Below are 57,671 nucleotides of genomic sequence, written 5' to 3'. Positions count from 1 at the left end.
CTCGAACTGCCCAGTGAGCAAGCTATCCTGCTCACCCTGTTCAGCGGTTTTCTGTTACGCCTGCTGGCGATCCGCTTTCATTGGGAAATGCCCAAGTTCGTCTACAACGACGAGCACTGACGGATCGCGTGCTGGTTCAGCGCCCATTCCACATGTTCGCGGACCAGTTCAGAGGGGTAATCCCGGCGCGCCTTCAACGCTTCGAGCACCGGAATGCTGGAGGGCGCATTCCCCAGGCCCACGGCCAGGTTGCGTAGCCAGCGCTCGTAACCGGCGCGGCGCAGCGGCGAGCCTTCGGTGCTGCTGAGGAATTTATCCTCATCCCACATAAATAACTCGGCCAGTTCGGCGTTATCCAGATTGTGGCGTGGCTTGAAATCGCTTTCTCCTGAAGGCCGGGCGAAACGATTCCACGGGCAAACGATCTGACAGTCATCACAGCCGAACACGCGGTTGCCAATCAATGGCCGCAGGTCTTCGGGGATCGCACTTTTAAGCTCAATGGTCAGGTAGGAGATACAGCGCCGGGCGTCGAGCACATAGGGCCCGACGAACGCATTGGTCGGGCAGATATCCAGGCAAGCGGTGCAGCGGCCGCAATGTTCGGTGCTGTGGGGCGGGTCGATAGGCAGCGGCAGGTCGACAAACAGTTCGCTGAGGAAGAAGTAACTGCCGGCCTTGCGGTTGAGGACCAGAGTGTTTTTGCCGATCCAGCCCAGGCCGGCCTTTTCGGCGATGGCTTTTTCCAGCACCGGGGCGCTGTCGACAAAGGCGCGAAAGCCAAACGGGCCGATCTGTGCCTGGATGCGGTCGGCCAGTTGCTGCACGCGCTTGCGGATCAGCTTGTGGTAGTCGCGGCCCAGGGCGTAACGGGAGATGTAGGCTTTTTCGGGTTGGGCCAGCAGTTGCGCCATTTGCGTGTCGCCGGGCAGGTAATCCATGCGCAGGGACACCACGCGCAAAGTGCCGGGTACCAACTCGTCCGGGTGCGAGCGCTTGCTGCCATGGGCGCCCATGTAGTCCATCTCGCCGTGATAGCCCGCGTCGAGCCAGCGCTGCAGGTGCTGTTCATGCTCGGCCAGGTCCAGGCCGCTGATGCCGACTTGTTGAAAGCCCAGCTCGCGGCCCCAGTCTTTGATCGATTGGGCGAGGGCGGGCAGATCGGTGGTAATAGCAGGCATGAGACGAGAGAAACCGCAGGTTAGATGCGTATAATTCTGCCAGACATCGGAGCTTGAAGACGCATGCCGCAGACAAAACACGAAATAACCGACGTTCAGCCCCTGTTGCCTGGCCATTTGCCGCAACTGGCTGCGCGTTCCCCAGCGGCCCACAAGGGCCAGTTTGGCCATGTCCTGGTCATTGGCGGCGACCATGGCTTTGGCGGTGCGTCGCTGCTGAGTGCCGAGAGCGCGCTGCGCAGTGGGGCTGGCCTGGTGTCCCTGGCGACCCGCAGCGAACATGTCCCGGCAGCCCTGACCCGCTTGCCGGAAGTCATGGCGCGGGGCGTGCATTCGGCCAATCAGTTGATGGCCTTGCTGGAAAAAGTCTCTGTGATCGTCATTGGTCCTGGCCTGGGCGACATGGCCTGGGGCAAAAGCCTGCTGTCGGTGGCCGCCAATGCCCGGCAACCCCAGGTCTGGGATGCTGACGCACTGAACCTGCTGGCCGCAGGCCATGTCGCTCTGCCGGCCGATTGCGTGATCACTCCGCACCCGGGTGAAGCGGCGCGGCTGATGGGGATCTCTACAGCCGAGGTTCAGGCCGACCGGCTTAAGGTGGCGCGCGCGCTGAGCCAGAAATTCAATGCCGTCACGGTGCTCAAGGGTGCTGGCAGCCTGATCGCCAGCCCGGATGGGCGGGTGGCGCGTTGTGATCAGGGGCATCCGGCCATGGCTTCGGCAGGCCTGGGTGATGTGCTCGCCGGCCTGATCGGCGCGCTGCTGGCCCAGGGCATGCCGGCGTTCGAGGCCGCCAGCCTGGCGGTGTGGTTGCATGCCACGGCGGGCGATCGCCAGGGCAGCTTTGGTCGCGGCTTGGCTGCCAGCGACTTGATTCCCGCCATTCGTCAGTTGTTGGAGGAGCAGTCACCGTGTCTGAAGTAACGCTGATTATTGCGGATGAAGAGGCCATGGTGGCTTTTGGTAAGCGCATTGCTGAAATCACTAAAGGCATTGGTCTGATTTTTCTACAGGGTGACCTGGGGGCCGGTAAAACCACGCTGTCGCGCGGCATCATCCGTGGGCTTGGGCATACCGGTGCGGTGAAAAGTCCGACGTTCACCCTGGTAGAGCCTTACGAAATAGGTGATATACGCGCGTTTCATTTCGACCTGTATCGCCTGGTGGATCCTGAGGAATTGGAGTACATGGGCATCCGCGATTACTTCGATGGCGAAGCGTTATGCCTGATCGAGTGGCCGGACAAGGGCACAGGCTTTTTGCCAAAGCCTGACCTGACCATTACCATTACCCCGCATGACAATGGGCGTCAGTTGAAATTGTTGTCCCAGAGCGCGCGCAGTGAGTCCTGGTGTGCCGCTTTGGATTTGGAATTCTAATAATGGGTGGGTTAGGTATGCGCTTTCGCGCGTTGGTTGCTGTCGTGGGGGTGTTGCTTGCGGCAATGACTGTCAATGCTCTGGCCGCTTCACAGGTAAAAAGTGTGCGCCTGTGGCGAGCGCCGGATAACACGCGACTGGTGTTCGACCTGTCTGGCCCGGTCCAGCACAGTGTCTTTACCCTGACGGCGCCTGATCGCCTGGTGATCGATATCAACGGCGCGACCCTGGCCGCGCCGTTGAAGGTCTCCACCGCCAATACGCCGATTACCGCGATGCGCTCGGCCCAGCGCACGCCGACCGACCTGCGGGTGGTCATCGACCTGAAGAAGGTCGTCACGCCCAAGAGTTTTTCCCTCGCGCCGAATGCCCAGTATGGCAACCGCCTGGTGGTCGACCTGTTTGACAACCCGGCCGACGCAGCGCCAGCCCCTGCGCCCGCACCTGCGGTTGCCACGACGCCCGCCGTGCCGGTCAATCCTGCGCAGCCCCAGATCAAGTTGCCACCCCTGCCGCCAGCGCCAGCGGGCAAGCGTGATGTGATCGTGGTGATCGACGCCGGCCACGGCGGTGAAGACCCCGGCGCCTCCGGCTCCCGTGGCCAACACGAAAAAGACGTGGTCTTGGCCATTGCCCGGGAATTGCAGCGCCAGATCAATGGGATGAAAGGCTATCGCGCCGAATTGACCCGTACGGGTGACTACTTCATTCCATTGCGTGGGCGTACCGAAATCGCCCGCAAGAAGGGCGCCGACCTGTTTGTCTCGATCCACGCCGACGCCGCACCGTCGAAGGCCGCCTTTGGCGCCTCGGTGTTTGCCCTGTCGGATCGCGGCGCCACGTCCGAGACCGCCCGCTGGCTGGCCGATAGCGAAAACCGCTCCGACTTGATCGGTGGTGCTGGCAACGTGTCCCTGGATGACAAGGACCGCATGCTCGCAGGTGTGTTGCTGGATCTGTCGATGACCGCCTCGCTGACCTCCAGCCTGAACGTCGGGCAGAAAGTCCTGACTAACATGGGCCGCGTCACGCCGTTGCATAAGCAGCGGGTAGAGCAGGCCGGGTTTATGGTGCTTAAGTCGCCGGATATTCCGTCGATCCTGGTCGAAACCGGTTTTATCTCCAACGCCAACGAAGCCAACAAGCTGGCGTCCGCCAGCCACCAACAGGCGCTGGCGCGCTCCATCAGTTCCGGCGTGCGTCAGTTCTTCCAGCAGAACCCGCCACCGGGCACCTATATCGCCTGGCTGCGTGATTCCGGGAAAATCGCCCAGGGCCCACGCGATCACCGGGTGCAACCCGGCGACACCCTGGCCATGCTGGCCGTACGCTTCCAGGTGTCGGCTGCTACGTTGCGCAGCGCCAATAGCCTGAAAACGGACGAATTGAAAGTCGGCCAGGTGTTGACCATCCCCGGCACTGAATTGGCAGCACAGTAATGAGTGAATCGGTATTGAACAGCGCCTCGCGCATCGAACTGCTCAGCCCGCGACTGGCCAACCAGATCGCTGCCGGCGAAGTGGTCGAGCGCCCGGCCTCGGTGATCAAGGAACTGTTGGAGAACAGCCTCGATTCCGGTGCCAAGCGCATTGACGTGGATGTGGAGCAGGGCGGGGTCAAGTTGCTGCGGGTGCGCGACGATGGCAGCGGGATTTCCTCCGATGACCTGCCGCTGGCCCTGGCGCGACATGCCACCAGCAAGATCCGTGACCTGGAAGACCTTGAGCGGGTGATGAGCCTGGGCTTTCGTGGTGAGGCGCTGGCGTCGATCAGCTCCGTGGCGCGCCTGACCCTGACTTCCCGCACCCGTGGCGCCGAACAGGCCTGGCAGGTAGAGACCGAAGGCCGCGACATGGCCCCCCGGGTCCAGCCGGCGGCCCATCCGGTGGGCACCTCGGTGGAAGTGCGCGACCTGTTCTTCAATACCCCGGCGCGGCGCAAATTCCTCAAGGCCGAAAAAACCGAATTCGATCACCTGCAAGAAGTCATCAAGCGCCTGGCTCTGGCCCGTTTCGATGTGGCGTTCCATCTGCGCCACAACGGCAAGACCATCCTCAGCCTGCACGAGGCCAACGACGATGCTGCGCGCGCGCGACGCGTATCGGCGATCTGTGGCGCGGGCTTCCTGGAGCAGGCGCTGCCGATTGAAATCGAGCGCAATGGCCTGCATTTGTGGGGCTGGGTGGGCCTGCCAACGTTCTCCCGCAGCCAGGCGGACTTGCAGTATTTCTTTGTGAATGGCCGTGCGGTGCGCGACAAGCTGGTGGCCCATGCGGTACGCCAAGCCTATCGCGACGTGCTGTTCAATGGCCGGCATCCGACCTTCGTGCTGTTTTTTGAAGTGGACCCGGCGGTCGTTGACGTCAACGTGCACCCGACCAAGCACGAGGTGCGTTTCCGTGACGGGCGTATGGTCCACGACTTCCTTTATGGCACCTTGCACCGTGCCCTGGGCGATGTGCGCCCGGATGATCAACTGGCCGCGCCGATTGTCACCGCCATTGTCCGCCCGACAGGGCCGGAGGCTGGTGAATTCGGGCCTCAGGGCGAAATGAGCCTGGCGGCCAACCTGCTGCAATCGCCACCAGCCCAGCCAAGTTACCCGGCAGCGGGTTCCGGTGCCGGTGCGGGCTATCAATATCAATACACCCCGCGACCGCAATCGGCGGTACCGGTGGCCGAGGCCCAGGCGGCCTATCGCGAATTTTTTGCGCCGCTGCCCGGTGCTGAGCCGGGCGCAGTTGCCCTGCCGGAAGGTGGCGGGGATGTTCCACCCCTGGGTTATGCCCTAGCCCAGCTCAAGGGCATCTATATCCTCGCGGAAAACGCCCACGGCCTGGTGCTGGTGGACATGCACGCCGCCCACGAACGGATCATGTACGAACGCCTGAAGATCGCCATGGCCAGCGAAGGCCTGAGCGGCCAGCCACTGCTGGTGCCAGAGTCCCTGGCGGTCAGTCAGCGTGAAGCCGATTGCGCCGAGGAGCACCACGCGGTGTTCCAGAAACTGGGCTTTGAATTGCAGCGCCTGGGCCCGGAAACCCTGGCCATCCGGCAGATTCCCGCTTTGCTCAAGCAGGCCGAGGCCAATCGCTTGGTGGCCGATGTGCTGGCGGACTTGATGGAATACGGCACCAGTGACCGGATCCAGGCGCATATCAACGAACTGCTCGGCACCATGGCCTGCCACGGTGCGATCCGCGCCAATCGGCGCCTGGCCCTGCCGGAAATGAACGGCTTGCTGCGGGATATGGAAAACACCGAGCGCAGCGGCCAGTGCAACCACGGCCGACCGACCTGGACCCAAATGGGCCTGGATGATCTGGACAAACTATTCCTGCGCGGCCGTTGATGAGCTCTCTACCTCCCGCCATCTTCCTGATGGGCCCGACGGCCGCCGGCAAGACCGACCTGGCTATCGAGCTGACCAAGGTCCTGCCCTGCGAATTGATCAGTGTCGATTCGGCCCTGGTGTACCGGGGTATGGATATCGGCACTGCCAAACCGTCCAAAGAACTGTTGGCCGCCCATCCCCATCGTCTGATCGACATTATCGATCCATCCCAAAGCTATTCGGCAGCGGATTTTCGTACCGATGCCCTCGCCGCCATGGCTGAGATCACCGCGCGGGGTAATATCCCGCTGCTGGTGGGCGGCACGATGCTCTATTACAAGGCGCTGCAGGAAGGCCTGGCAGACATGCCGCCCGCTGATCCTCAGGTGCGCGCCGAAATCGAAGAAGAGGCTGCACGCCTTGGCTGGCAGGCCCTTCACGAGCAATTGGCGGCGATTGACCCGGTATCTGCCGCGCGCATTCATCCCAACGACCCTCAGCGCCTGAGTCGGGCGCTGGAAGTCTGGCGCGTGAGTGGCCAGACCATGACAGCCCACCGCCTCAGACAATCTGCGCAAAGTACTGATGCAGGCACCTCTGGAGCGGGACAATTGCCCTATACTGTCGCAAATCTGGCTATCGCTCCGGCGAATCGCCAGGTGCTGCATGAGCGAATTGCACAAAGATTCACAATTATGTTGGAACAGGGGTTCGTAGAGGAGGTCGTAGCACTGCGTTCAAGAGGTGATCTGCATCCAGGATTGCCTTCGATACGTGCTGTAGGCTACCGCCAAGTCTGGGATCATCTGGATGGCAAGCTGACGTCAGCCGAAATGCAGGAGCGCGGCATTATTGCCACGCGCCAATTGGCAAAGCGCCAGTTCACTTGGCTGCGCAGCTGGACTGACTTGCATTGGCTGGACAGTCTGGATTGCGACAATCTGTCACGCGCCTTGAAATACTTGGGAACGGTCTCCATATTGAGCTGAGTCCTTGCAATTGCCGTCTATCCTTGGGGGTGTGACGGTTACAAACTATCTATTTTTCCGATTTTTTATTATTGATCCTTAAAGGAGTGCGGCACATGTCAAAAGGGCATTCGCTACAAGACCCTTACTTGAATACTTTACGTAAAGAGAAAGTTGGGGTTTCCATCTATCTGGTCAACGGCATCAAGCTGCAAGGTACGATCGAGTCTTTTGACCAGTTCGTTATCCTGCTGAAAAACACCGTCAGCCAGATGGTCTACAAACACGCTATCTCGACAGTAGTGCCGGTTCGTCCAATTCGTCTGCCTAGCGCAACCGAATCCGAACAGGGTGACGCTGAGCCAGGTAACGCCTGATAGGAGTCTCCTTTGTTCTTTGAGCGCCACGGTGGTGGTGAGCGAGTAATCCTCGTTCACTTGGATGGACAGGACCCTGAGGCGCGCGAAGATCCGCAGGAGTTTCAGGAGCTGGCAAATTCGGCCGGCGCCGAGACCGTTGCGTTTTTTAACGTGCCGCGTCATCGGCCAACCGCCAAATTTCTGATTGGCAGCGGCAAGGTCGAGGAACTGCGCGACCTGGTCCATGCCGAAGAAGCCGATCTGGTGATCTTCAATCACATCCTCACGCCCAGTCAGGAACGTAACCTCGAACGTGTCTTCGAGTGTCGCGTGATTGACCGCACCGGTCTGATTCTCGATATTTTCGCCCAGCGCGCCCGTACCCATGAAGGCAAGCTCCAGGTCGAACTGGCCCAGCTTGACCACATGAGCACCCGCCTGGTTCGCGGCTGGACTCACCTTGAGCGTCAGGGTGGCGGTATCGGCATGCGTGGCCCGGGTGAAACCCAGCTTGAAACCGACCGACGCCTGCTGCGGGTTCGCCTGCGCCAGATCAAGGGCCGCCTGGAAAAAGTACGCAGCCAGCGTGAGCAATCGCGCCGTGGTCGTACACGTGCGGATATCCCTACCGTGTCCCTGGTGGGCTATACCAACGCCGGCAAATCCACGCTGTTCAACAACGTGACCAAGTCGGATGTGTACGCGGCGGACCAACTGTTCGCCACCCTCGATCCGACCTTGCGCCGTCTGGAACTCGACGACCTGGGGCCGATTGTGCTGGCCGACACCGTGGGCTTCATTCGCCACTTGCCCCACAAGCTGGTCGAGGCATTCCGGTCTACGCTCGAAGAGTCGAGCAACTCCGACCTGCTGCTGCACGTAATCGATGCGGCCGAGCCAGACCGGATGTTGCAGATCGAACAGGTCATGGTGGTACTGGGCGAGATTGGTGCCCAGGACTTGCCGATCCTCGAGGTCTATAACAAACTCGATTTGCTTGAGGGTGTAGAGCCGCAAATCCAGCGCGACGAAAACGGCAGGCCCCAACGGGTCTGGCTCTCGGCGCGCGATGGCAGTGGTCTGGAGCTGCTCGAACAGGCGATTGCCGAGTTGCTCGGTGGCGATTTGTTCGTCGGCACCTTGCGCTTGCCGCAACGTTTTGCTCGACTGCGTGCTCAATTTTTTGAGTTGGGCGCCGTACAGAAAGAAGAACACGACGAAGAAGGTGTCAGCCTGCTGGCTGTTCGTTTGCCTCGTTCGGAACTCAATCGGCTGGTGAGCCGGGAGGGTGTGGTACCGACGGAGTTCCTCGAACAACACACTTTGCAATAAAAGCCTGAGAAAGCGGTTGTGCCGCTGTGGCAGGCATTCTGTAGCATTGGTCGGCGCGCCGTGGGTGCGTCTTTGCTTTATCAGATGGAGAGCGCTATGGCTTGGAATGAGCCGGGTGGCAACTCGAATAATCAGGATCCTTGGGGTGGTAAACGCCGCAATAATGGCGACCGCAAGGGGCCACCAGATCTCGACGAGGCCTTCCGAAAGCTGCAGGAAAGCCTGAATGGGTTGTTCGGTGGTGGAAAAAAACGTGGTGGTGACGACGGCGCTCGCACAGGCAAGGGCGGCGGCTACGGCCTGCTTGGCCTCGGTCTCGTGGCGCTGGCGGCTGTCTGGCTGTACAGCGCTGTCTATGTGGTCGACGAGCAGGAGCAAGCCGTGGTGCTGCGCTTCGGCAAGTACTACGAGACTGTCGGTCCAGGCCTGAACATCTACTTCCCGCCGATCGACAAGAAGTACATGGAGAACGTCACGCGTGAGCGTGCCTACACCAAGCAGGGCCAGATGCTGACCGAAGACGAGAACATCGTCGAAGTGCCGCTGACCGTGCAGTACAAGATCAGCAACCTGCAGGACTTCGTGCTTAACGTCGACCAGCCGGAAATCAGCTTGCAGCATGCGACCGAAAGCGCCCTGCGCCACGTAGTGGGTTCCACTGCGATGGACCAGGTGCTGACCGAAGGCCGTGAACTGATGGCCAGCGAGATCAAGGAGCGCCTGCAACGGTTCCTCGATACTTATCGCACCGGTATCACCGTTACCCAGGTCAACGTACAGAGCGCAGCGGCACCGCGTGAAGTGCAGGAAGCCTTCGATGACGTGATCCGCGCCCGTGAAGACGAGCAGCGTTCGCGCAACCAGGCTGAAACCTACGCCAACGGCGTCGTGCCGGAAGCCCGTGGTCAGGCCCAGCGCATCATCGAAGATGCCAACGGTTACCGCGACGAAGTCGTGTCCCGCGCCAAGGGTGAGGCTGACCGCTTCACCAAGCTGGTGGCCGAGTACCGCAAGGCACCGGAAGTCACCCGCGAGCGTCTGTACCTGGACACCATGCAGGAAGTCTTCACCAACACCAGCAAGGTTCTCGTGACCGGCAACAAGGGTGGGCAGAACAACCTGCTGTACCTGCCGCTGGACAAGATGATCGAAGGTGGTCGTAGCGCTGGTAACACTTCGTCTTCTGCCAGTTCGACTGCCGCTGCCAACGAAGCGAGCGCCCGTGCGGCCGCTGACTTGCAGCAACAGCAAACACGTTCCAGGGAGAGTCGTTGATGAGCAATAAATCGCTGACCGCCCTGATTGTGGGTGTCGTCGTGGTCATCGCTGCCTGGAACTGCTTCTACATCGTGGCTCAGACCGAGCGTGCGGTGTTGCTGCAATTCGGGCGTGTGGTCCAGGCGGATGTCCAGCCGGGCCTGCATGTGAAAGTCCCCTACGTCAACCAGGTGCGCAAGTTCGACGCCCGCCTGATGACTCTGGATGCACCGACGCAGCGTTTCCTGACCCTGGAAAAGAAAGCCGTGATGGTTGACGCCTACGCCAAGTGGCGCGTCAAGGATGCCGAGCGCTTCTACACTGCGACTTCCGGCCTCAAGCAGATTGCCGACGAGCGTTTGTCCCGTCGTCTGGAATCGGGCCTGCGTGACCAGTTTGGTAAACGCACCCTGCACGAGGTGGTATCGGGTGAACGTGATGCGCTGATGGCTGACATCACGCGTTCGTTGAACACCATGGCGGAAAAAGAGCTGGGTATCGAAGTGGTCGATGTTCGGGTCAAGGCCATTGACCTGCCCAAGGAAGTGAACCGCAGCGTGTTCGAGCGTATGAGCACCGAGCGTGAGCGTGAGGCTCGTGAGCACCGCGCCAAGGGTAACGAACTGGCTGAGGGTATCCGTGCGGATGCCGACCGTCAGCGTCGCGTACTGTTGGCGGAAGCCTATCGTGAGTCTGAAGAGGCTCGCGGTGATGGTGATGCTCAAGCCGCGGCGATCTACGCCAAGGCTTACGGCCAGGACCAGGAGTTCTACGCGTTCTACCGTAGCCTGCGTGCCTACCGTGAAAGCTTCGCGAACAAAACCGATGTCATGGTGCTGGACCCAAGTAGCGATTTCTTCCGCTACCTGGAAAAGTCCAAGTAACCCGCTGACTGGCTGGATGCACTCCGTCGGGCGGCTAAAACGTTCGGCGGGGTGATCCTTTCGGAAAACGGGTGTATGATGCGGCAGCCGGGAAATTCCCGGCTTTTTTGCGTCTGCATGTTTGATTGTTGTTGTGCGCTGCAGGCGTGACAGGTTTTTCGAGGAAAGTGCCCGACGAGGCCCGTTACAGGCCATTCGTCACGTCGCTCTTGCGCGTGGTTTATGCAGGGGCCGGGTATTTTCTGCTTCACTCAAGGCTCGCCCATGGGCAGGCCGGGTCATAGGGGAATGGCGTAATGGCAACGGTAGACCGCTGGCTGCTGCCAGATGGCATCGAAGAAGTACTGCCACCAGAGGCTGCGCGTATCGAAATCGCGCGTCGCCAGGTGTTGGATCTGTTCCAGAGCTGGGGTTACGAGTTTGTCGTGACTCCCCATATCGAGTACCTGGAATCCCTGCTGACCGGCGCGGGCCAGGACTTGGATCTGCGCACCTTCAAGGTCATCGACCCGCAATCGGGCCGGCAAATGGGCTTTCGTGCCGACATCACGCCGCAAGTGGCGCGCATCGATGCGCATACCTTGCGCCGTGAAGGGCCGAGCCGCCTGTGCTACGCCGGCAGCGTGCTGCATGCGCAACCGCGCGCCTTGTCATCTTCCCGTAGCCCGATCCAGTTGGGCGCCGAGTTGTACGGCGATGCCAGCCCGAGCAGCGACGTCGAAGTCATCAGCCTGATGCTGGCGATGTTGCAGTTGGCTGACGTGCCGGATGTGCACATGGACCTGGGGCATGTCGGTATCTACCGTGGCCTGGCCCGTGCGGCTGGCTTGTCCGGCGAAGTTGAGCAACAGTTGTTCGATGCTCTGCAGCGCAAGGCTATCGATGAAGTGATCGCCCTGACCGAAGGTGTGCCTGCCGATCTGGCTGACATGCTGCGTGCGCTGGTGGGGCTGTGTGGTGGTCGGGAAGTGCTGACCGCCGCCCGTGATCGCCTGGCCAAGGCTCCGGCTCCGGTATTGGCGGCCCTGGATGACGTGCTGGCGATTGCCGAGCAGTTGTCGGCGCGCTTCCCGCAGCTGCCTTTGTATTTTGACCTGGGTGAGTTGCGCGGCTACCACTACCACACCGGTGTGGTGTTCGCCGTGTTTGTGCCGGGTGTTGGCCAAGCCATCGCCCAGGGCGGTCGTTATGACGATATCGGCGCCGACTTCGGTCGTGCCCGTCCGGCGACTGGCTTTTCTACCGATTTGAAAACCCTGGTGACCCTGGGGCGTGCTGAAGTCGAGCTACCGTCTGGCGGTATCTGGATGCCAGACAGTACGGACGCGGCACTCTGGCAGCAGGTCTGCCAGTTGCGCAGCGAGGGTCAGCGTGTCGTCCAGGCCTTGCCTGGGCAGCCATTGGCCGCCGCCCGTGAAGCGGACTGCGACCGGCAATTGATTCAGCAGAACGGGCTTTGGCAAGTATCGCCACTGGCTTCTTGAGTTTTCCTGCCGGCCAACGCCGGCACCAAGTTTGCGCGAATGAGGACAAGTGTTATGGGTAAGAATGTCGTAGTCCTGGGCACCCAATGGGGTGATGAGGGCAAAGGCAAGATCGTTGATCTGCTGACCGAACATGCTGCCGCCGTAGTGCGCTACCAAGGTGGCCACAACGCTGGCCACACCCTGGTCATCGATGGCGAAAAAACCGTCTTGCACCTGATCCCGTCGGGCGTCCTGCGCGAAGGCGTGCAGTGCCTGATCGGCAATGGCGTGGTGGTTGCACCTGACGCCCTGCTGCGCGAGATCACCAAGCTGGAAGAGAAAGGCGTACCGGTGCGCGAGCGCCTGCGTATCAGCCCGTCCTGCCCGCTGATCCTGTCCTTCCACGTTGCGCTGGACCAGGCCCGTGAAAAGGCCCGTGGCGAGCTGAAGATCGGTACTACCGGTCGCGGCATCGGCCCGGCCTACGAAGACAAGGTTGCGCGTCGTGGCCTGCGTGTGGGCGACTTGCTCAACATGCCGCGCTTTGAAGACAAGCTGCGTGAACTGGTGGATTACCACAACTTCATGCTGGTCGGTTACTACAAAGAGCCGGCCATTGAGTTCGACAAGACCCTGGCTGAGTGCAAAGAGTACGCTGAACTGCTCAAGCCGCTGATGCTGGACGTGACTGCCGAGCTGCACGACCTGCGTCGCGCCGGCAAAGACATCATGTTCGAAGGTGCCCAGGGCTCGTTGCTGGACATCGACCACGGTACCTACCCGTACGTGACCAGCTCCAACACCACCGCTGGTGGCGTGGCGACCGGTTCGGGTGTTGGCCCGATGTTCCTGGATTACATCCTGGGCATCACCAAGGCCTACACCACTCGCGTAGGTTCGGGTCCGTTCCCGACTGAGCTGTTCGACGACGTCGGTGCGCACCTGGCCAAACAGGGCCACGAATTCGGCGCGACTACCGGTCGTGCTCGTCGTTGCGGCTGGTTCGACGCCGTTATCCTGCGTCGCGCTATCGATGTGAACAGCATCTCGGGCATCTGCCTGACCAAGCTGGACGTGCTCGACGGTCTGGAAACCATCAACATCTGCGTCGGCTACAAAGACGCAGAAGGTAACGATGTTGCCCCGACTGACGCTGACAGCTACGTGGGCCTGCAGCCGGTGTACGAAGAAGTGCCGGGTTGGACCGAATCGACCGTGGGTGCCAAGACCCTGGAAGAACTGCCAGCTAACGCCCGTGCCTACATCAAGCGTGTTGAAGAGCTGATCGGCGCGCCGATCGACATTATTTCGACGGGCCCGGACCGCAACGAGACCATCGTCCTGCGTCATCCGTTCGCTTAATAAGCTGTTGATGTAAAAAGCAAAGGGTCCCTTCGGGGGCCCTTTGTCGTTTCTGCCTCGGGCACGGCACGACCCTTGCTATGTTTCTCTCTTTCGCGGTGCTATCAATTTAATGGCACCCGTGGTGGAGGGATTCCCGATGTCTGCCGTTCTCTCATTGTTACAAAGCCGGCTGTTGCGGCCGGTGTTCGTTACCCTTGGTATCGCTCTTTTGGTGCAAGTGCTGGTGGCGGTCGCCCTGACCCGGAGCACAGTCACGGCCCTGGAAGCCGATTTGGGCAAGCGCCTGGGCGCGGACAGTCAGAAACTGTCGGGCGAATTGACCCAGGCGGGCAAGGAAGTGACGTCCAGCCTGGATAGCTTGTCGGCCAGCACCAGCGACCGCCTGACGGCCGGGCTTTCTGCGCGGTTGAAGCAAGAGCAGCAGCAACTGCGTACGACCCTGGAAAAGGACCTGAAGGACTCTGCCAATGACATGGCACAGTTGCTGGCCTCGGTTGCCCCGCGTGCGATGTGGGACAGTGATGTTCCGGCACTTTCGGAATTCGCCCGGCGCGCCCAGCGCAATCCCAATGTGTTGTTTGTGGTGTATGACGATGCTACTGGCCAGCATCTGACCCGTTATCTGAACCGGGAAAACCCGATCAACAAGGCGCTGTTGGAGAAAGGCGAGGGTGATCGTGCGCTGGATAAAGTGTTGAATGCGGCGAAAAACGACCCTTCGGTGTACTACGTCGAAGCGTCCATCAGCCCTAATGGCGTGGAGATCGGCAAGGTGCTCATGGGGGTTTCCACCGCTGCGGTAGAGGCTGACCTGACGGCGCTGGACCAGCGCTTTGCCGCGCTGATCGCCAGTGGCGGTCAATTGGTGGGGGATAGCCTCAAGGGTGCGGCGGCGGACAGTGCGGCAGCCATGGGCGCCCGCCTGCATTCGGCGCAAGCCACGGCCACTGAAATGACGGCTAATACCTCTGGTGCCGTGCAGGAGGCTGCGCAAGCCCTGCGCTGGCGCATCGGCCTGGGTCTGGCGGTGGTTGGCCTGGGCGTGTTGTTGCTGATTGCCGTGGTGCTTGGGCGGCGGGTGGTCAATCGCTTGAAACTGCTGATTGCAGCCATGGATGATCTGGCGGCTGGCGAGGGTGACCTGACCAAGCGCGTGCAGATCAACAGCCAGGATGAAATCGGCGCCATGGCCTCGGCGGTCAACCGGTTTGTGGATAAGTTGCAGCCCATCGTGCGTGAGGCGGGTGATGTGGCGCAGCGTACCGGCGTGGAAATCGGCGCGATGACCCTGCGCAATGCCGGTGCCGATGCGGCGGCGGGCTTGCAGCGCGACGAAGTGGCCGAGAGCTTGCGGGCGCTGTCGCAAATGGCTGATGAGGCTCAGGCCGAAAGTCATGCGATGCAAGCCGCGTTGCAGCAAGTGGTGGATATTCGCCAGGCCACTGATGAAAACTCCCGCACCTCGGCCGAAGTCGGCAGTTTGATCGAGGCGCTGGCAGGTCAGGTGCAGGCCGGCTCCAAGGTGATCGAGCGCCTGGCCCAGCAAAGCGAGCAGATTGAAGTAGTGCTGACGGTGATCCACGGCATTGCCGAGCAGACCAACCTACTGGCCCTGAATGCGGCTATCGAAGCGGCGCGTGCCGGTGAGACCGGGCGTGGTTTTGCGGTGGTGGCGGACGAAGTGCGGGCGCTGGCGAGTAAAACCCAAAGCTCCACCGGTGATATCCAGGCGCATATCGTGGCGTTGCAGCAAGGCGCGCGCGAGGCAGTGGAAACCATCGGCAAGGCCGGACGCCAGGCCAGCGAGGGGCTGTTGGTGCTGCGCGAAAGTGTGCGCTTGCAGCAAACGGTACAAGACTCGGTGGAGCAGGTGCATGCGGCGATTGGCCTGGCGACCCGGGCTGCCGAGCATCAGGCCCAGGGCGCGCATGCGGTGCGTGGTCGGGTCGAGGTGATCCATGCCCAGGCCGAGCGTGCGGCGCAGGCGGTGGTGGAAACTACCGCCAGCGGCAAGGTGCTGGATGGGTTGGCGGCGCAGTTGAAGGCCAGCCTGGGGCAGTTTCGGGCCTGAGGTTGGCTGATCGGGCCTCATTGCGGGCAAGCCCGCTCCCACAGGTAATCGCGTTCCAATGTGGGAGCGGGCTTGCCCGCGATTGCGGCCTCAGCGGCTCAGATACATCCGCGTCGTGAGCAGATAGACGGGCAACCCCGACACCACAATCAACAACGCCGCATAAGGCGCCGCCGCCGCAAACTCCACATTCGAGGTGTGTGCCCACACGGCAGTGGCCAAGGTGTTCAGCCCGGTCGGGCTCAACAGCAGCGTCGCCGTCAGCTCCTTCATCGCATCAAGGAACACCAGCGCAAACGCTGCCCCCAGTGCTGGAAAGATAATCGGCAAGGTCACCCGGCAAAATGCGCTGAACGACGATGCGCCGAGGGTGCGCGCCGCCTCTTCAAGTTGTGGCGCCGCCTTGTTCAGCGCGGTACGGATCGGCGCCTGGGCCAGCGGCAAGAACAGCAATGCATAGGCGATCAGCAGCAGCGCCGAAGTCTGATACAGCGCCGGCACGTAATGCAGGGCGAAATACACCAGGGTCAGGGCAATCACCAAGCCTGGCAGGGCGTGCAGCAGGTACGGCAGGCGTTCGGCCCACAGTGCCAGTTGGCCCTTGTAGCGCACCACCAAAAGGCCCACCGGCACCGCCAGCGCCAGGCAAAGTGCGGCGCCGCCCAGGGACAAGGCCAGGGAGGACAGCAATGCTTCACTGATTTGCGCGATCGGGAAGGCGGCCGAAGAACCCACGGCCAGCCAGTAACCGAGCATCCCCAGTGGAATGCCGCTGCCAATGATCGCCAGCATCAAGCAATAAAGCTGGCCCAGTGGCGCCCATTTACCCAGTCGAACCTGCTCGGCATGCCGCGCGGCGCCTTGCCCGGTGCGCACATGGCGGCCCTTGCCGCGCACGCGCAACTCCAGCCACAGCAGGGTCAGGCACATCAGCAGCAATACCGCCGACAGCATCGCCGCGTTGGCGTTGCTGAACTCCAGTTCGAACTGTTGGTAGATCGCTGTGGTGAAGGTTTGCAGGCCGATGATCGACAGGGCTCCGAACTCCACCAGCATATGCAAGGCAATCAGCAGGGCGCCGGCCAGCAGCGACGGCCACAGCAGTGGCAGCGTAATGCGAAAGAACACGCCCCAACGATTGAGCCCCAGGGTGCGGGCCGATTCTTCCAGGGACGGATCGAGGTTGCGCAGGGTGGCCGCCACCGGCAGGAATACCAGTGGGTACTTGGATAGGGTCATGACCAGAATCGCGCCGCCCAGGCCTTCGAACTGTGCGCTCAGCGACACCCAGGTAAAGCTGCTGACAAACGCCGGCACGGCAAACGGCAGGCACAGAATCACCCCCCAGACGCGCCGGCCCGGCAGGTTGCTGCGCTCCAGCAGCCAGGCCAGGGACAGGCCGATCACCGCGCAGGCCACGGTTACACCGATCATCAGTGCCAACGTGTTGCGCAGCAATCCGAATACATACGGTCGCCACAGCAGATGCACCGCCTCGGCCCAGCCGGCTTGCCAGGCCTTGAGGCCCACATACACCAAGGGCAGCAGGCTCAGCCCCACCAACAGCAAGACCGGCAGTAGCAGCCAGATTGAGGGGCGCTTGCGCCGTGGACTAAAACCCCCGCGCAAGGCGGGGGGCGGTAGCGATGGGTTCATCAGTTCAGGCCAACCTCACGTTCCAGCTCCAGGGCTTCTTCAGCATTGCCCAGGTCGGCGGGAGTGATTTTCGGCGGCTGCAGTTCGCTAAATGGCTTGAGGCCGCGATTGGATTCCATGCCTTTGCGCAGCGGGTATTCGGCGGACGTGTTGGTAATCACGCGCTGGCCTTCTTCGCTGGCCATGAACGCCAGCAACTGCTGCGCTTCCTTGGGATGCTTGCTGGATTTCAGTGCTGCTGCTGCGGATACGGTAATCAGGCCGCCGGCATCGCCATCGGTGAAGTAGTGCAGTTGCGAATCCAGGTTGGTCTTTTCCTTTTTCAGGGCAAACCAGTAGTAGTTGTTCACCAGTACCGTCGCTACTTCGCCGTTTTCCACGGCTTTGAGGGCGACCATATTGTTGCTGTAGACCTTGCCGAACGCACGCAGGCCCGTCAGCCATTCCTCGGCGGCTTCGCGACCATGCAGTTTGATGATCGCCACGGCCTGTTCCTGGAAGGCGCCGCTGGTTGGGACGAAGCCAACCTTGCCTTGCCACTCGGGGCCGGCAAAATCCAGCACCGACTTGGGCAGCTCGTCTTCCTTGATCAGTTTCGGGTTGAAGGCTACGACCCGGGTGCGTGCGGTCACGCCCATCCAGGCGCCGTTGGCGGCCACGTATTCCTTGGGTAATACATCAAGCGTGCTGGCATCGATGGTCGCCAGCAGGCCTTGTTCGCCAAGCTTGTTGAGCGGCGGGGATTCTTCGGTGTAGATCACGTCGGCAGGGGAGCGCTCACCCTCCTCAACGACCTGGCTGGCCAGTTGGTTGCTGCTGCCCTTGCGCACATTCACATGAATGCCGGTCTTGGCTTCGAAGGCCTTGGCGAGTTCGTCGCCGACTTCCTTGTGTTGGCCGTTGTACAGGGTCAGTTCAACCTTGTCGGCGGTATAGGCGGTGGGCGAGAGTAGGGTCAGGCCGAGCAGAGTGATGGTCAGGCCACGCAGAAGGGATGTCTTGAGACGGGTATCGCGGATCATCATCCGGGGTTTTCCTCACTTGAGTGCAACAAATCATTGCAAGGATAAACGATAAAACTTCTCAAGTGCGGGCAGGGCGGGAATTACGGGTGGAGTTTTTAAACCCCAGAAACGAAAAAACCCGCTTTCGCGGGTTTGATCTGAATTTGGTGCCCAGGAGAAGACTCGAACTTCCACGACCTTGCGATCACCAGCACCTGAAGCTGGCGTGTCTACCAATTTCACCACCTGGGCATTATCAAACAACGTTGCCGCTGTTGATGGGGCGAACTATACGGCGGGCTTTTTGATCTGTAAACCCCTGATTTGATTTTATAAATCAAATTTTCGGTTAAAAATCAAAGGCCTGTAACGCAAAAACCCGCTTTCGCGGGTTTTTGTAAAACTCAAGGCTGACCTTGGGTTTTGAATTGGTGCCCAGAAGAAGACTCGAACTTCCACGACCTTGCGGTCACCAGCACCTGAAGCTGGCGTGTCTACCAATTTCACCATCTGGGCAGTATCTTCAACGTTGCCGTCGTCGATGGCGCGCACTATACGGAGTGACTTTTGAGCTGTAAACCCCCGTCATCAAAAAAGCCTGGAAAATTTCGCGGGCGGTCGCGCAAGGTGGCTTATCGGGGCTATAAAACGCATTTCCCGGCTAGTTATTGCTGGAAATTTCCCGTTTCAATACGCGTATGCCAAACTAACCCACATATAGACAAGGTGAAAACTCTCTAATGGCCGATTGGCAGTCCCTCGATCCCGAGGCCGCTCGTGAAGCGGAAAAATATGAAAACCCTATTCCTAGCCGCGAACTGATCCTGGCGCATCTCGCCGATCGGGGTTCGCCTGCTAGCCGCGAGCAGCTGGTTGAAGAATTCGGTCTGACCACCGAAGACCAACTCGAAGCACTGCGCCGCCGCCTGCGCGCCATGGAGCGCGATGCACAGTTGATCTACACCCGTCGTGGCACTTACGCCCCGGTGGACAAGCTCGACCTGATCCTTGGCCGCATTGCCGGTCACCGTGATGGCTTCGGCTTCCTGATCCCTGACGATGGCAGCGATGACCTGTTCATGAGCCCGGCGCAAATGCGCCTGGTATTCGATGGCGACCGTGCCCTGGCGCGCGTATCCGGCCTGGACCGTCGTGGTCGCCGTGAAGGCGTGATCGTCGAAGTGGTGTCCCGTGCCCACGAGTCCATCGTCGGTCGTTACTTCGAAGAAGGCGGCATCGGCTTTGTGATCCCGGACAACCCGAAGGTCCAGCAAGAAGTGCTGGTGACTCCGGGCCGCAATGGCGCCGCCAAGGTCGGTCAGTTTGTCGAGGTGAAAATCACCCACTGGCCAACCCCACGCTTCCAGCCACAGGGCGATATCGTCGAAGTGGTCGGCAATTACATGGCCCCGGGCATGGAAATCGATGTTGCGCTGCGCACCTACGATATCCCTCACGTCTGGCCTGACGCCGTGCTCAAGGAAGCCGCCAAGCTCAAGCCGGAAGTCGAAGAAAAAGACAAAGAGAAGCGCATCGACCTGCGCCATCTGCCGTTCGTCACCATTGACGGTGAAGATGCCCGCGACTTCGACGATGCGGTCTACTGCGAAGCCAAGCCCGGCAAACTGCGCCTGTTCTCCGGCGGCTGGAAGTTGTTCGTCGCGATTGCCGACGTATCCAGCTACGTGAAGATCGGTTCGGCCCTGGATAACGAAGCCCAGGTGCGCGGCAACTCCGTGTACTTCCCTGAGCGCGTGATCCCGATGCTGCCTGAGCAGCTGTCCAACGGCCTGTGCTCCCTGAACCCGAAAGTCGACCGCTTGGCCATGGTGTGCGAGATGACCATCTCGAAAACCGGCGAAATGACCGACTACCAGTTCTACGAAGCTGTGATCCATTCCCAGGCGCGCCTGACCTACAACAAGGTCAGCACCATCCTGGAAACGCCGAAAACCAGCGAAGCCAAGGCTTTGCGCACCCAGTATGCGGACGTAGTCCCGCACCTCAAGCAGCTGTACTCGCTGTACAAGGTGTTGCTGGGCGCACGTCATGTGCGTGGCGCGATCGATTTTGAAACCCAGGAAACCCGGATCATCTTCGGTTCCGAGCGCAAAATCGCCGAGATCACGCCGACCACCCGTAATGACGCGCACAAGCTGATCGAGGAATGCATGCTGGCGGCCAACGTGGCCACCGCTGAGTTCCTGAAAAAGCACGAGATTCCTGCGCTGTACCGGGTCCATGATGGTCCGCCGCCGGAGCGCCTGGAAAAACTGCGCGCCTTCCTCGGCGAGCTTGGCCTGTCGCTGCACAAAGGCAAGGACGGCCCGTCGCCGAAGGATTACCAGGCTCTGCTGGCCAGCATCAAGGATCGTCCGGACTTCCACCTGATCCAGACCGTGATGCTGCGTTCCCTCAGTCAGGCAGTGTACAGCGCCGACAATCAGGGCCACTTCGGCCTGAATTACGAGGCGTACACGCACTTCACCTCGCCGATCCGTCGCTACCCGGACCTGCTCACGCACCGCGCAATCCGCAGCGTGATCCATTCCAAGCAGAACACCCCGCACGTCAAGCGCGCCGGTGCCATGACCATTCCGAAGGCACGGATCTATCCGTACGACGAAGCGGCCCTGGAACAGTTGGGCGAGCAGTGCTCCATGAGCGAGCGCCGTGCCGACGAAGCCACTCGCGATGTGGTGAACTGGCTCAAGTGCGAGTTCATGAAAGACCGCGTAGGCGAGTCGTTCCCAGGCGTGATCACCGCCGTCACCGGCTTTGGCCTGTTCGTCGAGCTGACCGATATCTACGTCGAAGGCTTGGTACACGTCACCGCCTTGCCGGGTGACTACTACCACTTCGACCCTGTGCACCACCGCCTGGCGGGCGAGCGCACCGGTCGTAGCTTCCGCTTGGGCGATACCGTCGAAGTGCGGGTCATGCGCGTCGATCTCGACGAGCGCAAGATCGACTTCGAGATGGCTGAAAAAACCATCGACGCTCCGATTGGTCGCAAAAAGCGTGGTGCTGAAACTGCAGCACCGGCGAAAAAAGGCGCTCCGGCGAAAGCTGCCGCTGCAGCCGAGCCCGCCGCCAAGCCTGCTCGCCGTTCGTCGAGCAAGGAAAAGGTCAGCGATGCTTACCGTCCTAGCGATGCCGCGGCGAAAAACGCCGAGCTGCGCAAGAGCCGCGAGTTGAAGCAGCAGTTGCTCAACGAAGCCAAAAGCGGTGGTAAAGCGGCGTCTGGGGGAAAGTCCCAGGGCGCCGACAAGCCGTCGAGCAAACCGAGTAAACACCGTAAAGGCCCGCCTAAAGCGGGTTCGGCCCCTGCGAAAAGCGGCGGGTCGCGCAAACCTAAGGCCAAGTCATGAGTCTGGAAAAAATCTACGGCGTGCACGCCGTAGAAGCGTTGCTGCGTCACCATCCCAAGCGCGTCAAGCAAGTGTGGCTGGCCGAAGGTCGCAGCGAGCCGCGTGTGCAAGCGCTGGTCGAGCTGGCCAACCAGAACAAGGTTGCCATCGGCCAGGCCGAGCGTCGTGAAATGGACGTTTGGGTCGAAGGCGTGCACCAGGGCGTGGTCGCGGACGTGAGTCCGAGCCAGGTCTGGGGCGAGGCGATGCTCGACGAATTGCTTGATCGCACCGAAGGCGCGCCGCTGTTGCTGGTGCTCGACGGCGTGACCGACCCGCATAACCTCGGCGCCTGCCTGCGTTCGGCGGACGCTGCCGGTGCTCTGGCGGTGATCGTGCCTAAAGACAAGTCGGCCACGTTGACGCCGGTTGTACGTAAAGTCGCCTGCGGCGCGGCGGAAGTGATTCCGCTGGTGGCCGTGACCAACCTGGCACGCACCCTGGAAAAACTCCAGCAGCGCGGCTTGTGGGTCGTGGGGACGGCGGGGGAGGCCGAGGTCAGTATCTATGACCAGGACCTTACCGGCCCGACCATCCTGATCATGGGGGCTGAAGGCAAGGGTATGCGTCGCCTGACCCGTGAGCATTGCGACTACCTGGTGCATTTGCCGATGGCCGGTAGCGTCAGCAGCCTCAACGTTTCAGTCGCAACGGGCGTCTGCCTGTTCGAAGCCCAGCGCCAGCGTGGCGCCAAGGCCAAGACCAAGAAGTAATCAGGCCTGACGCAGGTCCAAATGTGGGAGCGGGCTTGCTCGCGAATGTGCAGTGTCAGTCGCCATAAATGTTGGCTGGCCTAACGTATTCGCGAGCAAGCCCGCTCCCACACTGGTTTTGCATCGCTTGAAAGGTTGTTCAAATAATCACCAATTGCCTTGCGCCCTTTCTTCCCCTTCTCTACAATTGCGCCCCTTGCCTTCCCGGCGGGCACGCATGTGCCTCCCAGCGGCAAGATTCCTAAGTGTCATTCACTCCTTGTCTGACCGTTTTTGAGCGGCAGGCTACAACCCGTAAGGAGCATTCATGCGTCATTACGAAATCATCTTTTTGGTCCACCCGGATCAAAGCGAGCAAGTCGGCGGCATGGTTGAGCGTTACACCAAGCTGATCGAAGAAGACGGCGGCAAAATCCACCGTCTGGAAGATTGGGGCCGTCGTCAACTGGCCTACGCAATCAACAATGTTCACAAGGCTCACTACGTGATGCTGAACGTTGAGTGCACTGGCAAGGCCCTGGCCGAGCTGGAAGACAACTTCCGCTACAACGATGCAGTGATCCGTAACCTGGTCATCCGTCGCGAAGAAGCCGTAACCGGCCAATCCGAGATGCTCAAGGCTGAAGAAAACCGCAGTGAGCGCCGTGAGCGTCGCGACCGTCCTGAGCACGAAGGCGCTGAAAGCGCTGATAGTGATGACAGCGACAACAGCGATAACGCTGACGAGTAATCCACGGACCTTATTAAGGAGCCTATCAAATGGCACGTTTCTTCCGTCGTCGTAAGTTTTGCCGCTTCACCGCTGAAGAAGTGAAGGAGATCGACTACAAAGATCTCAACACTCTGAAAGCCTACGTATCCGAGACCGGCAAAATTGTTCCAAGCCGTATCACCGGTACCAAAGCTCGTTATCAGCGTCAGCTGGCCACCGCTATCAAGCGCGCCCGCTTCCTGGCCCTGCTGGCCTACACCGACAGCCACGGCCGCTGAGACCGGGCAGTCGACAAGTAGTAAGGGATTGAATGCATGCGCGCCTTAGCTGAGTTCATCATGCGCGGTCGTGTGCAGGCCACTCTGGTAGTGGCTGGATGTGCAGCATTGCCGTTGTTGTATTGGTTGGGTGCTGCCGCAGGAAGCCTTGTGCTGCTGCGGCGCGGTTTGAAGGACGCCCTTGGCGTTCTTGCCCTGGGGTTGCTGCCGGCCTTGATCTGGTGGCTGCAATTCGACGATCCGCGGGTACTTCTGGTACTGCTGGGGTCTTCGAGCCTTGCGTTGGTTCTGCGCGCAAGTGAGTCCTGGGTCCGTACGCTGCTGGTCAGCGTGGCATTGGGATTGGTGTATTCAGTGGTGCTTGGCGCGGCTTTCCGCCCGCAAATCGAGGCGCTGTCGCAGGAGTTGGTAAAAATCCTGCCACTGGCCCTCGGGGATCTCTACCAGCAATTGTCGGTAGATGAGCGAGCGCGCATGGCCACGCTGATTGCCCCGGTCCTTACCGGCCTGATAGCGGCACTGTTGCAGATCGTCAGTGTGCTGAGCCTGATTCTTGGGCGCTACTGGCAGGCGTTGTTGTATAACCCGGGTGGTTTTGGTCGCGAGTTTCGCAGTATCAGAATCCCCGCAGGACCAGCGATGTTGCTGCTGGCGTGCATGCTTGTAGGGCCGAACTTCGGCTCGCAAATGGCCATGTTGACGCCGTTGTGCAGCGTACCGCTGGTGATTGCCGGGCTGGCCCTGATGCACGGGCTGGTGGCGCAAAAGCGCCTGGCCAAGTTCTGGCTGGTGGGGTTGTACGTGACGCTGTTGCTGTTTATGCAACTGATCTATCCGTTACTCGTGGTCTTGGCCATTGTCGACGGCCTGATTGATTTTCGCGGTCGTCTGGCGCCGAAAGACGCCGATAACGCGAACGGTGAAGGTTAAAAGTTAGAGGATTTTCACATGCAACTGATCCTTCTGGAAAAAGTCGCCAACCTGGGCAACCTGGGCGACAAAGTAAACGTTAAGGCCGGCTACGGTCGTAACTACCTGCTGCCATACGGCAAAGCTACCGCTGCAACCGCTGCCAACCTGGCTGCGTTTGAAGAGCGTCGCGCTGAGCTGGAAAAAGCTGCAGCAGACAAGAAAGCTTCGGCTGAAACCCGTGCTGCCCAACTGGCCGAGCTGGAAGTGACTATCACTGCCACCGCTGGCGACGAAGGCAAGCTGTTCGGTTCGATCGGTACTCACGACATCGCTGACGCACTGACCGCCTCCGGCGTTGAAGTGCAGAAGAGCGAAGTTCGTCTGCCGAACGGCACCATCCGCAACGTAGGCGAATTCGACGTAGCCGTGCACCTGCACGCTGAAGTTGAAGCCACCGTACGCGTTGTCGTGGTAGCAGCTTAAGAAGCACCTAACTGACTGGCACCTCGCGTGTCAGCCAGTTAACATCGGGCACGATCCTGTTTACAGGTCGTGCCTTTTGTTTTTCTACACACCCCTAATTCCAAGTGGCCATGAACGATATTTCAGCTCCTGAGCAATACGATCTGCAAACCGCTGCCCTGAAGGTGCCGCCGCATTCCATCGAGGCCGAACAGGCCGTGCTCGGTGGCTTGATGCTGGACAACAACGCCTGGGAACGCGTGCTCGATCAAGTCTCGGACGGTGACTTCTATCGCCATGACCACCGCCTTATCTTCCGCGCCATTGCCAAGCTGGCCGACCAGAACTCACCGATCGACGTGGTGACCCTGGCCGAGCAACTGGACAAGGAAGGCCAGACCTCACAAGTCGGCGGCCTCGGTTACCTGGGTGAGCTGGCGAAAAACACGCCATCCGTCGCCAACATCAAGGCCTACGCCCAAATCGTGCGCGAACGGGCGACCCTGCGCCAGTTGATCGGTATCAGCACCGAAATCGCCGACAGCGCCTTCAACCCCGAAGGCCGCACCGCCGCCGAGATCCTCGACGAAGCCGAACGCCAGATCTTCCAGATTGCCGAAGCCCGCCCGAAAACCGGCGGCCCGGTCAGCGTCAACGACCTGTTGACCAAGGCTATCGACCGCATCGACACCTTGTTCAATACCGATAACGCCATCACCGGCATCTCCACCGGCTACACCGACCTCGACGAGAAGACCAGCGGCCTGCAGCCGTCCGACCTGATTATCGTCGCCGGCCGTCCATCCATGGGTAAGACCACCTTTGCGATGAACCTGGTGGAAAACGCCGTGTTGCGCAGCGACAAGGCCGTTCTGGTGTACTCCCTGGAGATGCCAGGCGAATCGCTGATCATGCGTATGCTTTCCTCGTTGGGGCGGATTGACCAGACCAAAGTGCGTGCCGGTCGCCTGGAAGACGACGATTGGCCGCGCCTGACCTCGGCGGTCAACCTGCTCAATGACCGCAAGCTGTTCATCGACGACACCGCCGGTATCAGCCCGTCCGAGATGCGTGCGCGTACCCGGCGCCTGGTGCGTGAGCACGGCGACATCGCCCTGATCATGATCGACTACCTGCAGTTGATGCAGATCCCTGGCTCCAGCGGTGACAACCGCACCAACGAGATTTCCGAAATCTCCCGGTCCCTCAAAGCCCTGGCCAAGGAATTCAACTGCCCGGTGGTGGCCCTGTCCCAGCTCAACCGCTCCCTGGAACAACGCCCAAACAAGCGCCCGGTGAACTCCGACTTGCGGGAATCCGGAGCGATCGAGCAGGATGCCGACGTGATCATGTTCGTGTACCGCGACGAGGTGTATCACCCCGAGACCGAGCACAAAGGTATTGCCGAAATCATCATCGGCAAGCAGCGGAACGGGCCGATCGGCTTTATCCGCCTGGCGTTCATCGGTAAGTACACGCGCTTCGAGAACCTGGCGCCGGGTAGTTACAACTTCGACGACGACGAATAAGCACCATCCAATGTGGGAGCGGGCTTGCTCGCGAAGGCGGTGTGTCAGTCAATATATCGACTGACTGATCCGCCGCTTTCGCGAGCAAGCCCGCTCCCACATTGAAAAGTATTCACAATTCAGGGCAGTCCACAATTCCGACCATTACCGTCGGAATTGGTCAAAATTTGTGCTATATTCCGCGCCCGCGATTTTTCATCTCAACACCGGTCACCGTCATGCAAACAGCCAAGCCGTTATTTGACTATCCCAAGTACTGGGCCGAATGTTTCGGTCCAGCGCCATTCCTGCCCATGAGCAGGGAGGAGATGGATCAGCTTGGCTGGGATTCATGCGACATCATCATCGTCACCGGTGATGCCTACGTTGACCATCCGTCGTTCGGCATGGCAATCATTGGCCGGCTGCTGGAGGCCCAGGGCTTTCGCGTCGGGATCATTGCCCAGCCCAACTGGCAGTCCAAAGACGATTTCATGAAGCTCGGCGAGCCGAACCTGTTTTTCGGCGTCGCGGCCGGCAACATGGACTCGATGATCAACCGCTACACCGCCGACAAGAAAATCCGCTCCGACGACGCCTACACCCCCGGCGGCATGGCCGGCAAACGCCCGGACCGTGCGAGCCTGGTGTACAGCCAGCGTTGCAAGGAAGCCTACAAGAATGTGCCGATTGTACTCGGCGGCATCGAGGCCTCCCTGCGCCGCATCGCTCACTACGACTACTGGCAGGACCGGGTGCGCAACTCGATCCTGATCGATGCTACCGCCGACATCCTGCTGTACGGCAACGCCGAGCGGGCGATTGTCGAAGTCGCCCAGCGCCTGTCGTGGGGCCACAAGATCGAAGACATCACCGATGTACGCGGTACTGCGTTCATCCGCCGTGACACGCCCGAAGGCTGGTACGAGGTGGACTCCACCCGCATCGACCGCCCGGGCAAGGTCGACAAGATCATCAACCCGTACGTGAACACCCAGGACACCCAGGCCTGCGCCATCGAGCAGGAAAAGGGCCCGGTTGAAGACCCGGAAGAAGCCAAGGTCGTACAGATCCTCGCCAGCCCGCGCATGACCCGCGACAAGACCGTGATTCGCCTGCCATCCGTAGAGAAAGTGCGTGGCGACGCGGTGCTGTATGCCCACGCCAACCGCGTATTGCACCTGGAAACCAACCCGGGCAACGCCCGCGCCCTGGTGCAGAAGCACGGCGAAGTGGACGTGTGGTTCAACCCGCCGCCCATTCCCATGACCACCGAAGAAATGGACTACGTGTTTGGCATGCCTTACGCACGTGTCCCGCATCCTGTGTATGGCAAGGAGAAGATCCCGGCCTACGACATGATTCGCTTCTCGGTGAACATCATGCGTGGCTGCTTCGGTGGCTGCACCTTCTGCTCGATCACCGAGCACGAAGGCCGGATCATCCAGAACCGTTCCGAAGAGTCGATCATTCGCGAAATCGAAGAGATCCGCGACAAGGTCCCGGGCTTTACCGGTGTGATTTCCGACCTCGGCGGCCCGACCGCGAACATGTACCGCATCGCCTGCAAGAGCCCGGAAATCGAATCCGCATGCCGCAAGCCATCGTGCGTGTTCCCCGGCATCTGCCCGAACCTGAACACCGACCACTCTTCCTTGATCCAGCTGTACCGCAGTGCCCGCGCGTTGCCAGGTGTGAAGAAGATTCTGATCGCTTCCGGCCTGCGCTACGACCTGGCTGTCGAGTCGCCGGAGTACGTCAAGGAACTGGTGACCCACCACGTGGGTGGCTACCTGAAGATCGCCCCGGAACACACCGAGGAAGGTCCGCTCAACCAGATGATGAAACCGGGCATCGGCAGCTATGACAAGTTCAAGCGCATGTTCGAGAAGTACACCAAGGAAGCGGGTAAGGAGCAGTACCTGATCCCGTACTTCATCGCCGCCCACCCGGGCACCACCGATGAAGACATGATGAACCTGGCCCTGTGGCTCAAGGGCAATGGCTTCCGTGCCGACCAGGTGCAGGCGTTCTACCCGTCGCCAATGGCCACCGCCACCGCGATGTACCACTCGGGCAAGAACCCGCTGCGCAAGGTCACCTACAAGAGCGACGCGGTGACCATCGTCAAGAGCGAAGACCAGCGCCGCCTGCACAAGGCGTTCCTGCGTTACCACGACCCGAAGGGCTGGCCGATGCTGCGTGAAGCACTGACCCGCATGGGCCGCGCTGATCTGATCGGGCCGGGCAAGGACCAACTGATCCCACTGCACCAGCCGTCCACCGACAGCTACCAGAGCGCCCGTCGCAAGAACTCGACGCCGGTGGGCAGCCATAAGGTCGCCAAGGAAACCACCACCAAGATCCTCACCCAGCACACCGGTCTGCCGCCCCGTGGCAGCGATGGCAGCAACCCGTGGGACAAGCGCGAACAAGCCAAGGCTGCGGCCCAGGCGCGTAACAAGCAGGCGGCCAAGGAGCGCGCTGATGCGGCCAAGGGCAAGGGCGGCAAGCCTGCGCGCAAGCCTGTTGTGCCGCGTTGATCGCAGCCTGAACATGCAAAACGCCAGCCTCGTGCTGGCGTTTTGCTTTCTAGCGGGTGGGGAACCTGTTTGTTAAGGTGGCGCCCATTGAATCGCCATACCTGTAGGAGCGAGCTTGCTCGCGAAAAACGTCAACGATAACGCGAGCTGCCTGGACAAACGCGGCGCTTGTGAGTTTTTCGCGAGCAAGCTCGCTCCTACAGAAGTTAGGCCTCTGCGGTCACTCGAACCCTTCAAGGAAGATCACCCCATGAGCAACCCCCTGCTCAACATCGGCATGGACTCCAACCGCTCCCAGTTCATGGCGCGCCAGCGCATCGAAAGCCAGATCAACCTGCCACGCCTGTTCGCGGCCATCGACGCTGACCCCGGCATTGTCGGCGCGGGGGTGGTGTATATCGACGCTGACTTCAATGTCATTACCCTGCGCGAGTTCAAGCCGATCTGCAGCATCAAGCCTAAGCGCATCATTTTGCGTGAAGCGCAAAAGTACGTTTCGCCGGTGCAGTTTGCCCAGCAGGTGCAGGACAATCCGCGCGAATCGCGTCTGGTCGGCGAAGCGATCAACACCACGTTGTCCTGCGCCGGTGCTGTGATCGGCTGGGTCGTAGTATTGAGTGGTACCGTTGCTATTCCGTTTTCGGCGGGAGCCAGTACCGTGGTCGCGGCGCTTGGTTACACCGCTGCGGCTGCCAGCTCTGTCCAGTGTTTTGCCAGTGGATATCGCACTGTCAATGAGATCAGAAACCCCGCACGCAACGATCAACTCGATAGCGAGGAGTGGTATCAGTACACCATGATCGTGTTGGATGCTGCGTCGCTGGTTGGGGTTGGAGCATCGGCACTGACAACGGTCAAGCTGGTAAGGCTGAACAGGGCGACAACCGGTAAGAGTGTGAGAGAGGTGCTCAAGGGCTTGAGTCGGCAGGAGCGAGCCAAACTGACCAAGGAACTATTGAGTATCAACGACCCTCGCTTGACATCGAAGATGATTAAGTTGAAGCAGTTGTCGGGTGAGCTGCCCAAGCGTTTCGCGCCTACCGAAGTCAAGCATGCAACAGTCACGCAAATTAAGGATGCCTTGGGTGCTGCGGTCGGTTTTACCGGCAGTGCGATTTCGGGGAATGTTCGGACTATTGCTGTAGGACTGTACGAGGAGGTCGAGCAATGAATGAGCTACCCAGCATTCGTAGTTTTCTGTCGAAGTATTTCCCAGTCTTTATGGGGGCGATATTCGCGTCCATTTTTACTCTGGTGTTTGCGGTCCCGTTGTTTTTCGACAGCTACTTTCAGGACCTTTCCATGGAGAGCAATGCCAAGTATTCGTTCCTAGGTGGTATCGGGCTCACCCTAGTGATCGTGCATTGCAACTTCATGATTGCTCGCGGGCGTGCGCAATGGGTGTGGCCGCTGGCGGTGCTCCTGGGGCTGTGCTTCCTGGGTGTGTTGCCCACCATCGGTGATCAGCAGCATGCGTTAATCTATGTTTTGAGCTTACTGTTTCCATTGCTGGGACTGCTGTTGCTCAATAGTAAGCGTCATCGGGAAATGCGACAGAAACTCGTCGAGGTCCGCCATCTGCGCCAGGCTGCGACAGCAAAGTACAAAAAATGGTGACTGTATGGATTCACTAGCCCTGCCTCAATGCGAGCTGCCTGGACAAACGCGGCGCTTGTGAATTTTTCGCGAGCAAGCTCGCTCCTACAGAAATGAGGCCTCTGCGGTCACTCGAACCCTTCAAGGAAGAACACCCATGAGCAACCCCCTGCTCAACTTCGGCATGGACTCCAACCGCTCCCAGTTCATGGCTCGCCAGCGCGTTGAAAGCCAGATCAACGCGACTGTGACGCAGATCAGAGACTCCCTTGGGGCCGCTGTTGGTCTTACCTGGAGCGCTATATCAGGCAATATTCTAACTATTGCAGTTGGCCTGTATGAGGAGCTTGAGTGATGGATCGCCAAGGTTCATTGAGAGCTTTTTTAGCGCAATATTTTCCAGCGTTTATATGCGCATTCTTCCTTGCCTGCTTCTCTCTCTCCGCCGCTATTTCATTGGCTTCAAGTACATTTCTTCGCAGTGACCCAGAACGGGCGCGTTACTCTTTTCTGGCGGCAGTTTTCTTGGGCTTGCTCTTGGCATTCAGCCATTTCGTCATGATCAGAGGGCGAGAGTGGGGGGCTTGGGTCATCGCTGCCTTCTACGTTGTATGTTTACTGGCCGTGTTGCCAACCTATAGCTATCGGCCACATATGGCAGCGTATGTAATAGGGCTGCTGTTTCCGTTGGCGGGGTTGCTGTTGCTCAATAGTCAGCGTCATCGGGAAATGCGACAGAAACTCTTCGAGGTCCGCCAGTTGCGCAAGGCTGCAATTGCCAAACACAAGTCACAGTAGGCAAGTCCGACTGATGGCTGGAGGCCGGGGTGGAAAACACTTCGGCTCACACGTTCAAACTTTGATGTTTTCGCGAATATTCCAGCCGAACTTGATAGCCCCACCATCCTTGCCGCCATCGGACTTCTGCGGCTGATAGCTGACTTCGATCTTGGCGAAGTTCAGGTTGATCATTTCGCTCAGTACATCCTTGGTGGTGACCGCGTCGCTCTGATAGGACGCGATCATGACTTCTTTCATCGTGATCACCAGATACTCCACAGCGCTGGCCCCGCCGGCCTTGCGCACGGTTAATCTGGCCTCTGGATAATGCTTTCCGGTGGCGCAGGCCATCATCAGGTTGGGCGAGGATTTGTCCACGGTTTTGGTGATGGACAGGTTCTGCATGTTGACCTTGCCCGCGCCACCGCCGGTTCCGCTGTGCATGGATCCGGATTGCGACATCCCCCAGCCCCATTCGCTGACGTCGATTTCGTCGCGATGCGCCTGGTCCCCGGACTCACCCTTGATGTCCCCCAGTTTCAAAAACATATCCGTTGCCATCGTTGCTCCCTGCCTCAGTATTTGTCGTTAAGGACGCGCACTTTTTCCCATCCTCGGTAAGGCCCGCAAGGCCTTGAGGTACGTTCAGGAAGTGGCTGTCTGAAGATAGGAAAAAATCCGACATTCTTGAGCGATGCACTGTCTTTACGCTCGGCGCTCTTGTGTACTAAGGAGTAAAAGGATGACTTCCAGCGTATTGAGGGATGGTTTCTCCATCGACCATTCCATGACGCGGCAACGGGTTGAAAGCAGTATCGACCTACGCCGATTGTTTGCGGCCATCGACGCTGATCCCGCTATTGTCGGGGCCGGGGTGGTGTATCTCGATGCGCAAATGCGTGTGGTGGTGTTGCGTGAGTTTCAGCCGATTTGCAGCATTGCGCCGAAGAAGTTGATTTTGCGGGAAGCTCCCAGCTATATCGGGCGAGTGGAGTTCGCTCGGCGGCTGGAGAACGAACCGCGAGAGTCGCAGGTGGCGTTTGAAGCGGTTAATGCGGTGTTGGCGTGTAGTTCGGCGGTGATCAGTTGGTTGGTGATATTGGGGGGCTCGGTGCTGAGTCCTTTTACCTTCGGAGCGACGGGTGTGGTTGCTGTGATTAGTTATACGTCAGCAGTAGCCAGTTCGATTCAGTGCGTGATTGGCGCTCGCCGGACCAGGAATGAAATGACTGATCCTGCCCGTAATGACGCTCTGGATAGCGATCAATGGTATCAGGCCGTAACGACCGGATTGGATGCGGTTTCGTTGTTAGGTACTGGTAGCACAGCGCTGTCGACGATTCGATTCGTCAGCATGCTCAAAAAGGCAACGGGGAAAAACACACACCAGGTACTCAAGGGGTTGAGTCGACAGGAGCGGGTAAAGCTCACCAGGGAGTTACTAAGTATCAATCATCCGGAATTGACCCGGAAAATGATCAAGCTGAAACAAATGGCTGGAGAGATGCCAAAGCGCTACACCTCGGCCGAAGTAAGGCGCGGGACCATCATACAGATGCTTGATGCACTTGGCGCCGTATCGGGCGTTACTGGCAGCATGCGTTCCGGCAACATCCGGACTATTGCGGTCGGACTCTACGAGGAGACATCAGAATGAAATTTCTCGTGCCACTTCGCCCTTTTTTGGTACGTAATTTCCCAGTGTTTATCGGCGTCATTTTTTCGGGTTTCTTCGGCAGTACTGCTGTTGTCGTGTTGGTGGAAAATTATTATTTACCATCGTTATCGAATGCTGCTGCTGAAAATGCCTGCGTGGTCTTGGCTTTATTTATCACACATTGCAACTTCATGATTGCCTATGGGCGACCGAAGTGGGCCAGGGGCATGTATGGCCTTTTCATCGCCTGCCTATTGGTTGCCTTGCCAGGTTTTCAGTTCTCGCCGCACCCATTCATTTACGCAGAAAGCCTCTTTTGGCCGGTACTTGGGCTGCTGCTGCTGCGCAGTAAACGCCATCGAGAAATGTGTGCAAAAGCCGTAGAGCTTCACCATATGCGCCGGAAAGTATCGGCGGCCATTAATAAGCGGCGTAAACACGAGCGCGCAATTATAAGAATAAAAAAATCGAGGGAGCGTTAAAATTGCCATCGCCGACAAGCCAGCTCCCACATTTGATCGCGTTCTTCGCAATGAAGCTGGCCAATGTGGGAGCCGGGCTTGCCCGCGATGAGGTCAGTCAGTTCACAATCATTCTCAAGGAAGAATACTTCCCATGAGTAAACCCCTGCTCAATATCGGCATGGACTCCAATCGCTCCCAGTTCATGGGGCGTCAGCGTGGGTGTGGTGTATATCGATGCTGACTTCAATGTCATTACCCTACGCGAGTTCAAGCCGATCAGAAGCATCAAGCCCAAGCGCATCATTTTGTGCGAAGCGCAGAAGTACATTACGTCGGCTTGTACGAGGATCTGACTGAATGAATGGCTTCCCCGACCTGAGTAGTTTTCTCACCCGCTATTTTCCAGTGTTCATGGGCACGATCTTCATGGCGATTTTTTCCGGCGCCAATGCGCTTTCCTTGGCGGGAGTGACCTATTTACGGGGTGTGGACCCTTCTCTCAAGGCGAACTACTCCGTGCTGGCCATCCTGGTGCTGGTGGCGGTGCTGGTTGTTGGCAACGTCATGATTGCGCGAGGTTATCCTTGGGCTGACAGGCTGGTAGCGGGATATCTGGCAGGTTGTCTGCTGTTTGTAGTGCCCATGATTCAGTACCACCCTCATATGCAGGTTTATTGCTCTGCTGTGCTTTTTCCGCTATTCGGGTTGCTATTGCTCAATAGCAAGCGTCACCGGGAAATGCGTCAGAAACTCGTCGAGGTTCGCCATCTGCGCCAGGCTGCGATAGCAAAGTACAAAAAATGGTGAATGTGTGGATTCGCTAGCCTTGCCTCAATGTGAGCTGCCTGGACAAACTCGGCGCTTGTGAGTTTTTCGCGAGCAAGCTCGCTCCTACAGAAATGAGGCCTCTGCGGTCACTCGAACTGAATCGAGATTGGACTTTACGAGGAAGTAAGTGAATGAGCGAATTGATGACGCTACGCGACTTTTTCAGGCAATACTTTCTGACGTTTATGGGCGGCGTATTTGCTGCGTGTTTTTCTTTGGCATTGGCTGTGGCGCTGGCGTTCGTCACTTATTTTCGTGATGTGCCGCTGGATCAAGTGGGGCTCAAGATCATGTTGGTCGGGGCGCTGCTCATTCTGTTGACGGTCCATAGCAACTTTATGATTTTGCGGGGCCGACCCTCCTGGGTATGGGTGATGGTCGGTATCTACCTCGCCTGTCTAGTGTTTGTAGTTCCAATGGTTCAGTACCAGCCTCATAAAATTCTCTATGGGTTGGCGCTGTTATTCCCATTCCTTGGATTGTTGACACTTAACAGCAAGGTTCAACGAGAGATGCGTACAAAACTCGTTGGAATCCGTCGCATTCGGCAGTCTGTCAAATCAACGGCTAGATCGAGTAGTCGCATGTGAAGGCGTCGCCTTCGATAACCGGTTTTATCGCAACGCGCAAAAAGCGCTGATTGGGTAGATTCACCACTGCGCCCCGCACTCGCGCCACAAATATGTGCAACCCTCGCACCACGGCGTTCACTCTCGCGCCGTTTTGGTGCTGTACTGCACCGGGTCCCTCGATAAAGCGCAATGACCACCGCTCTGGCATAAGTCTTGCGCGCTTTGTTTCCATGCCCTGGCTCGCAGGAGGCCGCCGTGTCGATTCATGTCGCGTTGCACCATGTTACGCATTACCGCTACGACCGCGCTGTGGAGCTTGGCCCGCAGATTGTGCGCCTGCGCCCGGCGGCCCATAGCCGTACGCGGATCCTGTCCTATGCCCTGAAGGTGTTGCCCGAGCAGCACTTCATCAATTGGCAGCAAGACCCCCAGGGCAATTACCTGGCGCGTCTGGTGTTCCCGGAAAAGACCGATGAGCTGCGTATCGAGGTCGACCTGGTCGCCGAGATGGCGGTGTTCAACCCGTTCGACTTTTTCCTTGAGCCCTACGCCGAAAAAATCCCTTTCAGCTACGCCGCCGATGAGCAACGCGAGCTGGCGCCGTACCTGGAAACCCTGCCGCTGACGCCACAATTCGCCGCGTATCTGGCCGGTATCGACCGTACGCCGCTGCCGGCCGTGGATTTCCTGGTCGGTCTCAACCAGCGCCTGGCGGCGGATATCGGCTACCTGATCCGCATGGAGCCGGGCGTGCAAACCCCGGAATTCACCCTGGAAAACGCCTCCGGCTCGTGCCGCGACTCGGCCTGGCTGCTCGTGCAATTGCTGCGCAACCTGGGCTTGGCGGCGCGGTTTGTCTCCGGTTATCTGATCCAGCTCACCGCCGACGTCAAGGCCCTCGACGGCCCGTCCGGCACCGAAGTGGACTTCACCGACCTGCACGCTTGGTGCGAGGTGTATTTGCCCGGCGCCGGCTGGATTGGCCTGGATGCCACCTCCGGTCTGTTCGCCGGTGAAGGGCATATCCCGTTGGCCTGCAGTCCCGATCCATCGTCCGCCGCCCCGATCAGTGGGCTGGTGGAACCCTGCGAGTGCGAATTTACCCACGAAATGTCGGTGGAGCGCATCTGGGAAGCCCCCCGGGTGACCAAGCCCTACACCGAAGAACAATGGCTGGCGATCCAGGCCCTGGGCCGGCAGATCGACGGCGACCTGCTCAAGGACGATGTGCGCCTGACCATGGGCGGTGAGCCGACGTTCGTTTCCATCGACGACCCCGACGGTGCCGAGTGGAACACCGCCGCCCTCGGCCCGGACAAGCGCCGGCTGTCTGCCGAGTTGTTCCAGCGCATGCGCAAGCACTACGCGCCCAAGGGCCTGGTGCACTTTGGCCAGGGCAAGTGGTACCCCGGCGAGCAACTGCCGCGCTGGTCGCTCAATTGCCATTGGCGCCGCGATGGCGTGCCGGTCTGGCACAACGACGCGTTGATTGCCGACGAGCAGCAAGACTACGGCGCCGATGACGTGATGGCCGGGCGCTTCCTGGCGAGCATTGCCGAGCGCCTGAAGCTCCCCGCGCGCTTTGTGTTCCCGGCCTTCGAGGACAATTTTTACTACCTGTGGCGCGAAGGTGCCTTGCCGCAGAACGTCAGCGCCCAGGATTCGCGCCTGGACGATGAGCTGGAGCGCGAGCGCCTGCGCAAGGTGTTCAGCCAGGGCCTGGATAAAGTCATCGGCCATGTGCTGCCCCTGGCGCGCACGGCGGCCAATGATCGCTGGCAGAGTGGCCGGTGGTACCTGCGCGACACCCATTGCCGGCTGGTACCGGGTGACTCGCCGCTGGGCTATCGCTTGCCCCTGGCCTCACAGCCTTGGGTGACGGCGGCAGACTACCCTTTCGTGCATCCGACCGACCCCAATCAGGACCTGTCGCAACTTCCCTTCACCGCCCCAGCGCCTGGTGAGCCCGCGCCCATCGACGAGCGTGTGCCCAAGGTCGACGAATCCGCTGACTGGCTGACCCGCACCGCTTTGTGTGCCGAAGCGCGCGGGGGGCGGCTCTACCTGTTCATGCCGCCCCTGGAGCGGGCCGAGGACTATCTGGAACTGGTGGCCGCCATCGAGGCCACCGCCCAGGAACTGCATTGCCCGGTGCTGTTGGAAGGCTATGAGCCGCCGAGCGATCCACGCCTGAGCAACTTCCGCGTTACGCCGGACCCAGGCGTGATCGAAGTCAACGTGCAGCCATCGACGACCTGGGATGAATTGGTAGAACGCACCGAGTTCCTCTATGAAGAAGCCCGGCAAACCCGCCTGACCACCGAAAAATTCATGATCGACGGGCGCCACACCGGCACCGGCGGCGGCAACCACTTCGTGCTGGGCGGCGCCACGCCCAAGGATTCGCCATTTCTGCGTCGCCCGGACCTGCTGCGTAGCCTGATCAGCTACTGGCATAACCACCCGTCCTTGTCGTACCTGTTTTCCGGGCTGTTTATCGGCCCGACCTCCCAGGCCCCGCGGGTGGATGAAGCGCGCAATGACGCGTTGTATGAGCTGGAAATTGCCTTCGCGCAGATGCCCGCGCCAGGCGAGGAATGCCCGCCGTGGCTGGTGGACCGCTTGCTGCGCAACCTGCTGATCGATGTCACCGGCAATACCCACCGCGCCGAATTCTGCATCGACAAGCTCTACTCGCCGGACGGTGCTACCGGGCGTCTGGGCCTGCTGGAGCTGCGCGCCTTTGAGATGCCGCCCCACGCACGCATGAGCCTGACCCAGCAGTTGCTATTGCGGGCCCTGGTGGCGCGCTTCTGGCGTGAGCCCTACGCACCGCCAACGCTGGCGCGCTGGGGCACGGAGCTGCATGACCGGTTCCTGCTGCCGCACTTTATCGAGCAGGACTTTGCCGACGTGATCGTCGAACTCAACGCGGCCGGTTATCCGCTGCGTGCCGAATGGTTTGCCGCACACCTGGAGTTCCGTTTTCCCAAGGTGGGCGACTATGCCGTCAGCGGCATCGAGCTGGAACTGCGCCAGGCCCTGGAGCCCTGGCATGTGCTGGGCGAGGAGGGTGCGGCGGGTGGCACGGTGCGCTATGTGGATTCGTCCCTTGAGCGCTTGCAGGTGAAACTCAGCGGCTTGCCACCCCTGCGCTATGTGCTGACCTGCAACGGCGTGGCCGTGCCGCTGCACGCCACCGGCCGGGTGGGTGAGTTCGTCGCGGGCGTACGTTATCGCGCCTGGCAACCGGCCAATTGCCTGCAGCCGACCATTCCCGTGCATGCACCCTTGGTATTCGATCTGCTCGATACCTGGATGCAGCGTTCCCTGGGCGGTTGCCAGTACCACGTGGCCCATCCGGGCGGGCGCAATTACGACAGCCTGCCGGTGAATGCCAATGAAGCGGAGAGCCGGCGCATGGCGCGCTTCTTCCGCGTGGGCCACAGCCCCGGGAAGTTGCCAGTACCGCCGGTGGTCGTGAGCGATGAGTTGCCAATGACCCTGGATCTTCGCCGGTTCCCCAATAAAAATGACTAAACACACTCCCACTTGGCGCGGGCTTATGTGGGAGCGGGCTTGCCCGCGATGACGGAGTATCCGCCAGTACATACATTGGCTGACCCACCGCTATCGCGCGCAAGCCCGCTCCCCTACAAGCCCGGTTTCCACAGAGGATTTGCAGTGTTTGTTAGGTTAATCTGAGCCCCCTTGCCCCTGCCGAGCGTTCCATGTCCGACTTGCTCGACCGTTACCCGCTGACTGCGGGCACTTATCACGAACTGCTGGACGACAGCGGCGCGGTGCGCGCTCATTGGCAGCGCCTGCTCGACCATCTGCAACGCAGCACCCCGGCGCAATTGGCCCAGCGCCAGGCGTTACTGACCCGGCAGATCCAGGAAAACGGCGTGACCTACAACGTCTACGCCGACCCCAAGGGCGCCGACCGCCCCTGGGAGTTGGACTTGCTACCCCATGTATTGGCAGCGGATGAATGGGCGCATCTGGCGGCGGGCATTGCCCAGCGCGGGCGCTTGCTCAACGCCGTGCTGGCCGACCTGTATGGCCCGCAACGCCTGATTGCCGAAGGCTTGCTGCCGGCAGAGCTGGTGTTTGGGCATAACAACTTCCTGTGGCCGTGCCAGGGCATCCAGCCGCCCGATGGGGTGTTCCTGCACCTGTATGCGGTGGACCTGGCGCGCACCCCGGACGGCCGCTGGTGGGTCACGGCGGATCGTACCCAAGCGCCTTCCGGCGCCGGTTATGCCCTGGAAAACCGCACCATCGTCTCCCGCGCATTCCCGGATTTGTATCGCGACTTGCAGGTGCAGCACCTCACCGGGTTCTTCCGCACCTTGCAGGAAACCCTGGCCCGCCAGGCGCCCGGCGATGAGCAGCCACCGCTGATCGTGCTGCTGACCCCGGGGCGCTTCAATGAAAGCTACTTCGAGCACCTATACCTGGCCCGTCAGCTTGGCTACCCGTTGGTAGAGGGCGGCGACCTGACCGTGCGTGACAGCACGGTGTACCTCAAGACCCTCAGTGGCCTGCGCCGTGTGCACGCGATCATGCGCCGGTTGGACGATGATTTCTGCGACCCCCTGGAATTGCGCACCGACTCGGCCCTGGGCGTGCCCGGCCTGCTGGACGCGGTACGCCAGGGCAATGTGCTGGTGGCCAATGCCCTGGGCGCCGGCGTGCTGGAATCGCCCGGGTTGCTGGGTTTCCTGCCCAAGATCAATCAGTTTCTGTTTGGCGAAGAATTGATCCTGCCGTCCATCGCCACCTGGTGGTGCGGCGAAGCCCCGGTGCTGGCCGAAGCCCTGGAAAAACTACCGGAGTTGCTGATCAAGCCGGCGTTCCCTTCGCAAAGTTTTGCCCCGGTATTTGGCCGCGACCTGAACGACGAACAACGCCAGGCCCTGGCCGAACGCATGCGGGCGCGCCCATACGCTTATGTGGCCCAGGAGCTGGCGCAGCTGTCCCAGGCGCCGGTCTGGCACACCGTGGATGACCATCTGCAACATCGCGCCATCGGCATGCGCGTGTACGCGGTGGCCGGTGAGGATGGCTACCGGGTGCTGCCGGGTGGCCTGACCCGCGTGGCAGCGCAGGCGGATGCCGAAGTGGTGTCGATGCAGCGTGGCGGGGCGAGCAAGGACACGTGGGTGCTAGGCGAGCGTGCCCCCGGTGGCGAGCAATGGCGCGCGCAGCGGGCGATCGGTACCCATGACCTGGTACGTCGCGACCCGTACCTGCCGTCGCGGGTCGTGGAAAACCTGTTCTGGTTCGGTCGTTACTGCGAGCGCTGCGATAACAGTGCGCGCTGGCTGCGCATTGTGCTTGCCCGCTATGTCGACGGTGACGACCCGCTGGCCTTGCAGGCCGCCGTGGAACTGGGGGAAAGCCTGCGCCTGCTGCCAGAGGAGGGCGAGTTGCCCGAGCGCCTGCTGCAGGCCCTGCTCGGTGATGACTGGCCGTCGAGCCTGCGCGCCAACCTGCAGCGTTTGCAGTGGGCGGCGTCCCAGGTGCGCGGCAAACTGTCCCGGGAGAACTGGCAGGCGCTGGTGGAGTTACAGCGCGAAGCCCTGGAGCTGGAAAGCGAGACGCCGGATTTTGGCGAACTGCTGGACTTCCTCAACCGCCTGGTAATGTCCCTGGCGGCCTTGTCCGGTTTTGCCCTAGACGACATGACCCGCGACGAAGGCTGGCGCTTTTTGATGATGGGCCGGCGCATCGAGCGCCTGCAGTTTCTCAGCAGCAGCCTCGCCGCCTTCCTGCGCGGGGTGGCGGTGTTCGACCAGGCGGGGTTGGAATGGCTGCTGGAACTGGGCAACAGCAGCATTACCTACCGCTCGCGCTACCTGGCGGTGCCGCAATTGATTCCGGTGCTGGACCTGTTGCTGCTGGATGAACAGAACCCCCACGCGGTGTTGTTCCAGCTCAAGCTGGTGAGCCGCACCTTGCGCCGGCTCAACGATGACTTCGGCGTACCCCGGGAGACCGGCCTGGCACCGCTGGTGGAGCGCCTGGCGCGCTTTGACCTGGGTTGCCTGGAGAACCCGTTGTTTGGCGACGCCAGCGTGCGTGCGGCCCTCGATGGCCTGGCGGACCTGTTGCAGGCCGTCGCCGATGAAAGCGGGCAGGTCTCTGATCGCCTGGCCCTGCGCCATTTTGCCCATGTGGATGATGTCAGCCAGCAAACGGTGTCGGTGTAATGAGCGCGCGCTATCAGATTTTCCACGATACCCATTACCACTACGACAGCCCGGTGTCCCTGGCCCAGCAGCTGGCGCACTTGTGGCCGCGTCCCTGCGCCTGGCAGCGCTGCACCTCGCGGCAGTTGCAGATCAGCCCCGAACCGACCGCGCGCCGCGATGAGCTGGACGTGTTCGGCAACCCGATCACTCGGCTGGCATTCGAACGGCCCCATGATGAATTGCTGGTCAACGCCGGTTTGACCGTGGAAGTGCTGGCCCGGCCTGTGCTGGATTTCAGCCAGTCACCGCCCTGGGACCAGACCCGCAACAGCCTGACCTACAGTGGCCAGCCGTTGTCGGCCGAGGCGATCGAGGCGTGCCGCTATCGTTTCGAATCGCCCTACGTGCACTTGAAGAAAAACTTCGTCGAGTTCTCCGAGAGCTGCTTTGCGCCTGGTCGCCCGTTGTTGTTGGGGGTGCAGGCGTTGATGGAGAAAATCTTCAGCGAATTCACTTTCGATGCCGAAGCCACCCAGGTCGCCACGCCGCTGGTGGAGGTGCTGGAGCGTCGACGGGGGGTGTGCCAGGACTTTGCCCACCTGATGCTCGCCTGCCTGCGCTCACGGGGCCTGGCGGCGCGTTATATCAGTGGCTACCTGCTGACCCAGCCACCGCCCGGCCAGCCACGGCTGATCGGCGCCGATGCGTCGCACGCGTGGGTCTCGGTGTTTTGCCCGCGGTCGGGCTGGGTGGATTTTGATCCGACGAACAATGTGCAGCCGGCACTGGAACACATCACCCTGGCCTGGGGCCGGGACTTTTCCGATGTTTCGCCGTTGCGCGGGGTGATTCTGGGAGGAGGGAGCCATGACCCGGAAGTACGGGTAACGGTGATGCCGCTGGAGTAACCGATGGTTCCCGTGTTGTGGCGAGCGGGCTTGTCGGAACGCCGCATCGCCCGCGTTGGACTGCGCAGCAGTCCCATTTCTGGGGCCGCTTCGCGCCCCAGCGCGGGCGATGCGGCGTTCCGACAAGCCCGCTCGCCACATACAGGTCAGGTATTCATTGAGGCGGGAGTTCAGGCCTCAGGTGCAGGGTCTTTCGGGGTTTCAGTGTCATCAGCAGCCACTTCACCTTCAGCATCCGGGTTCAGTGCGCCTGCTTCTTCGTCGGCCGCAGCTTTCTTGCGTTGCAGCTTTTCCTCTTTCTTCTGTTCCTTGGCCAAGTCTCTCTGACGTTTGGCGAAGGAGTAATTAGGTTTTGCCATGGGCGATCCTCTGGGGTCGAAGGTGAGGTTGAGCGGCGGGTATTCTGCCTTTAAACGTGGCCCAAGGGTTAATCGGGTTTCAGAATCGCCTCTGCTGATTAAACGTTAGTCGACATTAACCGTTTCGTAAGTACCGCTGGCGCCACAGGCGTAAGCGGCAAGCAAGCTGCGCAGCAGGCTGTTGAGGTGCATGGCTCGGACTCCAGGAAGTAAAGATGGGCCGATCATAGGTCGTGTGCGGCACTTTGGCCGGTTGATTCTGTCGATCAGTCTGATAGCCTAAAGTTGTATACAATCTGTTGATTCAGATCATTGGAACATTTGCCTGCCTCAGGCACCCTTGTCGCACATGCGTTTTTTAAACCCTGCCTTGGAGATTCACATGTTTGCCAAAATCGTTGCTGTTTCCCTGCTGACGCTGGCTAGCGGCCAGTTGCTTGCTGCAGAGTGCAAGGTCACTGTCGACTCCACTGACCAAATGTCTTTCAACACCAAGGCCATTGAAATCGACAAGAGCTGCAAGACGTTCACCGTCGAGCTGACACACTCCGGCAACCTGCCGAAGAACGTCATGGGCCATAACTGGGTGCTGACCACTGAAGCTGATATGCAGCCTGTTGCAACCGACGGCATGGCCGCTGGTATCGACAAGAACTACCTGAAAGAAGGCGATACCCGCATCATCGCCCATACCAAGATCATCGGCGCCGGTGAAACCGATTCGGTGACCTTCGATGTGTCCAAGCTCAAGGCTGACGGCAAGTACATGTTCTTCTGCTCGTTCCCAGGCCACATCGCGATGATGAAAGGCACTGTGACCCTGAAGTAAGGCTCAAGACCGCGTTATCGTTCATCGCAGGCAAGCCAACTCCCACATTTTGATTTGTGAATACATTCAAATGTGGGAGCGGGCTTGCCCGCGATAGCGGTCTAACAATCAATACACAAGCACCAGGCCTACCTCAAGGCGCAAACGGCATCACCCGCTTGTGCTCAGTCTTGCGATAGGTATCGCAGATAATCCTGAACGCCTCTTCCCGCACCGGTTGGCCGTGTAGGAACGCATCGATCTCGCTGTAGGTCACGCCATGGGACGCTTCATCCGGCTTGCCCGGTGACAGGTCTTCCAGGTCCGCAGTCGGCACCTTCTCCACCAGCGACTCGGGCGCACCAAAGTGCCGGGCAATCGCCCGTACCTGGTTCTTCACCAGCCCGCTCAACGGTGCCAGGTCGCAAGCGCCATCGCCGAACTTGGTGAAAAAACCCATCACCGCTTCCGCCGCATGGTCGGTACCGATCACCAGGCCACTCGCTGCGCCGGCGATGGTGTACTGCGCGACCATGCGCATCCGCGCCTTGGTATTGCCCAGCACAAAATCACGGGATGCCGCGGCCTTGCCTTCGAAAGCGGCGACTTCATTGGCCAGGGCCTTGACCGCCGGGCCGATATTGACCGTGTGGCGCTCGTCCGGGTTGATAAAGTCGACGCAGGCCTGGGCATCGTGTTCGTCGAACTGCGTGTCGTAGGGCAGGCGCACCGCAATAAAACGGTAAGCGTCATTGCCTTTGAGGGCGCGCAGCTCTTTGATCGCCCGTTGGGCCAGAAGGCCTGCGGTCAGGGAGTCGACGCCGCCGCTGATGCCCAGCACCAGGGTCTTGAGCCCCGAGTTGAGCAGGCAGTCCTGGATAAAGGTAATCCGCCTGGCCACTTCCGCCTCAAGGGCGGCGTGGTCCTGGAATGGTGGTTGGACCTTGAGCTGTTGGGCAATCTCACGCTGTACGGCTTGCATGATTCACTCCTCGCTAGAGATGGCAGGTACTTTGAAAACGTGGCGCAAATAGGCGACGAAGTTCGGATCCGTGCAGTGGGTCTTGCCCGCCTCATCGGAAATCTTCGCCACGGGCTGGCCGTTGCAGGCGGTCATTTTAAGCACGATGCTCATCGGTTCCACACCTGGAATGTCACAGGTCAGGTTGGTGCCGATGCCAAAGCTGACATTGATCCGACCGCGCAGCGCACGGAAAATCTCCAGGGCCTTGGGCAGCGTCAGGCTGTCGGAGAACACCAGGGTCTTGCTCATCGGCTCAATGCCCAGCTTATGGTAATGGGCGATGGCTTTTTCGGCCCACTGCACCGGGTCGCCGGAGTCATGGCGCAGGCCGTCGAAGAGCTTGGCGAAGTACAGATCGAAATCGCTGAGGAAAGCATCGGTGGTGATGCAATCGGTCAGGGCAATACCCAGCAGGCCACGGTACTCACGGACCCAGCAATCGAGCGCGGCGATCTGGCTGTCGATCAGCCGCGGGCCCAGTTGCTGGTGGGCCATGATCCATTCGTGGGCCATGGTGCCCAGGGGCTTCATGTCCAGCTCGCGGGCCAGGTGCACGTTGCTGGTGCCGACGAAACGGCCGGGGAAGTCGTGCTTGAGCACATTCACCACTTCCTCCTGCACGCGGTAGGAGAAGCGCCGGCGGGTGCCGAAGTCCGCGACCTGCAACTCGGCCAGTTCGTCGCTGCTGGCGTTGGCGCTCAACCAGTCGAACTTGCGATACAACTGCTCGCGGGCCTGCTCCAGGATGATGGTCTGGTAGCGATAGCGGTTGCGCACTTCGCTGACGATGGCCAGCAGTGGCACTTCAAACAGGATCACATGCAGCCACGGGCCGCGCAGGCGGATAAACAACTCGCCGTTCTCGATGCCGGTCTGCACGTAGCGCAGGTTGAAGCGGAACAAGCCGAGGAAGCGCAGGAAGTCCGGCTTCATGAAGCTGATGCGTTCCAAAAAGCCCAACTGGTCCGGGCTCAGGCTCAACTCGGCCAGACGCTCGATCTGGTAGCGGATTTCTGCCAGATACGGGCGCAGGTCTTCGCTGTTACGGCAACGGAATTCCCATTCAACTTCCACATTGGGGTAGTTGTGCAGCACCGCCTGCATCATGGTCAGCTTGTAGAAGTCGGTGTCGAGCAGGTTCTGCACGATGCGATCGGCAAACACACTCTCGCTCATAACGGGAATCTCCAAACAAGAATGGCGCTAGTGGCGCATAGACCCGTGTTGTTTTGCCAGAGGTTTTTTTGTCGTGGCCTCTGGCGTCATCGCAGGCAAGCCAGCTCCCACAGGAGAATGCATTCCAAATGTGGGAGCTGGCTTGCCTGCGATGGCGGTGCTGCAGACAACAAAAAACACCTGTCACACCTGCTCCATCATCCACTTCACAAAATCCCGCACCTTGGGCACCTCTGCCGAATGCTCCGGGTACGCCAGGTAGTACGCATCCTGGCTGGGCAGCCCATGCTGCCAGGGGATCACCAACTTGCCTTCCGCCAGCTCTTCTTCCACCAGAAAACGCGGTAAAAGCGCCACGCCACAACCCACCTGCGCGGCCCTGATACACATATAGAAGGTGTCAAAACGCGGCCCATGGTAGCTGTGCTCGGTCTGGTAGCCCAGGCTGGCGAACCAGTCGTGCCAGCCCTGGGGGCGCGAGGCATTTTGCAGCAGCACCAGTTCGCTCAGTTGCGTGGGGTCGCGCAAGGGCTGGGCCGGCAGGCTCTCCGGGGCGCATACCGGCACCAGTTCCTCGCTGAACAGCTTGAGGCTCTCGGTGCCCGGCCGCGAGCCTGCGCCGAAGTAGAACGCCAGGTCGGCCTTGCCTTGCAGCAACTCGTCCGGGGTCTGCTCGTTGCACAGATCCAGGTGAATCTGTGGGTGGCGCAGGCGCCAGCCCTTGAGGCGCGGCACCAGCCAGCGCGCGCCGAAGGTGTAGGGCGTGGACACGCGCAATACTTCGGTCTCGCCGCCATAGGAGCGCAGGTAGTGGGTCGACATCTCCACCTGGCTCAAGATCTTGCGTACTTCCACCAGGTACAGATCGCCCGCCGGGGTCATCTGCAAGCGGCGGCGCACCCGGCGAAACAGCAGGTGTTGCAGTAGCTCTTCCAACTGCGCGACCTGCTTGCTGACGGCGCTCTGGGTGAGGTTCAGCTCCTCGGCGGCGCGGGTGAAACTCAGGTGGCGGGTCACGGCCTCGAAACACTGCAGGGCGGTGATCGAGGGCAAATGTCTTTTATTGAGCACGGCCTGCCTCTTTTTTGTTTTGGCATGAATAAACGGAATGATATCTCGCCTAAACGTCGTTTGTTGGCAAGTCCCGGGCCAGCTACAAATAAGCGCTGATCGTCGTGTTGGTCGCGGCGCAATTTTTGTGTGGATTGAAGGAGTGACCCATGGTTGCCGCATTGCTTGATCGTCTCGGCGTAGACCCGGCGTTGTACCAGGCCGGTAAACAGCCTGTGCATTCACCCATCGATGGCAGCCGCATCGCCAGTGTGCACTGGGAAGGGGCCGCCGAGGTCGAGCAGCAGGTCAGTCGTGCCGAGCATGCATTCGACGCCTGGCGCAAGGTGCCGGCGCCCCGTCGCGGTGAGCTGGTGCGCCAGTTCGGCGACCTGCTGCGCGAGTACAAGGCTGACCTGGGCGAGTTGGTGTCCTGGGAAGCGGGCAAGATCACCCAGGAAGGCTTGGGTGAAGTTCAGGAAATGATCGACATCTGCGACTTCGCCGTGGGCCTGTCGCGCCAGTTGTACGGCTTGACCATCGCCTCCGAGCGCCCTGGCCACCATATGCGTGAGACCTGGCACCCGCTGGGCGTGGTCGGCGTGATCAGCGCCTTCAACTTCCCGGTGGCGGTGTGGGCGTGGAACACCGCGCTGGCGCTGGTGTGCGGCAACGCGGTGATCTGGAAGCCTTCGGAAAAGACCCCGCTCACCGCCCTGGCCTGCCAGGCGCTGTTCGAGCGGGTGGCAAAAAACTTCAGCGATGCACCGCCGTACCTCAGCCAGGTGGTCATTGGCGGACGTGACGCCGGCGCCGCCCTGGTGGACGATCCACGCGTGGCACTGATCAGCGCCACCGGCAGCACGCGCATGGGCCGCGAAGTAGCACCCAAAGTCGCCGCGCGGTTTGCCCGCAGCATTCTTGAGCTGGGCGGCAACAACGCAATGATCCTGGGCCCCAGCGCCGACCTGGACATGGCCGTGCGTGCCATCCTGTTCAGCGCGGTGGGGACCGCCGGCCAACGTTGCACCAGCCTGCGCCGGTTGATCGCCCATGAGTCGGTCAAAGAAGAAATCGTCACACGCCTCAAGGCTGCCTATTCCAAGGTGCGCATCGGCCACCCGCTGCAAGGCAACCTGGTCGGCCCGCTGATCGACAAACACAGCTTTGAAAACATGCAGGACGCCCTGGAACAGGCCCTGAGCGAAGGTGGCAAGGTGTTTGGTGGCAAGCGCCAGTTGCAGGAGCAGTTCCCCGACGCGTACTACGTGTCGCCGGCCATTGTGGAAATGCCCGAGCAGAGCGATGTGGTGTGCAATGAAACGTTCGCGCCGATTCTGTATGTGGTCGGCTACAAGGACTTCACCGAGGCCTTGCGCCTGAACAACGCGGTGCCGCAGGGCTTGTCGTCGTGCATCTTTACCACCGATGTGCGCGAGGCCGAGCAGTTTATGTCGGCGGTAGGCAGCGATTGCGGGATCGCCAACGTCAATATCGGCCCCAGTGGTGCGGAGATCGGTGGCGCGTTTGGCGGTGAGAAAGAAACCGGCGGCGGGCGTGAATCGGGCTCGGATGCGTGGCGCGGGTACATGCGCCGGCAGACCAATACCGTGAACTATTCGCTGGAATTGCCGTTGGCCCAAGGCATTACCTTCGACTGAGCCTCCAGCCGAAATGCGCTCAATGTGGGAGCTGGCTTGCCGGCGATGGCGATGGCGAATCCAATACCGCTATCGCAGGCAAGCCAGCTCCCACAGTTGATCGGGTTTGCAGTTCAACAATTGTTTGTTAGGTCTCATCCCGGAGTCTGGCAATGCCATTACGCGAAGCGTGTTTGTGGGAACAACTGACCCCTGGCCGGCCAGATCGCGCCGCGCTTACGGGCGAGGTCAAGGTGGATGTGTGTGTGATCGGCGCCGGTATCACCGGATTGTCGGCGGCCATCCACCTGCTGGAGCAAGGCAAAAGTGTCTGCGTGCTGGAGGCCCATCGCACCGGCCATGGCGGTTCGGGGCGTAACGTGGGTTTGGTCAACGCCGGGATGTGGATTCCCCCGGATGAAATCGAGGCCGGTTTTGGCCCGGCGGTGGGCAGCCAGCTCAACCGTATGCTCGGCGCTGCGCCGTCCCTGGTGTTCAGCTTGATCGACAAGTACAAGATTGATTGCCAACTGCGCCGCGAGGGCACATTGCACATGGCGCACAACGCCCGTGGCGAAGCCGACCTGCGCAGCCGCGAGGAACAATGGAAGCGCCGTGGTGCGCCCGTGGAGTTGTTGACCGGTGCTGCGTGCGAGCAGGCCACCGGCACCAAAAAGATCGCAGCGGCCTTGCTCGACCGGCGTGCCGGCACCTTGAACCCGATGGCCTACACCAGTGGCCTGGCCAATGCGGCGATGAAGCTGGGCGGGCAGTTGTTCGACCATTCCCCGGTGACTCAACTGGAGCGCCAGGGCCAGCAGTGGTCGGTGCAAACTGCCCAGGGCGCGGTGCAGGCTGCACAAGTGGTGATCGCCTCCAATGCCTACACTGAAGGCGAGTGGACCGAGCTGCGGCGCAATTTTTTCCCCGGCTATTACTACCAGGTGGCTTCGGCGCCATTGAGTGATGACGCTGCGCAACAAATCCTGCCGGGCGGCCAGGGTTCCTGGGACACACGCCAAGTGCTGAGCAGCATCCGCCGCGATGCCGAGGGGCGTTTGTTGCTCGGTAGCCTGGGCAATGGCAACCAGAAACCTGTGTGGTTCCTCAAGGCCTGGGCTGACCGTGTGCAGCAGCACTACTTCCCGTTCCTCAAGGCGGTGGACTGGGAATACACCTGGACCGGCTGCATCGCCTTTACCCCAGACCATTTGATGCGTCTTTTCGAACCCGCGCCCGGTTTGGTGGCGGTCACTGGCTACAACGGGCGTGGCGTGACCACCGGCAGTGTGGTCGGCAAGGCATTTGCCGACTATTTGTGTCACCAGGATCCCCAGGCCCTGCCGATTCCGTTTGCGCCGATGCAGCCGCTGGCCGGTGTAGGCCTGCGCAGTTGCCTGTACGAGGCTGGTTTTTCGCTGTACCACGCCGGCCAATGCCTGCGAATTGTCATCTGATCAGCGAAATACCATTCAGAAGCCGGCATTTTCTTAGCCGGCTACTAATCTGTATTGGTGCGAGTCGTAGCAATGACGCACTGTAAATGTGCACTTCCGTTACGCACATGGTTACAGATGCTCTAAGGCGCGCTTGATGGCTGGCTGACATCAGTTCATCGAGCGGGTTTTACCTTTTTTTCACCTTGGTTGCACCTCTGTGATCTAGAGGGTTGCACGTCCCGCCAAAAAGGCACCGAAACACCTGTAATAACAATGACACCGTGTCTTTCTGAAATAAAAAAACGCAATGGCACGCTGCTTGCTCTCAGCTTTCCAGTGAAGGTTTCAAGTGAAAGTTTGAAGTGAAATTGCAGTGCCCATTCAATAAAAAACTCGGAGCACCACTCATGTCCCAGACGTTTTACAAGAAAGGTTTCCTGGCCCTCGCGGTAGCTGCCGCGCTGGGTGTTTCTACGTTTGTTCAAGCTGATGTGAAGATTGGCGTGGCGGGGCCGATGACGGGCGCCAACGCAGCCTTCGGTGAGCAGTACATGAAAGGTGCCCAGGCGGCAGCCGATGTGATCAACAAGGCGGGCGGGATCAACGGCGAGCAGATCAAGTTGGTGCCCGGCGACGATGCATGCGAACCCAAACAGGCCGTGGCCGTGGCCAACCGCCTGGCCGACCAGGACAAAGTGATCGGCGTGGTTGGGCACTTCTGCTCCTCGAACACTATTCCAGCCTCCGAGGTGTACGACGAAGCGGGCATCATCGCCATCACTCCAGGCTCCACCAACCCACAAGTCACCGAGCGTGGCCTGGGCGCTATGTTCCGTATGTGTGGGCGTGACGACCAGCAGGGCATCGTGGCCGGTGACTACATCGTCGACGTGCTCAAGGGCAAGAAAGTCGCCGTCATCAACGACAAGGACACCTACGGCAAAGGCCTGGCCGATGCCACCGCAGCCCAGTTGACCAAACGCGGCGTCAAGCCGGTGCTGGAAGAAGGCCTGACCCGTGGCGAGAAAGACTTCAGCGCCCTGGTCACCAAGATCCGCTCCCTGGGTGCTGACGTGGTGTACTTCGGCGGCCTGCATCCGGAAGCCGGTCCACTGGTACGCCAGATCCGTGAAGCGGGCCTCAAGGACGTCAAGTTCATGTCCGACGATGGTGTAGTGACCGACGAACTGGTGGCGACCGCCGGTGGCGCGCAGTACGTCGATGGCGTCTACATGACCTTCGGCGCCGACCCGCGCCTGCTGCCAGACAGCAAGGCGGTGGTCGAAGAGTTCCGTAAAAACGGCACTGAGCCTGAAGGCTACACCCTGTACGCCTACGCTTCGATCCAGGCCCTGGCGGCCGGTTTCAATGGCGCCAAGTCCAACAAGGGTGAAGACGCGGCCAAGTGGCTCAAGGCCAATCCGGTGCAAACCGTGATGGGCAAGAAAGAATGGGATACCAAGGGCGACCTGAAGGTCTCCGACTACGTGGTGTACCAGTGGGACAAGGACGGCAAATACCACCAGTTGGAAAAACAGAAGTAATCCGAACTGACGGCATCTTCCTGTAGGAGCGAGCTTGCTCGCGAAGAGCGTTAACGATGACGCAGGCATCCTGAATGTCCGCATCGCTCTCGGGTTTTTCGCGAGCAAGCTCGCTCCTACAAGGAGCGTGGCTAATCCTCTGTTTTCCTCCAGAAGGGCCGCACACCCCAGGGTGTGCAGGTTCTCACCGCGTGAGATTGCGTTATGGATGGTATTTTCCTGCAGCAACTGGTCAACGGCCTGACCCTCGGGTCGGTCTATGGCCTGATCGCCATCGGCTACACAATGGTCTATGGCATCATTGGCATGATCAACTTCGCCCACGGCGAGGTTTATATGATTTCCGCTTACCTCGCGGCGATCAGTCTGGCACTGCTGGCTTACTTCGGCCTCGAATCCTTCCCGCTGCTCATTCTCGGCACCCTGATATTCACCGTCGTCGTCACCGGCGTCTACGGCTGGGTCATCGAACGTGTCGCCTACAAACCGTTGCGCAACTCCACCCGCCTGGCCCCGCTGATCAGTGCCATCGGGATCTCGTTGATCCTGCAGAACTACGCACAGATCGCCCAGGGCGCCAAGCAACAAGGTATTCCCACCCTGCTGGCCGGCGCCTGGCGCGTCGATATCGGCACCGGGTTCGTACAGTTGACCTACACCAAGGTGTTTATCCTGGTCGCGGCCTTTGCCGGCATGGCGCTGCTGACCTACATCATCAAGTACACCAAGCTGGGCCGCATGTGCCGCGCGACTCAGCAAGACCGCAAGATGGCCTCGATCCTGGGAATCAACACCGACCGCGTGATCTCCTACGTGTTTGTCATCGGTGCGGCCATGGCGGCCCTGGCCGGTGTGCTGATCACCCTGAACTACGGCACGTTCGACTTCTATGCCGGCTTTATCATCGGCATCAAGGCATTTACCGCAGCGGTACTCGGCGGCATCGGCTCCCTGCCTGGGGCGATGTTGGGCGGGATTATCCTGGGGATTTCCGAGTCGCTGTTCTCGGGGTTGATCAACTCTGACTACAAAGACGTGTTCAGTTTCTCCCTGCTGGTGGTGATTCTGATTTTCCGTCCCCAGGGCCTGCTTGGTCGCCCGCTCGTGGCGAAGGTGTAAACATGTCTGCTGCCAAATCTATCGATATCAAGAAAAGTGTGGTCGATGCGGTCCTCGCTGGGCTGATTTCCCTGATCGTGTTCGGTCCTATCGTCGGCGTGGTCCTGGACGGCTACAGCTTCAACCTGGAACCGGCCCGCGTGGGCCTGCTGGTGGCCATTGTCATGGCCGGGCGCCTGGTCATGAGCCTGTTCCTGCAAACCCCCAAGGGCTTGAAGATTCTCCAGGGTTTTGAAAGCTCGGGCTCCGGCGTGCATGTGCTGGCGCCGGACTACAAGTCGCGGCTGCGCTGGATCATCCCGGCGTTGATCGTGATCGCCATCGTGTTCCCGTTTTTCGCCAACAAGTACCTGCTGACCGTGGTGATCCTCGGGCTGATCTACGTGTTGCTGGGCCTGGGCCTGAACATTGTGGTCGGCCTGGCCGGGCTGCTCGACCTGGGTTACGTGGCGTTCTATGCCATCGGCGCCTATGGCCTGGCCCTGGGTTATCAATACCTGGGCCTGGGGTTCTGGACGGTGCTGCCACTGGCGGCCATCGCTGCGGCGCTTGCGGGGTGCATCCTCGGGTTCCCGGTGCTGCGAATGCACGGTGACTACCTGGCCATCGTGACCCTGGGTTTTGGTGAAATCATCCGCCTGGTACTCAATAACTGGCTGTCGTTTACCGGTGGGCCGAACGGCATGCCGGTGCCATCGCCGACGTTCCTCGGCCTGGAATTCGGCCGGCGGGCCAAGGAAGGCGGGGTGCCGTTCCATGAGTTCTTTGGCATTGCCTACAACCCCAACGTGAAATTCCTGTTCATCTACATCGTGCTGTTTCTGGTGGTATTGCTGGTGTTGTACATCAAGCATCGCCTGACCCGCATGCCGGTGGGCCGCGCCTGGGAGGCCTTGCGTGAAGATGAGATCGCCTGCCGCTCCATGGGCTTGAACCACGTGCTGGTGAAGCTTTCGGCGTTCACCATTGGTGCGTCCACTGCTGGCCTGGCCGGTGTGTTTTTTGCCAGCTACCAGGGCTTCGTCAACCCGTCTTCGTTCACCTTTTTCGAGTCGGCGTTGATCCTCGCCATTGTGGTGCTGGGCGGCATGGGCTCGACGGTGGGCGTGGTGATTGCCGCCTTCGTGCTGACAGTCGCGCCTGAGTTGCTGCGCAGCTTCTCTGAGTATCGGGTGTTGCTGTTTGGCGTGCTGATGGTGGTGATGATGATCTGGCGGCCACGGGGCCTGATCCGGATCAGCCGTACCGGTGTGACACCGCGCAAGGGGGTGGCTCCATGAGCAAGGAAGTCGTTCTCAACGTGGAACACCTGATGATGCACTTCGGTGGCATCAAGGCCTTGAGCGATGTGAGCCTCAAGGTCGAACGCAACTCGATCTTCGCCCTGATCGGCCCCAACGGCGCCGGCAAGACCACGGTGTTCAACTGCCTGACCGGTTTTTATACGGCCAGCGGCGGCAAGATCGAACTCAACATACGCGGCAAGCAGACCAACGTGATCCAGTTGCTCGGCGAGCGCTTCAAACCCACCGACTTCGTTTCGCCCAAGAGCTTTTTCAGCCGGGTGTACTACAAGATGTTCGGCGGCACCCACCTGGTGAACCGCGCAGGCCTGGCCCGCACGTTCCAGAACATTCGCCTGTTCAAGGAAATGTCGGTGGTGGAAAACCTGCTGGTGGCCCAGCACATGTGGGTCAACCGCAACATGCTGGCGGGGATCCTCAACACCAAGGGCTACCGCAAGGCCGAAAGCGATGCGCTGGACCACGCCTTCTACTGGTTGGAAGTGGTGGATCTGGTGGACTGCGCCAACCGCCTGGCTGGCGAACTCTCCTACGGCCAGCAGCGGCGCCTGGAAATCGCCCGCGCCATGTGCACCCGGCCGCAGATCATCTGCCTGGACGAACCGGCAGCGGGCCTCAACCCCCAGGAAACCGAAGCCCTCAGCGCGATGATTCGCCTGCTGCGCGACGAACACGACCTCACAGTGGTATTGATCGAGCACGACATGGGCATGGTGATGAGTATTTCCGACCACATTGTGGTGCTGGACCACGGCAACGTCATCGCCGAGGGGGGGCCGGAAGCGATCCGCAACGACCCGAAAGTGATCGCGGCCTACCTGGGTGCCGATGAAGAGGAGTTGGTATGAGCACACCTATCCTCGAAATGAAGGACCTGGACGTGTTTTACGGCCCGATCCAGGCCCTGAAGAAGGTTTCGCTGCACATCGACGAAGGCGAGACCGTGAGCCTGATCGGCTCCAACGGCGCGGGCAAGTCCACGCTGCTGATGTCGATCTTCGGCCAGCCACGCGCCGAGTCCGGGCAGATCCTGTATCAGGGCGTGGACATTACCCACAAGTCATCCCACTACATCGCCTCCAACGGTATCGCCCAGTCCCCGGAAGGGCGGCGGGTGTTCCCCGACATGACCGTCGAGGAGAACCTGCTGATGGGCACCATCCCGATTGGTGACAAGCACGCCAGCGAAGATATGCAACGCATGTTCGAGCTGTTTCCACGCCTCAAGGAGCGGCGCAACCAGCGTGCAATGACCATGTCCGGTGGCGAGCAGCAAATGCTTGCCATCGCTCGGGCGCTGATGAGCCGGCCCAAGCTGTTGCTGCTCGATGAGCCAAGCCTGGGGTTGGCGCCGATCGTGGTGAAGCAGATTTTTGCCACGCTGCGCGAGTTGGCCGCCACCGGGATGACCATCTTTTTGGTGGAACAGAACGCCAACCACGCGCTGCGCCTGTCTGACCGGGCGTATGTGATGGTCAACGGTGAGATCCGCCTGACCGGTACTGGCAAGGATCTGCTGGTGAACGAGGAAGTGCGCAACGCCTACCTCGGCGGGCACTAGATAATCACAAGCTGTACGCAAGACCCCTGTGGGAGCGGGCTTGCTCGCGATAGCGGTGTGTCAGTTGAGCTCTTATTCGGCTGACACACCGCTATCGCGAGCAAGCCCGCTCCCACAGTGTTTTAGGGTGTTCTCAAGCACACCGGCAAATTGTGGAAAACAAATCCACACACCTGCCAAAGCGCGACATATAGCCGCCGCAAATCCCTGTTTTGTCACACAAATGACTTGTCCCCATCCACTGTGGAACCGGCTGTGGGTAACATGGGAGTAGCTGGCTGTACGCCTTTATTTACGTGGCCTGCAGCGTGGTGGTTGTTTTTTGAACAGGCGCTTTTTTGTGGCGGGTCGCAGGTTTTGTCAACCTGTTCATAGACACAGGTATATGACCGAAACATGACCACCAAGCCTGTGGATAAGTCTGTGGTTAAACTCTGGAAAGACCTTCGTAGGGGCCGGATTTACTGGCCTGGAGCCATGTCCCTCGGCGCGTTGCTTTGCACAGGCCTACATAGGGCGGTTCCAAGGTCAAGCAAAAAACTTTTTGAATCGCGCTGAAAGCCTTGTACATAGCGGCCTGGAGGGTTTTGCAGTTGCCCCCAAAGACTGTGGGCGCAGCTGTGGATAACCTGCGCGCACATGGCTGTAAGCCACGGTTCATAAGGCTTTACGTTGTGTGGTTAAAAAATGACCAGGTGTGCATGAGATTGTGTGCGTAGCGGTTGCCGCGACGGCGGCGTAAGGGCATTCTGCTGGCTGATTTTTTCTCGATGCCCGCAAGGAGAACACCATGTCCAACACGCTGTTTATTACTGGCGCAACCTCAGGTTTCGGCGAAGCCTGTGCCCGTCGCTTCGCTGAGGCCGGCTGGAAACTGGTGCTCACCGGTCGGCGTGCCGAGCGCTTGAATGCCCTGGTCGAAGAGCTTTCCAAGCAGACCGAGGTGCATGGCCTGGTAGTGGACGTGCGTGACCGCAAGGGCATGGAAGAAGCGATTGCCAACCTGCCAGCGTCTTTCAGCAAGCTACGCGGGCTGATCAACAACGCCGGCCTGGCGGTGGGCACTGACCCGGCGCCTAAATGCAGCCTCGACGATTGGGAAACCATGGTCGACACCAACATCAAGGGCCTGCTGACCACCACCAGCCTGCTGCTGCCGCGCCTGATCGCCCATGGCCGTGGCGCCGGGATCATCAATCTGGGCTCCATCGCCGGCAACTACCCGTACCCGGGCAGCCACGTGTATGGCGGCTCCAAGGCGTTCGTCAAACAGTTCTCCCTGAACCTGCGCTGCGACCTGCAAGGCACCGGCGTGCGGGTGACCAACATCGAACCGGGCCTGTGCGAGAGCGAGTTCTCCCTGGTGCGCTTTGGCGGTGACCAGGCGCGTTACGACGCCACCTACGCCGGCGCCGAGCCGATCCAGCCACAGGACATTGCCGACACCATCTTCTGGGTGATGAACACCCCGGCGCACGTTAACATCAACCGCCTGGAACTGATGCCTGTGAGCCAGACCTGGGCGGGGTTTGCGATTGAGCGTGGGGCCAAATAGGGCTTTAAACCCAGTCGCCTGCATCGCGGACAAGTCGAATCGTCGCAACGCCGATCCCACATTTGATTGCATTTCAAAGTGGGATTGGGGTTGCCCGGGATGGTGGCAAATCGGCCAAAAGGCGGCATAAGGTACACTCCACTCCTGAAAACCCCACCGCACCCAGCGGTTTAAAGGTTTTGACAGGAGGATATGTGAGTAACCGAGGTGAGCAGGCACTGCTCAAACAATCGACCATCCTGATGTTCGCCGTGGCGATCGCCGGGATTGTCACGGGTGTGATATCAGGCGCCCAATCCATTTTATTCGATGGCTTTTTCTCGCTGATCGCGACCTTTATCAAGGTACTGATGCTGATCACGGCCAAGCTTATCGCCAAGAAAAGCAACGACCGCTTCCAGTTCGGCTACTGGCACCTGGAGCCCATGGTGCTGCTGATCGAGGGCAGTTTCCTGCTGTTGATCGCCATCTACGCGTTTCTCAACGGTGTGTTCGGCATTATCAATGGCGGGCGCGAGATCGAGTTGGGGCTGGTGATCATCTACGCCGCGGTGTTTACCGTGGTCGAGTTCGCCTACTTCTTCTATGTGCGCCACCGCAACCGCAAGCTGCAGTCGTCGTTGATCCAGTTCGACAACATCAGTTGGCTGGTGGACGCGATGCTCTCCGTGGGCTTGCTGGTGAGCTTCCTGGCCGCGCTGCTGCTCAAGTCCCAGGGCTATGGCGAGTGGGCGGTGTATGTCGACCCCTTGATCCTGATTCTACTGGCCCTGAGCATGCTGGCGCCGGCCTTGAAGATCCTGCGCCCGGCCTTGCGCGATGTGTTGGGGATCGCCCCGGACCAGTTGGACGACAAAGTGCGCGAAGTGATGGACGCGGTCCAGGCCCGGCATGGTTTCGAGGACTATGTGTCGTACGTGCAGAAACACGGGCGGGCACGGTTTATCGAGATTCATGTGGTGCTGCCGGCTGACTACCCGGTGGATAAAGTCGCAACGCTTGATGAGCTGCGTGAAGAGATATCCACAGGGCTGGGCGCGGCGGACAAGGCGCGTTGGCTGACCATCAGCTTTACCGGCGATCGCAAGTGGATTGCCTGATAGTCAGTTAGACCGCGGTGAGGCCATCGCAGGCATAGGTATCTACATAACTTTGCCGCAACGCCTAAATCCAGGCAGATAGCGCAGTTGTGGCGAGCGGGCTTGCCCCGCGCTGGGCTGCGAAGCAGCCCCAAAAAGCCCCCCGCGTTTCTTCAGATAAACCGCGATGGCCGGGTTTAGGGCTGCTTCGCAG

Annotated in this window: 50 protein-coding genes, 2 tRNA genes and 1 pseudogene (1 of these 53 running past the window's edge); 43 read left to right on the top strand and 10 right to left on the bottom strand. The window is 60.1% G+C overall.

Annotated features, from left to right (window positions below; all coding sequences use genetic code 11):
• Positions 1–120, top strand: partial view of a trimeric intracellular cation channel family protein gene (locus HBO09_RS03240; RefSeq protein ID WP_169851492.1) — the final stretch only. Its footprint begins 495 nt before the window's first position; 120 of the gene's 615 nt are visible here — the last part of the coding sequence; its start codon lies off the left edge, out of view; its stop codon occupies positions 118–120.
• Here HBO09_RS03240 and queG read toward each other — a convergent pair.
• Positions 102–1,181 (bottom strand): tRNA epoxyqueuosine(34) reductase QueG, encoded by a 1,080-nt coding sequence (gene queG / locus HBO09_RS03235; protein WP_029299568.1) that lies wholly within the window; start codon positions 1,179–1,181, stop codon positions 102–104. The two genes, HBO09_RS03240 and queG, sit on opposite strands and share 19 nt — an antisense overlap.
• Positions 1,182–1,244: 63 nt before the next feature.
• Between queG and HBO09_RS03230 the strand changes: the two genes are divergently transcribed.
• From HBO09_RS03230 to HBO09_RS03175, 12 genes are all read left to right on the top strand, one after another.
• A complete protein-coding gene (locus tag HBO09_RS03230; RefSeq protein ID WP_169992221.1) occupies positions 1,245–2,105 on the top strand; it encodes an NAD(P)H-hydrate dehydratase in 861 nt (286 codons plus the stop codon).
• Entirely contained in the window at positions 2,093–2,560 is a 468-nt protein-coding gene (gene tsaE, locus HBO09_RS03225; RefSeq protein WP_169992223.1) for a tRNA (adenosine(37)-N6)-threonylcarbamoyltransferase complex ATPase subunit type 1 TsaE, read from the top strand. Before HBO09_RS03230 ends, tsaE begins: the two co-directional genes overlap by 13 nt.
• Before the next feature lie 17 nt (positions 2,561–2,577).
• Positions 2,578–3,999, top strand: a complete 1,422-nt coding sequence (locus HBO09_RS03220) for an N-acetylmuramoyl-L-alanine amidase (RefSeq protein WP_169992286.1) — start codon at positions 2,578–2,580, stop codon at positions 3,997–3,999.
• A gap of 14 nt (positions 4,000–4,013) precedes the next feature.
• Positions 4,014–5,912, top strand: coding sequence for a DNA mismatch repair endonuclease MutL (mutL, locus tag HBO09_RS03215; protein WP_169992289.1), 1,899 nt, complete (start codon positions 4,014–4,016; stop codon positions 5,910–5,912).
• Positions 5,912–6,883: a tRNA (adenosine(37)-N6)-dimethylallyltransferase MiaA gene (miaA, locus tag HBO09_RS03210; RefSeq protein ID WP_169992225.1), complete on the top strand. Its 972-nt coding sequence runs from the start codon at positions 5,912–5,914 to the stop codon at positions 6,881–6,883. The genes mutL and miaA overlap by 1 nt, the downstream gene beginning before the upstream one ends.
• A gap of 95 nt (positions 6,884–6,978) precedes the next feature.
• Positions 6,979–7,239, top strand: coding sequence for an RNA chaperone Hfq (gene hfq, locus HBO09_RS03205; RefSeq protein ID WP_010221594.1), 261 nt, complete (start codon positions 6,979–6,981; stop codon positions 7,237–7,239).
• Between the two features lie 12 nt (positions 7,240–7,251).
• On the top strand, positions 7,252–8,553 hold the full coding sequence (gene hflX / locus HBO09_RS03200; protein WP_029299582.1) for a ribosome rescue GTPase HflX: 1,302 nt from the start codon (positions 7,252–7,254) through the stop codon (positions 8,551–8,553).
• Between the two features lie 96 nt (positions 8,554–8,649).
• On the top strand, positions 8,650–9,828 hold the full coding sequence (gene hflK, locus HBO09_RS03195; RefSeq protein WP_169992227.1) for an FtsH protease activity modulator HflK: 1,179 nt from the start codon (positions 8,650–8,652) through the stop codon (positions 9,826–9,828).
• A complete protein-coding gene (hflC, locus tag HBO09_RS03190) occupies positions 9,828–10,694 on the top strand; it encodes a protease modulator HflC (RefSeq protein ID WP_010213607.1) in 867 nt (288 codons plus the stop codon). The genes hflK and hflC overlap by 1 nt, the downstream gene beginning before the upstream one ends.
• A 296-nt stretch (positions 10,695–10,990) precedes the next feature.
• Entirely contained in the window at positions 10,991–12,178 is a 1,188-nt protein-coding gene (locus tag HBO09_RS03185; RefSeq protein WP_169992229.1) for an ATP phosphoribosyltransferase regulatory subunit, read from the top strand.
• 54 nt (positions 12,179–12,232) lie between these two features.
• Complete coding sequence (locus HBO09_RS03180; protein WP_169992231.1) at positions 12,233–13,522, top strand: adenylosuccinate synthase; 1,290 nt, start codon at positions 12,233–12,235, stop codon at positions 13,520–13,522.
• A gap of 139 nt (positions 13,523–13,661) precedes the next feature.
• A complete protein-coding gene (locus tag HBO09_RS03175) occupies positions 13,662–15,596 on the top strand; it encodes a methyl-accepting chemotaxis protein (RefSeq protein ID WP_169992233.1) in 1,935 nt (644 codons plus the stop codon).
• A gap of 90 nt (positions 15,597–15,686) precedes the next feature.
• Here HBO09_RS03175 and HBO09_RS03170 read toward each other — a convergent pair whose 3' ends face one another.
• The 4 genes from HBO09_RS03170 to HBO09_RS03155 form a co-directional block, all read right to left on the bottom strand.
• Positions 15,687–17,252 carry an iron ABC transporter permease gene (locus HBO09_RS03170; RefSeq protein ID WP_169992235.1) on the bottom strand — a complete coding sequence of 522 codons (1,566 nt, stop codon included), beginning with the start codon at positions 17,250–17,252 and terminating at the stop codon, positions 15,687–15,689.
• A complete protein-coding gene (locus HBO09_RS03165) occupies positions 17,252–18,277 on the bottom strand; it encodes an extracellular solute-binding protein (protein WP_169992237.1) in 1,026 nt (341 codons plus the stop codon). The genes HBO09_RS03170 and HBO09_RS03165 overlap by 1 nt, the downstream gene beginning before the upstream one ends.
• Before the next feature lie 144 nt (positions 18,278–18,421).
• Positions 18,422–18,508, bottom strand: a tRNA-Leu gene (locus HBO09_RS03160).
• A gap of 177 nt (positions 18,509–18,685) precedes the next feature.
• A tRNA-Leu gene (locus HBO09_RS03155) sits at positions 18,686–18,772 on the bottom strand.
• A 224-nt stretch (positions 18,773–18,996) separates the two neighbouring features.
• Between HBO09_RS03155 and rnr the strand changes: the two genes are divergently transcribed.
• The 12 genes from rnr to HBO09_RS03095 all read left to right on the top strand — a co-directional run bounded on the left by rnr (position 18,997) and on the right by HBO09_RS03095 (position 31,188).
• A complete protein-coding gene (rnr, locus tag HBO09_RS03150) occupies positions 18,997–21,627 on the top strand; it encodes a ribonuclease R (protein WP_169992239.1) in 2,631 nt (876 codons plus the stop codon).
• Complete coding sequence (gene rlmB / locus HBO09_RS03145) at positions 21,624–22,379, top strand: 23S rRNA (guanosine(2251)-2'-O)-methyltransferase RlmB (protein WP_032862039.1); 756 nt, start codon at positions 21,624–21,626, stop codon at positions 22,377–22,379. The genes rnr and rlmB overlap by 4 nt, the downstream gene beginning before the upstream one ends.
• A gap of 307 nt (positions 22,380–22,686) precedes the next feature.
• Positions 22,687–23,109 (top strand): 30S ribosomal protein S6, encoded by a 423-nt coding sequence (rpsF, locus tag HBO09_RS03140; protein ID WP_003217491.1) that lies wholly within the window; start codon positions 22,687–22,689, stop codon positions 23,107–23,109.
• Between the two features lie 29 nt (positions 23,110–23,138).
• Positions 23,139–23,369: a 30S ribosomal protein S18 gene (rpsR, locus tag HBO09_RS03135; RefSeq protein WP_003171373.1), complete on the top strand. Its 231-nt coding sequence runs from the start codon at positions 23,139–23,141 to the stop codon at positions 23,367–23,369.
• Positions 23,370–23,405: 36 nt separating this feature from the next.
• Entirely contained in the window at positions 23,406–24,299 is an 894-nt protein-coding gene (locus tag HBO09_RS03130; protein WP_170060847.1) for a hypothetical protein, read from the top strand.
• Between the two features lie 18 nt (positions 24,300–24,317).
• Positions 24,318–24,764, top strand: a complete 447-nt coding sequence (gene rplI / locus HBO09_RS03125) for a 50S ribosomal protein L9 (protein WP_003171376.1) — start codon at positions 24,318–24,320, stop codon at positions 24,762–24,764.
• A gap of 110 nt (positions 24,765–24,874) precedes the next feature.
• Positions 24,875–26,272, top strand: coding sequence for a replicative DNA helicase (gene dnaB / locus HBO09_RS03120; RefSeq protein WP_017138451.1), 1,398 nt, complete (start codon positions 24,875–24,877; stop codon positions 26,270–26,272).
• Between the two features lie 218 nt (positions 26,273–26,490).
• Positions 26,491–28,794 carry a YgiQ family radical SAM protein gene (locus HBO09_RS03115; RefSeq protein ID WP_169992243.1) on the top strand — a complete coding sequence of 768 codons (2,304 nt, stop codon included), beginning with the start codon at positions 26,491–26,493 and terminating at the stop codon, positions 28,792–28,794.
• A 250-nt stretch (positions 28,795–29,044) separates the two neighbouring features.
• Positions 29,045–29,965: an NAD synthetase gene (locus tag HBO09_RS03110; protein WP_169992245.1), complete on the top strand. Its 921-nt coding sequence runs from the start codon at positions 29,045–29,047 to the stop codon at positions 29,963–29,965.
• On the top strand, positions 29,962–30,411 hold the full coding sequence (locus HBO09_RS03105; protein WP_169992247.1) for a hypothetical protein: 450 nt from the start codon (positions 29,962–29,964) through the stop codon (positions 30,409–30,411). The genes HBO09_RS03110 and HBO09_RS03105 overlap by 4 nt, the downstream gene beginning before the upstream one ends.
• Positions 30,412–30,547: 136 nt before the next feature.
• Positions 30,548–30,745: a hypothetical protein gene (locus HBO09_RS28775; protein WP_169992250.1), complete on the top strand. Its 198-nt coding sequence runs from the start codon at positions 30,548–30,550 to the stop codon at positions 30,743–30,745.
• Complete coding sequence (locus HBO09_RS03095; RefSeq protein ID WP_169992252.1) at positions 30,745–31,188, top strand: hypothetical protein; 444 nt, start codon at positions 30,745–30,747, stop codon at positions 31,186–31,188. Before HBO09_RS28775 ends, HBO09_RS03095 begins: the two co-directional genes overlap by 1 nt.
• A gap of 54 nt (positions 31,189–31,242) precedes the next feature.
• Here HBO09_RS03095 and HBO09_RS03090 read toward each other — a convergent pair whose 3' ends face one another.
• A complete protein-coding gene (locus HBO09_RS03090) occupies positions 31,243–31,731 on the bottom strand; it encodes a type VI secretion system tube protein Hcp (RefSeq protein ID WP_169992254.1) in 489 nt (162 codons plus the stop codon).
• Between the two features lie 181 nt (positions 31,732–31,912).
• Between HBO09_RS03090 and HBO09_RS03085 the strand changes: the two genes are divergently transcribed.
• From HBO09_RS03085 to HBO09_RS03050, 8 genes and pseudogenes are all read left to right on the top strand, one after another.
• Positions 31,913–32,827: an NAD synthetase gene (locus tag HBO09_RS03085; protein WP_169992256.1), complete on the top strand. Its 915-nt coding sequence runs from the start codon at positions 31,913–31,915 to the stop codon at positions 32,825–32,827.
• The gene (locus HBO09_RS03080) at positions 32,824–33,309 is read left to right on the top strand and encodes a hypothetical protein (RefSeq protein ID WP_070996426.1); all 486 of its coding nucleotides are present in this window, start codon (positions 32,824–32,826) and stop codon (positions 33,307–33,309) included. Before HBO09_RS03085 ends, HBO09_RS03080 begins: the two co-directional genes overlap by 4 nt.
• Before the next feature lie 133 nt (positions 33,310–33,442).
• Positions 33,443–33,620: pseudogene (locus tag HBO09_RS03075) on the top strand (NAD synthetase); the annotation flags it as partial.
• Between the two features lie 28 nt (positions 33,621–33,648).
• Positions 33,649–34,098, top strand: coding sequence for a hypothetical protein (locus HBO09_RS03070; protein WP_029300532.1), 450 nt, complete (start codon positions 33,649–33,651; stop codon positions 34,096–34,098).
• A gap of 152 nt (positions 34,099–34,250) precedes the next feature.
• Positions 34,251–34,709, top strand: coding sequence for a hypothetical protein (locus HBO09_RS03065; RefSeq protein ID WP_169992258.1), 459 nt, complete (start codon positions 34,251–34,253; stop codon positions 34,707–34,709).
• 237 nt (positions 34,710–34,946) lie between these two features.
• Entirely contained in the window at positions 34,947–38,231 is a 3,285-nt protein-coding gene (locus tag HBO09_RS03060; RefSeq protein ID WP_169992260.1) for a transglutaminase family protein, read from the top strand.
• A gap of 191 nt (positions 38,232–38,422) precedes the next feature.
• Positions 38,423–40,909: a circularly permuted type 2 ATP-grasp protein gene (locus tag HBO09_RS03055; protein ID WP_169992262.1), complete on the top strand. Its 2,487-nt coding sequence runs from the start codon at positions 38,423–38,425 to the stop codon at positions 40,907–40,909.
• On the top strand, positions 40,909–41,799 hold the full coding sequence (locus tag HBO09_RS03050; RefSeq protein WP_169992264.1) for a transglutaminase family protein: 891 nt from the start codon (positions 40,909–40,911) through the stop codon (positions 41,797–41,799). Before HBO09_RS03055 ends, HBO09_RS03050 begins: the two co-directional genes overlap by 1 nt.
• Positions 41,800–41,969: 170 nt before the next feature.
• Here HBO09_RS03050 and HBO09_RS03045 read toward each other — a convergent pair whose 3' ends face one another.
• On the bottom strand, positions 41,970–42,158 hold the full coding sequence (locus tag HBO09_RS03045) for a hypothetical protein (protein ID WP_070996421.1): 189 nt from the start codon (positions 42,156–42,158) through the stop codon (positions 41,970–41,972).
• Positions 42,159–42,540: 382 nt separating this feature from the next.
• Between HBO09_RS03045 and azu the strand changes: the two genes are divergently transcribed.
• Positions 42,541–42,987, top strand: coding sequence for an azurin (gene azu / locus HBO09_RS03040; RefSeq protein WP_169998537.1), 447 nt, complete (start codon positions 42,541–42,543; stop codon positions 42,985–42,987).
• A 133-nt stretch (positions 42,988–43,120) separates the two neighbouring features.
• Here the strand turns inward: azu and nadE are convergent, their stop codons facing one another.
• The 3 genes from nadE to HBO09_RS03025 all read right to left on the bottom strand — a co-directional run bounded on the left by nadE (position 43,121) and on the right by HBO09_RS03025 (position 46,237).
• Positions 43,121–43,948, bottom strand: a complete 828-nt coding sequence (gene nadE / locus HBO09_RS03035) for an ammonia-dependent NAD(+) synthetase (protein ID WP_169998535.1) — start codon at positions 43,946–43,948, stop codon at positions 43,121–43,123.
• Positions 43,949–43,951: 3 nt separating this feature from the next.
• Complete coding sequence (gene pncB, locus HBO09_RS03030) at positions 43,952–45,166, bottom strand: nicotinate phosphoribosyltransferase (protein ID WP_029300515.1); 1,215 nt, start codon at positions 45,164–45,166, stop codon at positions 43,952–43,954.
• Between the two features lie 183 nt (positions 45,167–45,349).
• Positions 45,350–46,237 (bottom strand): LysR substrate-binding domain-containing protein, encoded by an 888-nt coding sequence (locus HBO09_RS03025; protein ID WP_169998525.1) that lies wholly within the window; start codon positions 46,235–46,237, stop codon positions 45,350–45,352.
• A 149-nt stretch (positions 46,238–46,386) separates the two neighbouring features.
• Between HBO09_RS03025 and HBO09_RS03020 the strand changes: the two genes are divergently transcribed.
• The 9 genes from HBO09_RS03020 to HBO09_RS02980 all read left to right on the top strand — a co-directional run bounded on the left by HBO09_RS03020 (position 46,387) and on the right by HBO09_RS02980 (position 57,478).
• Entirely contained in the window at positions 46,387–47,877 is a 1,491-nt protein-coding gene (locus HBO09_RS03020) for an aldehyde dehydrogenase family protein (protein ID WP_169998523.1), read from the top strand.
• 152 nt (positions 47,878–48,029) lie between these two features.
• The gene (locus HBO09_RS03015; RefSeq protein ID WP_169998521.1) at positions 48,030–49,313 is read left to right on the top strand and encodes an FAD-binding oxidoreductase; all 1,284 of its coding nucleotides are present in this window, start codon (positions 48,030–48,032) and stop codon (positions 49,311–49,313) included.
• Positions 49,314–49,702: 389 nt separating this feature from the next.
• Entirely contained in the window at positions 49,703–50,839 is a 1,137-nt protein-coding gene (locus HBO09_RS03010; protein ID WP_169998519.1) for a branched-chain amino acid ABC transporter substrate-binding protein, read from the top strand.
• Between the two features lie 204 nt (positions 50,840–51,043).
• The gene (locus HBO09_RS03005; protein ID WP_029300506.1) at positions 51,044–51,958 is read left to right on the top strand and encodes a branched-chain amino acid ABC transporter permease; all 915 of its coding nucleotides are present in this window, start codon (positions 51,044–51,046) and stop codon (positions 51,956–51,958) included.
• Between the two features lie 2 nt (positions 51,959–51,960).
• The gene (gene livM / locus HBO09_RS03000; protein WP_169998517.1) at positions 51,961–53,238 is read left to right on the top strand and encodes a high-affinity branched-chain amino acid ABC transporter permease LivM; all 1,278 of its coding nucleotides are present in this window, start codon (positions 51,961–51,963) and stop codon (positions 53,236–53,238) included.
• Positions 53,235–54,110, top strand: a complete 876-nt coding sequence (locus HBO09_RS02995; protein WP_029300504.1) for an ATP-binding cassette domain-containing protein — start codon at positions 53,235–53,237, stop codon at positions 54,108–54,110. Before livM ends, HBO09_RS02995 begins: the two co-directional genes overlap by 4 nt.
• A complete protein-coding gene (locus HBO09_RS02990; RefSeq protein WP_169998515.1) occupies positions 54,107–54,823 on the top strand; it encodes an ABC transporter ATP-binding protein in 717 nt (238 codons plus the stop codon). Before HBO09_RS02995 ends, HBO09_RS02990 begins: the two co-directional genes overlap by 4 nt.
• A 790-nt stretch (positions 54,824–55,613) precedes the next feature.
• Positions 55,614–56,378, top strand: coding sequence for an SDR family oxidoreductase (locus HBO09_RS02985; protein WP_029300500.1), 765 nt, complete (start codon positions 55,614–55,616; stop codon positions 56,376–56,378).
• A gap of 194 nt (positions 56,379–56,572) precedes the next feature.
• Entirely contained in the window at positions 56,573–57,478 is a 906-nt protein-coding gene (locus tag HBO09_RS02980) for a cation diffusion facilitator family transporter (protein ID WP_169998513.1), read from the top strand.
• Positions 57,479–57,671 lie beyond the last annotated feature (193 nt).

Source organism: Pseudomonas sp. WS 5027 (assembly GCF_012985695.1).
GTDB lineage: Bacteria > Pseudomonadota > Gammaproteobacteria > Pseudomonadales > Pseudomonadaceae > Aquipseudomonas > Aquipseudomonas hygromyciniae.
The sequence above is the reverse complement of the archived record's forward strand: the minus strand, read 5'-3'. Positions and strand labels throughout refer to the sequence as shown.

Bases quoted from the DNA above. Each gene is read 5' to 3' on its own strand.
- queG (WP_029299568.1), bottom strand. From the start codon at position 1,181: ATGCCTGCTATTACCACCGATCTGCCCGCCCTCGCCCAATCGATCAAA.
- HBO09_RS03230 (WP_169992221.1), top strand. From the start codon at position 1,245: ATGCCGCAGACAAAACACGAAATAACCGACGTTCAGCCCCTGTTGCCT.
- HBO09_RS03220 (WP_169992286.1), top strand. From the start codon at position 2,578: ATGCGCTTTCGCGCGTTGGTTGCTGTCGTGGGGGTGTTGCTTGCGGCA.
- miaA (WP_169992225.1), top strand. From the start codon at position 5,912: ATGAGCTCTCTACCTCCCGCCATCTTCCTGATGGGCCCGACGGCCGCC.
- hfq (WP_010221594.1), top strand. From the start codon at position 6,979: ATGTCAAAAGGGCATTCGCTACAAGACCCTTACTTGAATACTTTACGT.
- hflK (WP_169992227.1), top strand. From the start codon at position 8,650: ATGGCTTGGAATGAGCCGGGTGGCAACTCGAATAATCAGGATCCTTGG.
- hflC (WP_010213607.1), top strand. From the start codon at position 9,828: ATGAGCAATAAATCGCTGACCGCCCTGATTGTGGGTGTCGTCGTGGTC.
- HBO09_RS03185 (WP_169992229.1), top strand. From the start codon at position 10,991: ATGGCAACGGTAGACCGCTGGCTGCTGCCAGATGGCATCGAAGAAGTA.
- HBO09_RS03180 (WP_169992231.1), top strand. From the start codon at position 12,233: ATGGGTAAGAATGTCGTAGTCCTGGGCACCCAATGGGGTGATGAGGGC.
- HBO09_RS03175 (WP_169992233.1), top strand. From the start codon at position 13,662: ATGTCTGCCGTTCTCTCATTGTTACAAAGCCGGCTGTTGCGGCCGGTG.
- HBO09_RS03170 (WP_169992235.1), bottom strand. From the start codon at position 17,252: ATGAACCCATCGCTACCGCCCCCCGCCTTGCGCGGGGGTTTTAGTCCA.
- HBO09_RS03165 (WP_169992237.1), bottom strand. From the start codon at position 18,277: ATGATGATCCGCGATACCCGTCTCAAGACATCCCTTCTGCGTGGCCTG.
- rnr (WP_169992239.1), top strand. From the start codon at position 18,997: ATGGCCGATTGGCAGTCCCTCGATCCCGAGGCCGCTCGTGAAGCGGAA.
- rlmB (WP_032862039.1), top strand. From the start codon at position 21,624: ATGAGTCTGGAAAAAATCTACGGCGTGCACGCCGTAGAAGCGTTGCTG.
- rpsF (WP_003217491.1), top strand. From the start codon at position 22,687: ATGCGTCATTACGAAATCATCTTTTTGGTCCACCCGGATCAAAGCGAG.
- rpsR (WP_003171373.1), top strand. From the start codon at position 23,139: ATGGCACGTTTCTTCCGTCGTCGTAAGTTTTGCCGCTTCACCGCTGAA.
- HBO09_RS03130 (WP_170060847.1), top strand. From the start codon at position 23,406: ATGCGCGCCTTAGCTGAGTTCATCATGCGCGGTCGTGTGCAGGCCACT.
- rplI (WP_003171376.1), top strand. From the start codon at position 24,318: ATGCAACTGATCCTTCTGGAAAAAGTCGCCAACCTGGGCAACCTGGGC.
- dnaB (WP_017138451.1), top strand. From the start codon at position 24,875: ATGAACGATATTTCAGCTCCTGAGCAATACGATCTGCAAACCGCTGCC.
- HBO09_RS03115 (WP_169992243.1), top strand. From the start codon at position 26,491: ATGCAAACAGCCAAGCCGTTATTTGACTATCCCAAGTACTGGGCCGAA.
- HBO09_RS03110 (WP_169992245.1), top strand. From the start codon at position 29,045: ATGAGCAACCCCCTGCTCAACATCGGCATGGACTCCAACCGCTCCCAG.
- HBO09_RS03105 (WP_169992247.1), top strand. From the start codon at position 29,962: ATGAATGAGCTACCCAGCATTCGTAGTTTTCTGTCGAAGTATTTCCCA.
- HBO09_RS28775 (WP_169992250.1), top strand. From the start codon at position 30,548: ATGAGCAACCCCCTGCTCAACTTCGGCATGGACTCCAACCGCTCCCAG.
- HBO09_RS03095 (WP_169992252.1), top strand. From the start codon at position 30,745: ATGGATCGCCAAGGTTCATTGAGAGCTTTTTTAGCGCAATATTTTCCA.
- HBO09_RS03090 (WP_169992254.1), bottom strand. From the start codon at position 31,731: ATGGCAACGGATATGTTTTTGAAACTGGGGGACATCAAGGGTGAGTCC.
- HBO09_RS03085 (WP_169992256.1), top strand. From the start codon at position 31,913: ATGACTTCCAGCGTATTGAGGGATGGTTTCTCCATCGACCATTCCATG.
- HBO09_RS03080 (WP_070996426.1), top strand. From the start codon at position 32,824: ATGAAATTTCTCGTGCCACTTCGCCCTTTTTTGGTACGTAATTTCCCA.
- HBO09_RS03070 (WP_029300532.1), top strand. From the start codon at position 33,649: ATGAATGGCTTCCCCGACCTGAGTAGTTTTCTCACCCGCTATTTTCCA.
- HBO09_RS03065 (WP_169992258.1), top strand. From the start codon at position 34,251: ATGAGCGAATTGATGACGCTACGCGACTTTTTCAGGCAATACTTTCTG.
- HBO09_RS03055 (WP_169992262.1), top strand. From the start codon at position 38,423: ATGTCCGACTTGCTCGACCGTTACCCGCTGACTGCGGGCACTTATCAC.
- HBO09_RS03050 (WP_169992264.1), top strand. From the start codon at position 40,909: ATGAGCGCGCGCTATCAGATTTTCCACGATACCCATTACCACTACGAC.
- HBO09_RS03045 (WP_070996421.1), bottom strand. From the start codon at position 42,158: ATGGCAAAACCTAATTACTCCTTCGCCAAACGTCAGAGAGACTTGGCC.
- azu (WP_169998537.1), top strand. From the start codon at position 42,541: ATGTTTGCCAAAATCGTTGCTGTTTCCCTGCTGACGCTGGCTAGCGGC.
- nadE (WP_169998535.1), bottom strand. From the start codon at position 43,948: ATGCAAGCCGTACAGCGTGAGATTGCCCAACAGCTCAAGGTCCAACCA.
- pncB (WP_029300515.1), bottom strand. From the start codon at position 45,166: ATGAGCGAGAGTGTGTTTGCCGATCGCATCGTGCAGAACCTGCTCGAC.
- HBO09_RS03020 (WP_169998523.1), top strand. From the start codon at position 46,387: ATGGTTGCCGCATTGCTTGATCGTCTCGGCGTAGACCCGGCGTTGTAC.
- HBO09_RS03015 (WP_169998521.1), top strand. From the start codon at position 48,030: ATGCCATTACGCGAAGCGTGTTTGTGGGAACAACTGACCCCTGGCCGG.
- HBO09_RS03010 (WP_169998519.1), top strand. From the start codon at position 49,703: ATGTCCCAGACGTTTTACAAGAAAGGTTTCCTGGCCCTCGCGGTAGCT.
- HBO09_RS03005 (WP_029300506.1), top strand. From the start codon at position 51,044: ATGGATGGTATTTTCCTGCAGCAACTGGTCAACGGCCTGACCCTCGGG.
- livM (WP_169998517.1), top strand. From the start codon at position 51,961: ATGTCTGCTGCCAAATCTATCGATATCAAGAAAAGTGTGGTCGATGCG.
- HBO09_RS02995 (WP_029300504.1), top strand. From the start codon at position 53,235: ATGAGCAAGGAAGTCGTTCTCAACGTGGAACACCTGATGATGCACTTC.
- HBO09_RS02990 (WP_169998515.1), top strand. From the start codon at position 54,107: ATGAGCACACCTATCCTCGAAATGAAGGACCTGGACGTGTTTTACGGC.
- HBO09_RS02985 (WP_029300500.1), top strand. From the start codon at position 55,614: ATGTCCAACACGCTGTTTATTACTGGCGCAACCTCAGGTTTCGGCGAA.